The 55813-nt window shown below is 68.4% G+C and carries 50 protein-coding genes; 22 read left to right on the top strand and 28 right to left on the bottom strand.

Translation table 11 applies throughout. The features are described from left to right. Window positions 1-668 (bottom strand): N-acetylornithine carbamoyltransferase (locus ACN469_RS05675; RefSeq protein WP_498764910.1); only part of this gene is annotated, 668 nt, incomplete at its 3' end. Window positions 669-837: 169 nt separating this feature from the next. Between ACN469_RS05675 and ACN469_RS05670 the strand changes: the two genes are divergently transcribed. The 10 genes from ACN469_RS05670 (at window position 838) to ACN469_RS05625 (ending at window position 13927) form a co-directional block, all read left to right on the top strand. After that, window positions 838-1272, top strand: a complete 435-nt coding sequence (locus ACN469_RS05670; protein WP_323390366.1) for an arginine repressor — start codon at window positions 838-840, stop codon at window positions 1270-1272. A gap of 231 nt (window positions 1273-1503) precedes the next feature. Further along, on the top strand, window positions 1504-2061 hold the full coding sequence (locus ACN469_RS05665; RefSeq protein WP_498764908.1) for a Uma2 family endonuclease: 558 nt from the start codon (window positions 1504-1506) through the stop codon (window positions 2059-2061). Window positions 2062-2161: 100 nt separating this feature from the next. Next, on the top strand, window positions 2162-3406 hold the full coding sequence (locus tag ACN469_RS05660) for a vWA domain-containing protein (RefSeq protein WP_498764906.1): 1245 nt from the start codon (window positions 2162-2164) through the stop codon (window positions 3404-3406). Between the two features lie 9 nt (window positions 3407-3415). Beyond that, the gene (locus ACN469_RS05655) at window positions 3416-4123 is read left to right on the top strand and encodes a response regulator transcription factor (protein WP_498764904.1); all 708 of its coding nucleotides are present in this window, start codon (window positions 3416-3418) and stop codon (window positions 4121-4123) included. Then, the gene (locus tag ACN469_RS05650; RefSeq protein ID WP_498764902.1) at window positions 4120-5874 is read left to right on the top strand and encodes a sensor histidine kinase; all 1755 of its coding nucleotides are present in this window, start codon (window positions 4120-4122) and stop codon (window positions 5872-5874) included. The genes ACN469_RS05655 and ACN469_RS05650 overlap by 4 nt, the downstream gene beginning before the upstream one ends. Before the next feature lie 400 nt (window positions 5875-6274). Continuing rightward, window positions 6275-6826, top strand: a complete 552-nt coding sequence (locus tag ACN469_RS05645) for an ECF-type sigma factor (RefSeq protein ID WP_498764900.1) — start codon at window positions 6275-6277, stop codon at window positions 6824-6826. Window positions 6827-7096: 270 nt separating this feature from the next. Further along, complete coding sequence (locus ACN469_RS05640) at window positions 7097-9286, top strand: hypothetical protein (RefSeq protein WP_498764898.1); 2190 nt, start codon at window positions 7097-7099, stop codon at window positions 9284-9286. A gap of 127 nt (window positions 9287-9413) precedes the next feature. Then, a complete protein-coding gene (locus ACN469_RS05635) occupies window positions 9414-11330 on the top strand; it encodes a HEAT repeat domain-containing protein (protein WP_498764896.1) in 1917 nt (638 codons plus the stop codon). 54 nt (window positions 11331-11384) lie between these two features. Then, window positions 11385-13154 carry a hypothetical protein gene (locus ACN469_RS05630; RefSeq protein ID WP_498764895.1) on the top strand — a complete coding sequence of 590 codons (1770 nt, stop codon included), beginning with the start codon at window positions 11385-11387 and terminating at the stop codon, window positions 13152-13154. Between the two features lie 50 nt (window positions 13155-13204). Beyond that, a complete protein-coding gene (locus ACN469_RS05625; RefSeq protein ID WP_498764893.1) occupies window positions 13205-13927 on the top strand; it encodes a hypothetical protein in 723 nt (240 codons plus the stop codon). Window positions 13928-14036: 109 nt separating this feature from the next. Here the strand turns inward: ACN469_RS05625 and ACN469_RS05620 are convergent, their stop codons facing one another. From ACN469_RS05620 to ACN469_RS05600, 5 genes are all read right to left on the bottom strand, one after another. Further along, a complete protein-coding gene (locus ACN469_RS05620) occupies window positions 14037-15779 on the bottom strand; it encodes a DUF885 domain-containing protein (RefSeq protein WP_498764891.1) in 1743 nt (580 codons plus the stop codon). A gap of 22 nt (window positions 15780-15801) precedes the next feature. After that, window positions 15802-17118 (bottom strand): amidohydrolase, encoded by a 1317-nt coding sequence (locus tag ACN469_RS05615; protein ID WP_498764889.1) that lies wholly within the window; start codon window positions 17116-17118, stop codon window positions 15802-15804. 103 nt (window positions 17119-17221) lie between these two features. Next, on the bottom strand, window positions 17222-18310 hold the full coding sequence (locus tag ACN469_RS05610; RefSeq protein ID WP_498764887.1) for an SDR family oxidoreductase: 1089 nt from the start codon (window positions 18308-18310) through the stop codon (window positions 17222-17224). A 79-nt stretch (window positions 18311-18389) separates the two neighbouring features. Next, the gene (locus ACN469_RS05605) at window positions 18390-18935 is read right to left on the bottom strand and encodes a TetR/AcrR family transcriptional regulator (protein WP_498764885.1); all 546 of its coding nucleotides are present in this window, start codon (window positions 18933-18935) and stop codon (window positions 18390-18392) included. 84 nt (window positions 18936-19019) lie between these two features. Continuing rightward, complete coding sequence (locus ACN469_RS05600) at window positions 19020-19703, bottom strand: spermidine synthase family protein (RefSeq protein ID WP_498764883.1); 684 nt, start codon at window positions 19701-19703, stop codon at window positions 19020-19022. Between the two features lie 159 nt (window positions 19704-19862). On the opposite strand from ACN469_RS05600, the gene ACN469_RS05595 reads away from it, so the two are divergent. Continuing rightward, a complete protein-coding gene (locus ACN469_RS05595) occupies window positions 19863-20453 on the top strand; it encodes a hypothetical protein (RefSeq protein WP_498764881.1) in 591 nt (196 codons plus the stop codon). A 157-nt stretch (window positions 20454-20610) separates the two neighbouring features. Beyond that, window positions 20611-22005, top strand: coding sequence for an eCIS core domain-containing protein (locus ACN469_RS05590; RefSeq protein WP_498764879.1), 1395 nt, complete (start codon window positions 20611-20613; stop codon window positions 22003-22005). Window positions 22006-22064: 59 nt separating this feature from the next. Here ACN469_RS05590 and clpB read toward each other — a convergent pair whose 3' ends face one another. Then, entirely contained in the window at window positions 22065-24689 is a 2625-nt protein-coding gene (gene clpB, locus ACN469_RS05585; protein ID WP_498764877.1) for an ATP-dependent chaperone ClpB, read from the bottom strand. Window positions 24690-24990: 301 nt separating this feature from the next. Here clpB and ACN469_RS05580 point away from each other — a divergent pair, with 301 nt between their 5' ends. Then, window positions 24991-25458, top strand: coding sequence for a hypothetical protein (locus ACN469_RS05580; RefSeq protein WP_498764875.1), 468 nt, complete (start codon window positions 24991-24993; stop codon window positions 25456-25458). An 18-nt stretch (window positions 25459-25476) separates the two neighbouring features. On the opposite strand, the gene ACN469_RS05575 is transcribed toward ACN469_RS05580, so the two are convergent. From ACN469_RS05575 to ACN469_RS05565, 3 genes are read right to left on the bottom strand one after another with little or no spacing between them, the layout of a single operon-like run. Then, window positions 25477-26127 carry a hypothetical protein gene (locus ACN469_RS05575; protein WP_498764873.1) on the bottom strand — a complete coding sequence of 217 codons (651 nt, stop codon included), beginning with the start codon at window positions 26125-26127 and terminating at the stop codon, window positions 25477-25479. Then, window positions 26124-26438 carry a DUF1844 domain-containing protein gene (locus tag ACN469_RS05570; RefSeq protein ID WP_498764871.1) on the bottom strand — a complete coding sequence of 105 codons (315 nt, stop codon included), beginning with the start codon at window positions 26436-26438 and terminating at the stop codon, window positions 26124-26126. The genes ACN469_RS05575 and ACN469_RS05570 overlap by 4 nt, the downstream gene beginning before the upstream one ends. After that, entirely contained in the window at window positions 26435-26773 is a 339-nt protein-coding gene (locus ACN469_RS05565; protein WP_498764869.1) for an RNA polymerase subunit sigma, read from the bottom strand. The genes ACN469_RS05570 and ACN469_RS05565 overlap by 4 nt, the downstream gene beginning before the upstream one ends. Before the next feature lie 93 nt (window positions 26774-26866). On the opposite strand from ACN469_RS05565, the gene thiE reads away from it, so the two are divergent. The 3 genes from thiE to thiD are packed head-to-tail and all read left to right on the top strand — an operon-like array spanning window position 26867 to window position 29046. Next, window positions 26867-27523: a thiamine phosphate synthase gene (thiE, locus tag ACN469_RS05560; protein WP_498764867.1), complete on the top strand. Its 657-nt coding sequence runs from the start codon at window positions 26867-26869 to the stop codon at window positions 27521-27523. 21 nt (window positions 27524-27544) lie between these two features. Continuing rightward, window positions 27545-28309 (top strand): gamma-glutamyl-gamma-aminobutyrate hydrolase family protein, encoded by a 765-nt coding sequence (locus ACN469_RS05555; protein ID WP_498764865.1) that lies wholly within the window; start codon window positions 27545-27547, stop codon window positions 28307-28309. Continuing rightward, window positions 28306-29046 carry a bifunctional hydroxymethylpyrimidine kinase/phosphomethylpyrimidine kinase gene (gene thiD, locus ACN469_RS05550; protein WP_498764863.1) on the top strand — a complete coding sequence of 247 codons (741 nt, stop codon included), beginning with the start codon at window positions 28306-28308 and terminating at the stop codon, window positions 29044-29046. The genes ACN469_RS05555 and thiD overlap by 4 nt, the downstream gene beginning before the upstream one ends. 26 nt (window positions 29047-29072) lie before the next feature. On the opposite strand, the gene dnaB is transcribed toward thiD, so the two are convergent. From dnaB to ACN469_RS05490, 12 genes are all read right to left on the bottom strand, one after another. Continuing rightward, window positions 29073-30440 (bottom strand): replicative DNA helicase, encoded by a 1368-nt coding sequence (dnaB, locus tag ACN469_RS05545; RefSeq protein WP_498764861.1) that lies wholly within the window; start codon window positions 30438-30440, stop codon window positions 29073-29075. A 99-nt stretch (window positions 30441-30539) separates the two neighbouring features. Beyond that, on the bottom strand, window positions 30540-31310 hold the full coding sequence (locus tag ACN469_RS05540) for a LytR/AlgR family response regulator transcription factor (RefSeq protein WP_498764859.1): 771 nt from the start codon (window positions 31308-31310) through the stop codon (window positions 30540-30542). Then, entirely contained in the window at window positions 31307-32446 is a 1140-nt protein-coding gene (locus tag ACN469_RS05535; RefSeq protein WP_498764857.1) for a sensor histidine kinase, read from the bottom strand. Before ACN469_RS05535 ends, ACN469_RS05540 begins: the two co-directional genes overlap by 4 nt. 10 nt (window positions 32447-32456) lie before the next feature. Continuing rightward, complete coding sequence (locus ACN469_RS05530; protein WP_498764855.1) at window positions 32457-33638, bottom strand: acyltransferase family protein; 1182 nt, start codon at window positions 33636-33638, stop codon at window positions 32457-32459. Between the two features lie 182 nt (window positions 33639-33820). Next, on the bottom strand, window positions 33821-34264 hold the full coding sequence (gene rplI, locus ACN469_RS05525) for a 50S ribosomal protein L9 (protein WP_498764853.1): 444 nt from the start codon (window positions 34262-34264) through the stop codon (window positions 33821-33823). A gap of 27 nt (window positions 34265-34291) precedes the next feature. Continuing rightward, entirely contained in the window at window positions 34292-34693 is a 402-nt protein-coding gene (gene rpsR / locus ACN469_RS05520; RefSeq protein ID WP_498764852.1) for a 30S ribosomal protein S18, read from the bottom strand. Window positions 34694-34743: 50 nt separating this feature from the next. Further along, a complete protein-coding gene (gene rpsF, locus ACN469_RS05515) occupies window positions 34744-35223 on the bottom strand; it encodes a 30S ribosomal protein S6 (RefSeq protein ID WP_498764850.1) in 480 nt (159 codons plus the stop codon). Between the two features lie 276 nt (window positions 35224-35499). After that, window positions 35500-36075 carry an aminoacyl-tRNA hydrolase gene (pth, locus tag ACN469_RS05510; RefSeq protein ID WP_498764848.1) on the bottom strand — a complete coding sequence of 192 codons (576 nt, stop codon included), beginning with the start codon at window positions 36073-36075 and terminating at the stop codon, window positions 35500-35502. A gap of 72 nt (window positions 36076-36147) precedes the next feature. Then, window positions 36148-36828: a 50S ribosomal protein L25/general stress protein Ctc gene (locus ACN469_RS05505; protein ID WP_498764846.1), complete on the bottom strand. Its 681-nt coding sequence runs from the start codon at window positions 36826-36828 to the stop codon at window positions 36148-36150. Window positions 36829-37003: 175 nt separating this feature from the next. Further along, complete coding sequence (locus ACN469_RS05500; protein ID WP_141648003.1) at window positions 37004-37954, bottom strand: ribose-phosphate pyrophosphokinase; 951 nt, start codon at window positions 37952-37954, stop codon at window positions 37004-37006. Between the two features lie 45 nt (window positions 37955-37999). After that, on the bottom strand, window positions 38000-38299 hold the full coding sequence (gene spoVG, locus ACN469_RS05495; RefSeq protein ID WP_498764844.1) for a septation regulator SpoVG: 300 nt from the start codon (window positions 38297-38299) through the stop codon (window positions 38000-38002). 132 nt (window positions 38300-38431) lie between these two features. Further along, the gene (locus ACN469_RS05490; protein ID WP_498764842.1) at window positions 38432-38809 is read right to left on the bottom strand and encodes a DUF5658 family protein; all 378 of its coding nucleotides are present in this window, start codon (window positions 38807-38809) and stop codon (window positions 38432-38434) included. Window positions 38810-39013: 204 nt separating this feature from the next. On the opposite strand from ACN469_RS05490, the gene ACN469_RS05485 reads away from it, so the two are divergent. The 5 genes from ACN469_RS05485 (at window position 39014) to ACN469_RS05465 (ending at window position 42888) form a co-directional block, all read left to right on the top strand. Next, entirely contained in the window at window positions 39014-39613 is a 600-nt protein-coding gene (locus ACN469_RS05485; RefSeq protein WP_498764840.1) for a thymidine kinase, read from the top strand. A gap of 45 nt (window positions 39614-39658) precedes the next feature. Next, on the top strand, window positions 39659-40474 hold the full coding sequence (locus tag ACN469_RS05480) for a uracil phosphoribosyltransferase (protein ID WP_498764838.1): 816 nt from the start codon (window positions 39659-39661) through the stop codon (window positions 40472-40474). 13 nt (window positions 40475-40487) lie between these two features. Further along, window positions 40488-41021 carry a hypoxanthine phosphoribosyltransferase gene (gene hpt / locus ACN469_RS05475; protein WP_498764836.1) on the top strand — a complete coding sequence of 178 codons (534 nt, stop codon included), beginning with the start codon at window positions 40488-40490 and terminating at the stop codon, window positions 41019-41021. Between the two features lie 232 nt (window positions 41022-41253). Then, window positions 41254-42081 (top strand): aquaporin Z, encoded by an 828-nt coding sequence (gene aqpZ, locus ACN469_RS05470; RefSeq protein WP_498764834.1) that lies wholly within the window; start codon window positions 41254-41256, stop codon window positions 42079-42081. Between the two features lie 150 nt (window positions 42082-42231). Beyond that, window positions 42232-42888 (top strand): LysE family translocator, encoded by a 657-nt coding sequence (locus tag ACN469_RS05465; RefSeq protein ID WP_498764832.1) that lies wholly within the window; start codon window positions 42232-42234, stop codon window positions 42886-42888. Between the two features lie 20 nt (window positions 42889-42908). On the opposite strand, the gene ACN469_RS05460 is transcribed toward ACN469_RS05465, so the two are convergent. From ACN469_RS05460 to ACN469_RS05445, 4 genes are read right to left on the bottom strand one after another with little or no spacing between them, the layout of a single operon-like run. Further along, window positions 42909-43583, bottom strand: coding sequence for a site-2 protease family protein (locus ACN469_RS05460; protein ID WP_498764830.1), 675 nt, complete (start codon window positions 43581-43583; stop codon window positions 42909-42911). A gap of 52 nt (window positions 43584-43635) precedes the next feature. Continuing rightward, entirely contained in the window at window positions 43636-44970 is a 1335-nt protein-coding gene (locus ACN469_RS05455; RefSeq protein ID WP_498764828.1) for a hypothetical protein, read from the bottom strand. A 27-nt stretch (window positions 44971-44997) separates the two neighbouring features. Next, a complete protein-coding gene (locus tag ACN469_RS05450; protein WP_498764827.1) occupies window positions 44998-46338 on the bottom strand; it encodes a hypothetical protein in 1341 nt (446 codons plus the stop codon). A gap of 34 nt (window positions 46339-46372) precedes the next feature. Beyond that, window positions 46373-52465 (bottom strand): RHS repeat-associated core domain-containing protein, encoded by a 6093-nt coding sequence (locus ACN469_RS05445; RefSeq protein ID WP_498764825.1) that lies wholly within the window; start codon window positions 52463-52465, stop codon window positions 46373-46375. A gap of 267 nt (window positions 52466-52732) precedes the next feature. Here ACN469_RS05445 and ACN469_RS05440 point away from each other — a divergent pair, with 267 nt between their 5' ends. Then, window positions 52733-53383, top strand: coding sequence for a GNAT family N-acetyltransferase (locus tag ACN469_RS05440; RefSeq protein ID WP_498764823.1), 651 nt, complete (start codon window positions 52733-52735; stop codon window positions 53381-53383). An 86-nt stretch (window positions 53384-53469) separates the two neighbouring features. On the opposite strand, the gene ACN469_RS05435 is transcribed toward ACN469_RS05440, so the two are convergent. Both ACN469_RS05435 and ACN469_RS05430 read right to left on the bottom strand, forming a co-directional pair. Further along, complete coding sequence (locus ACN469_RS05435; protein ID WP_498764821.1) at window positions 53470-54888, bottom strand: hypothetical protein; 1419 nt, start codon at window positions 54886-54888, stop codon at window positions 53470-53472. Window positions 54889-54983: 95 nt separating this feature from the next. Next, on the bottom strand, window positions 54984-55813 hold an 830-nt coding region (locus ACN469_RS05430), incomplete at its 5' end, for a hypothetical protein (protein WP_498764819.1).

The raw sequence follows: 55813 nt of genomic DNA, 5'->3' as shown, positions 1-55813 counted from the left end.
TTGGCGTACGCCTCCGCCTCCGCGCGCACCGAGGGGTGCAGCTCGAAGCCGGGAGGATGCGCCACGCGCACCTCGCAGCCAGCCGCCGCCGCGCTCAGGAGGAACGAGTTGGGGACCGCCTTGGGCAGCGGCTTGATGTGCGGCGCCCACGTCAGCGTCACGGGCAGCTTCTGCGTGGAGCCGAACGTCTCGCGCAAGGTCAGCACGTCCGCCAGGCCCTGGCAGGGGTGCTCGCGCGCGGACTCCATGCTGACCACGGGCACGGTGGCCCACTTGCGGAAGGCGTTGATGATGGGGTCGACCTCGTCCTCCTCGTCGCCGCCACCCTGCGAGAAGGTCCGCACGCCCAGCATGTCCACGAAGCGCGAGAGGACGGGCGCGGCCTCCTTGAGGTGCTCGGCCCGGTCCAGGTTCATCACCGCGCCCTCGCGGTGCTCCAGCTTCCACACGCCCGAGCCGACGTCCAGGATGATGGCGTTGCCACCCCCGCGCAGCATCACCGCCTCGAACGAGGTGCGCGTGCGCAGCGACGGGTTGAAGAACACCATCCCGAGGATGTTCCCCTCCAGATGACGACCCGGAGGCGTCTTCTTCCATGCCGCGGCCTGAGCGAGGACGGCCTCTACACCCGCGGGGCCGAGATCCTTGATGTGCGTGACGTGCTTCATGGGGCTGCGCTCCCCGGCCTGGACCGATGCATGGGTGAGTGAATATGCACCAACATGCGTGCATTTCCGCGAATGGGGCGCGGATATTATGCAGAAAGACGCGACGCGCAAGGGTAATGTTCCCGCAATCTTTCATGCGGGTTCCTTGCATGGAAATTCACGCGCATGCATGGTGGTGGGAATGAACCTGGACGACGAAATCCTTCGGCTCATCTCGGAGCGGGAGATCAGCGATCAGGCGGTCTTGCAGGAGCTGCTGGAGGCGGAAGGGCAGGCCCCAAGCCAGTCCACGCTGTCGCGGCGGTTGAAGAAGCTGGGCGTGCAGAAGGTGGGCGGGCGCTATCAGCGCGCGTCGACGGAGCCGGTGGTGGCCACCGAGCGGCAGCGCGTCAGCATCATCGAGGCCCCGCCGAACATGCTCGTGGTGAAGACAGGGCCTGGCTACGCGCCAGCCCTGGCGCTGGCGTTGGATCGCGAGCCGGAGGTGCCGGGGCTCGCTGGCACGGTGGCCGGTGACGACACCATCTTCGTCGCCGTGACGGACCCCGCGCGGCTGCGTGAGGTGCGCTCCGTCGTGGAGCGGCTGATGCTGCGGAGCGCCTGAGACGGCGGTGTTCGGCCATGGCGCTCCCTGGCCGCGTGATTGCAAAACATGCGCGTGCGTGGCCCGAGCCGGGTGGCGGTGTATCGCCCCCTTGCGTCCGCCGTCCAGCCGATACAACCTGGGAGGGTGGTAGCCGCATGGACACCCTCACACGTCAGACCCCAGTGTTATTCCCCTCGCATGACCATGGAACTGGGGTTGGGCGGCGAGGCTTGTTGGTATGGGGACGTCATGGACAAGAAGCCGGCCACGTATGCGGACCTGGAGGCGCTTCCCGAGACCGTGGTCGGGGAGCTCATCGATGGGGTGCTGCACGTCAGTCCTCGGCCAGCACCGCGGCACACGCTGGCGGCGTCCCGGTTGGGCAGCGAACTGGGTGGGCCGTTCGACCGGGGACGAGGCGGGCCTGGAGGCTGGTTCATCCTGGACGAGCCGGAGCTTCATCTGTCCGGAGGCAATGTTCTCGTCCCGGACCTCGCGGGCTGGCGGCGTGAGCGGATGCCAGAACTTCCTCAGAAGGTCGGCTTCACGGTCGTCCCTGACTGGGTCTGCGAGGTGCTGTCCCCTTCTACGTCGCGACTGGACCGCTCCCTGAAACTGCCCCTGTATGCCCGCGAAGGCGTGCGCCATGTCTGGATCATCGACCCGATAGCGCGGACGCTGGAGGTCCATCGCCTCGAGGGACGAAGCTACGTCCCGCCTGTCATCCATGAGGCTCTCGCGAGGGTTCGCGCGGAGCCCTTCGAGGTCTTCGAACTGGAGCTGGGTTTCCTCTGGGATGCGCGGTAGCCGCGCACCCGGTTACACGGCGGTTACACCTTTCGGACGGTCTCCATCGTTACTGTTCCAAGCGTGCTCTTCAGGGCACTGCCGCACGAAAGGACTCACGATGAAACCCGCCCTCAAGCTCCCTGTCATCCTCGGCTCGGCCGCGGTGCTCGCCCTCTCCGCGCTCCTGTTGGGCAAGCCCGCCTCCACCCCGCCTCCCGCCCCGCCGCCCGTGGTGGCGCCTCCCGCTCCCGTGGCGGTGGTCACTCCGCCTCGCGTGGAGGTCCCCCCCGCGAAGCCCGCGCCGGCCGATGCCTCGGCGCCCGTCATCCAGATTGCCCTGCTCCTGGACACCAGCGGCAGCATGGACGGCCTGTTGGATCAGGCCCGTACGCAGCTGTGGAACATCGTGAACCGCTTCTCGCGCGCCCGCCGCGACGGCGTTGCTCCCAGGCTCGAGCTGGCCCTCTACGCCTACGGCTACGCGGGGGAGGGCGCGGGCTCGAACGAGATTCGCCTGCTGACGCCCTTCACCACGGACCTGGATGCCATCTCCGAGCGCCTCTTCGCCCTGCGGACCTCCGGTGGGTCGGAGAACTGCGGCGAGGTCATCCAGGAGGCCACCCACAAGCTCGCCTGGAGCACGAACCCGGACGCGATGCGGCTCATCTTCATCGCGGGCAACGAGACCTTCACCCAGGGCCCTGTCGACTTCCGCAAGGCCGTGGCCGTCGCCAGCAAGCGGGGCATCACCGTGAACACCATCCACTGCGGTGACTACGAGCAGGGCATCTCGGACCAGTGGAAGGCCGCCGCCACGCTCGCCGATGGCAGCTACATGAACATCGACCAGAACCAGAGGGTGGTGGAGCTGGCGGCGCCGCAGGACCAGGAGATTGCCCGGCTGGGTGAAGAGCTGAACAAGACCTACGTCGTCTATGGCGGCGCCGCGGGCAAGGCGAGCCAGGTGCGGCAGCAGGAGCAGGACAGCCTCTCCCGCGGCGTGTCGGTGCAGAACATGGCGGCGCGCTCGATGGCGAAGTCCTCCGGGAACTACTCCAACGAGAGCTGGGACCTGGTGGACGCGGTGAAGAAGAACAAGCTGGACCTGGGCGCCGTCGCCGCCGACGACCTGCCCGAGCCGATGCGCAACCTGGACGCCGAAGGGCGCAAGGCGTGGCTGGCGGCCCGGGAGAAGGAGCGTGCGGACCTCCAGCAGCGCATCCAGGACCTGGGCAAGGAGCGTCAGCAGTTCCTCGCGGATGCGCGCAAGCAGAACCCCACGAAGGACGAGGCCACGCTGGACGGTGTCATCGGCCAGGTGGTGACGCGCGAAGCGACGAAGCGTCAGTTCACCTTGGAGTAGGATGCCGTCATGGCCGCGCGCCGAGTGCTCGTCGTCGAGGATGACCCCGCCATCCGGCGCGGAATCGTGGATGCGCTTCGCTTCGAGGGCTACGAGGTCCTCGAAGCGGGCGTGCGAGAGGAAGGCCAGCGACTGGCGGAGCGCACGCCGGTGGACCTGGTGCTGCTGGACCTGGTGCTCCCGGATGGTGACGGGCTGGACCTGCTCCGGGCCGTGCGCAAGAGCCGGCCGACGCTGCCCATCATCATCCTCACCGCCCGGGGCCAGGAGGAGGACCGGGTGATGGGACTGAAGCTCGGCGCGGACGACTACGTGGTGAAGCCCTTCTCGGTGCGCGAGCTGCTGGCCCGAGCGGGCGCGGTGCTCCGTCGCTCGGCGGAGCGGCCCCAGGGCGCCTCCCGCGTGGACTTCCCCGGAGGACACTTCGTGGTGGAGCGCCGCGAGCTGAGCTTCGATGATGGCTCCCGGACGGACCTCTCCGAGCGCGAGGCAGAGGCGCTGCGCTACCTGGGGGAGAACGCCGGGCGGGCCATCTCTCGCGAAGAGCTGTTGGAGCGCGTGTGGCACCTGCCCGCGAGGAGCGTGCAGACGCGGACGGTGGACATGACGATGGCGCGCCTGCGGGAGAAGCTGCGCGACGACTCGGCCGAGCCCCGCGTCATCCTCACGGTGCGCGGCAAGGGCTACATGTTCTCCGTGCCGGGCGGCCCGAGATGATTCGCTCCTGGCGAGTCTGGCTCGCGGTGAGCGCCTGTCTGCTGCTCGCGCTGGCCGGTGTGGTGTGGCTGTCCGTGTTCGCCCTGCGGTTGGACCGCGCGGACCGTCAAGCGCGAGAGAGCGCGGGGCGCGAGGAGAACGTGCGGCTGGCGCTGTGGCGACTCGACTCGGAGCTGCTGCCGCTGGTGGCCCGGGAGAGCGCGGTGGCGGTGGAGGCGTATGAGGCCGTGGCGCCCGCGCGCGGCGTCCTGGACGCGGAGCGGCGTCCCCTGCCGGAGGGCCACGCCTGGGTGGCCTCGCCCCTGCTCGCGGGCCCGCCAGAGCACGTCTTGCTGCACTTCCAGATGGGGCCCGACGGAGTGGTGTCCTCGCCCCAGGTGGTGGAGCCCGCGCTGCGCGCTCCAACCCTCCCGCGCTCGGGAGTCGACGCGGAAGTCCTGCGCCGACGGCTGGAGCAGGTGTCGCGCCTGCTGCGGGAAGCTCCCGTGCGGGAGGCGCTGGCGAGGCGCGTTCCCACGCCGTCCCTCCTCACGACGCGGCGGGAGGCTGGGAACAAGCTGGCGGATGCGCTCCAGTGGACGAAGAACGCGAGCGAGTTCGATGCGCGCTCCCGCAGCGCCCGCCAGGCCGCGAGTCAGAACATGGTGGGCTACGGCAAGGTGGCGTTGCCGGAGCAGGCCCTCGCCCGGGAGGTCGTCGAGGAGATGCGGGCCATCTGGGTGGGAGATGTGCTGCTGCTCGGGCGGCGCGTCCAGGTGGACGGCGAGGAATACATCCAGGGCTGCTGGCTGGACTGGCCCGCGCTCCAGCAATGGCTCCAGGGCAAGGTGGAGGACCTGCTGCCGGGCGCGACGCTGGAGCCCGTGAAGGACGCTGGGGCGCTGAAGGGGGAGGGCCGGATGCTGGCGTCGCTGCCCGTGCGGCTGGTTCCGGGCGCGGCTCCGGGTGAAGAGGGCTCGTCGGGGGCGCTGTCGTCCTTGCCCCTGGTGTTGATGGTGGCGTGGAGCGGCGTGGCGCTCGCGGGCGTGGCCGTGGTGGCGCTGCTGGGCGGAGTGATGTCGCTCAGCGAGCGCCGGGGCGCGTTCGTCTCGGCCGTGACGCACGAGCTGCGCACGCCGCTGACGACGTTCCGGATGTACACGGAGATGCTGGCGGCGGGGATGGTGCCGGACGCGGCGCGCCGCCAGGAGTACTTCGACATCCTCCACCGGGAGGCGGAGCGGCTGAGCCACCTGGTGGAGAACGTCCTCGCCTATGCCCGAATCGAGCGGGGGCGCACTCCCGCGCGGCTGGTGCGCGTGGAGGTGGGCGCGCTGCTGTCCCGGATGGAGGAGCGGCTCTCCGAGCGCGCGCTCCAGGCGGGCCTCTCGCTGCACGTGGAGGTGCCTCCGGGCGTGACGGTGCTGACGGACCCGTCCGCGGTGGAGCAGGTGCTCTTCAACCTCGTGGACAACGCGGCCAAGTACGCGGCGGGCGCGGAGGACAAGCGCCTCCATGTGGAGCTGGAGCGACGTGGCAGAGGGGTGGCGCTGGCGGTGAGGGACCACGGGCCCGGGGTGGATGCGGCCACGGCGCGCAAGCTCTTCGAGCCGTTCTCCAAGTCCGTGCAGACCGCGGCGAGGTCCGCGCCCGGCGTGGGGCTGGGGTTGGCGCTGTGCCGGCGCCTCGCGAGGAGCATGCGCGCGGACCTGCGCTACGAGCGGGTGCGGGGAGGCGGTGCGCGCTTCGTGCTCTGGCTGCCCGCCGCCTGACGTCCGTCGTGACTCACTTCCAGCCTGGGACGCCGAGCGCCTGTCAGCCGGGCGACGGACTCACTCCGCCCGCACCGGCCGCCCGCATGGCGTGACGCCTGGATTCCCCTGGCAGGCCCGGATGCTCGGAGCAGGGAATGCGACGTCTCGCCCCACGAACGTATTCCAGCGGTCCTTGGAAATGTAGACAAACGAGATAATCAAGAAAAAATGGTGGGGTCTCATTGCGCGAGCCCACCCTGAGAGCGCAGGTTGGGTCATCCCACCGGGCAGGGAATTGTCGGCCTTCACGAAAAACAATTCTTTGTTCTCAAGATTCGCGGGGGAACTCGTTCGACATCGTAGGCAGGCGTGGCGAAGCGACTCGATGGGATGTGAGACCCAGGAGGACACCATGGGCATGTCGGAGATGACATCGCTGCTGGACGACGCTCGCAACGGGAACGCAGAGGCTCGGGACGCGCTGAGATGGGTGGCGTACCAGGAGCTGCGGGAGATGACGCACTCGGACATGAATGGCGAGTCACCCCGCCTTTCCACGCGTCCGATGATGCTCCTGCGAGACATCTGGCTGCGTCTGGCGGGGGATGTGTCGGACGCGGACCGGCGGCGGCACTTCCTGTGCGCGGGTGCCCAGGCGATGCGACGGGTGCTGGTGGAGGGCGTGCGGGTCCGCAATGCGCGCCGGACCCATGTTCGCCGCGAGCCCTTGTACCTGCGTGACGAGGTCTTCGAGTTCCCGGTCGGCGTCGAAATCGACGTGCTGGATTTGGAGCGGGTGCTGGTGGAGCTGGAGGCGTTCAAGCCCCGGCTGGCCCGCGTGGTGGAGCTGCGCTACTTCGCGGGCCTGGGCATCCAGGAGACCGCGGCGGTGCTGGGCGTGGTCCCCGCCACCGTCCGACGTGACTGGACCTTCGCTCGCGGCGACCTGTGCGAGCGCGTGGGTCACTGATTCCCTGAAGCCCCAGGTCGTCCCCGGTCGAGCCCGGGCCTCGCGCTTCGAGGCCTTGGGCTCGTTCGTCGTTTCGTGGCCACGGGCCGTGTCGCGCGGGGCGCTGTTGCCTCGCAGGCAACGCCCCTGGGCTTCCGTGTTGTCCCCGGGTCCTCGTCTGGCGCGCGGGTCTCCTCGTGTCCCCGAGTGAGCAGCGCGCGGCACAGCGTGTGCTCTGTGGCTGCGCGGGCCGAGCCCGAAGCCGGCCCCACACCAAGGACGAAGCTGCATATGACCAAGGGGAAGAAAGTGGGCCTGTTGGGGAACCCGCTGAGTTGGGCCGGACTGTCCGTGACGATTCTGGCGGCGCCGGCGAGTGTCGCGGCGCCCTGCGCGACGCCGGTGCTGGAGCAGTGCGCGAACGTGGACTACCGCGCGAGCAGCTGCGGGCAGACCTTCGACGCTTATTGCCAGGGCCTCACGGAGACGGCGTGGAAGGCGCGCTGGGAGCAGTCGCCGAAGAAGGTAGCGCTGTTGCCAGAGGAACTCGGTGGCAAGACGGCGACGGTGGGCACGCAGCCCGTCACGCTGGGCGTCACCAACTTCAGCGGCATGGACCAGAGCCTCGCGGGCCAGGTCCTCAAGGGCCAGGTGCTCTACCGCAAGCGGCTGGAGAACCTGACGAAGCCGGAGAAGGCGTACCTCACGCAGCTGGAGGCCTGGGACAAGAACGGCACGCAAATCACCTCGTGCCAGGAGTTCGTGGACGAGAAGTACCACGGCTACAGCCGCTTCGAGCGAGTGGCGGGCCAGTACGGTGACGACTACCGCGCGCTCTTCAACGCGGCGTACGGCGCGGACGGCATCGCGAACCGCACGCTGTACAGCCGCGACCAGAAGAAGCTGGCGCCCATCTGGACGGCCCAGACGGTGGCGAAGAACGCGTACTTCGAGTTCGCCCCGGGCCCGTACCCGGACGGCATCAATGGCTACGAGTTCACCTCCGAGGCCGCGCTCCTGGCCAACAACGAGCAGGCCCGCAAGTGGGCCACGCCGACGGACGCCTGGCACGAGTCGATGAGCAAGCAGCTCATCAAGACCCCCGACGACGTGCTCACCGTGCGTCAGGAGGAGCAGGAGGCCTTCACCGCCCTGCTGCGCAAGCGCGCGGCCGTCTACGCCGACTGGCAGCAGGCCGTCCTCATCTACAAGCGGCAGGACATGGACCCCAAGGAGCTCGGCAACATCGTGGGCGAGCAGCTCTACGTGCTCGACAAGGCCATCGAGGAGAAGCTCGTGAAGGCCCAGGAACTGGGCTGCCTGAACACCTCGACGGTGACGTCCTGCGACTGGAGCCCGCGCCGTTACAAGGGGCAGCTCGAGGCCGCCATGGCGCCGCGCCGCGCCGCGGACCTGCAGGCCTGTCTGAACCTGACGGGCAACGACTTCAGCGACCAGAGCTTCGTCCGCAACGCGGACCTGCTCAAGCTCTCCGCGCTGAAGCAGAAGGACTACACGCTCACCTCCACGCTGCTCACCCAGTATCTGAGCATCTACGGCCAGCACATCGCGAAGCTGGATGCGCCGGTGGAGCCGTCCACGGGCCTGGTGCGCCATGGCAGTGAGCACAGTGACAGCGGCTACGGCGGCGAGACCGCGTTCGGCGGTGGCTACGACTACAAGGCGGGCTGGGAAGTCACGGCGCCCGGCGCGGACCTGAAGGCGAAGTCGTTCGGCCTGACGGGGCCGTGGTGCGACTACAACGCGCGGATCTACGCGGAGTTCAACGCGTACGTGAACGTGTTCGGCCCCTCGCGGTTCGAGGTGGTCCACGTCCAAGGGGAAGCGGGCACGGAGGGCAATGGCATCCGGCTCCAGCTGGGCGCCCGCGTGCTGGGCATCGGCGTCTACAACCACGACAAGAACTACCCGCTGCGCATGGTGTTCGCGGAGGAGACGCCCTTCTACGTGAGTCACTCCGCCCAGACTTCTGTCACCTACATGGTCTGGTTCATTCCCGTCACCTTGAAGGGCGGCGTCTCCGCCGAGACGGGCATCAAGGTGAGTCTGGGTGGCGCCATCACCCGTGACTGCGCGGCGGACCTGCTGGGCGTGGACCTGTTCGGCACCATCACCCCGTACCTCGTCGCCAAGGGCTTCGTGTCGGTGGGCATCGGCATCCCGGAGCTCCAGGTGGCCGTGCGCGCGGAGTTGCTCATCACCCGCGTGAATCTGCCGCTCTACAGCGACATCGGCATCTACCTGAGCTCGCCCTCGCACCCGACGAACCCGAACACGCTGTTCCTCCGGCTCACGTCGAGGCTCGACCTCGAGGCGCGTTTCCTCGACGGCCGCATCCTGCTCTACGCGGAGCTGGGGCCCTTCAACGCGGAGTTCCCCGTCTTCACGTGGAGCGGGTTCGGCGTGAATCACAACATCTTCAACGAGCAGCGGACCGTGCCGGTGGTGCAGCTCTTCTAGCCACCCGTGCGGGTCCGGGCCGGTTCCTCCCGTCGAGGCGGAACCGGCCCCGCTACAGCCACCCAGGTACAGGTGTTCCTGGGTGGCCCATTTCCGGTCCTCTTCAGTCTGATTCCTGGAGTCCTTCATGCGTCGCCCGAGGTTCGCCGTCCGCACGGCCGTGTTGTCCACCCTGTTGCTCACCGGCTCGCTGTCCGCCTGGTACTTCACGCGCCCCACCGCGACGGGCGCCGACACCTCGGCCGTGGCGAGCAACTCGCGGCTGCCCCTCTACCAGTGGACGCAAGGCGAGGAGCGCGTCTACCGCTTCGTCTGGGACGACCTCCAGCGCGTGTCGTTGCCGATGCCCGCCTCCGGTGAGTCCACCACGATAGATGGAACGCTGCACTTGGAGGGCTCGCTGGCGCTCCAGGCGCTGGAGGTGCGCCCCACCGGAACGCGGCTGCGGTTGACGCTGAAGTCCCTGGAGCGGCACGAGGCCATCCTGTCGGGCCAGGCGCTCTTTCCCGACGCCGCCACCCTGGCGTCGCACCTTCCCGAGTCGGCCTCCGCGTGGGTGGAGCTGGACGCCCGGGGCGCGCTGATGGCGGTGCGCTTCTCGGAGGCCGAGCCTCCCATGTTCCGTCAGCTCACGCAGACGCTGGCGGCCGAGATGTTCCCCACGGAGCTGCGCGATGCCGCCCAGTGGAACGCCGTCGAGTCCACCCAGACGGGCGACGTGGAGGCCCACTTCCGCTTCGAGGGGGACGGTGACGCGCGGCTGACGCGCCGTCGCTCGCGCTACCAGAAGCTGCGGGCCGCGGGCGAAAGCACGCCCTTCCAGCAGGACCTCCGCTCGCTCACGCGCTTCGAGCGCACCCCGGAGGGGCGCCTGGCGGGCGTGTTCCATGACGAGTCCCTGGACGCGTCGCGGCCCGGCGGCGGCGCGCTGATGTCGCGCCGGATGCGCCTGCGCGTGGACTTCGCCTCTCGCGAGCTGAAGCCGCTGCTCGCGACGGGAGAGGCCAAGTCCATCATCCGCTTGCCCTCGCAGATTGCGTTCGAGGGAGACCCGGAGGTCTCCCTGCTGCGCAGCCAGGCCGACGGCATGACGATGGACCGGGTGCTCCAGGTGCTCTCCTCCGCGAAGAGCGCGGAGGCCATCGCGGACCTGGACGGCTTCGTGCGCCGTGCCATCGCCGCGCTCAAGCTGGAGCCCGAGCGCGCGCGGGAGCTGTCGGCCGTCTTCCTGCGCAAGGGCGTGTCGCCCGGGCTGCGCGAGCTGACCATGGACCTGCTGGCGGGGGCCGGCCATGCCGAGGCTCAGGCCACGATGCGCGAGCTGCTCCAGTCGCCGGTGGCCCGCGAGCACGAGGGCGCCTTCGGGTTGATGGTGCAGCGCGCCGGCTTCCTCCGGGAGCCCGAGCCGGAGACGGGGCGGCTGCTGACGGCGATGCACGCCCAGGCCCGCGCGGCGAACGACGTGGCCACGGAGCGGGCGTCCCTGTACGCCCTGGGCGGCGTCATCTCCCACCTGTCTCCGGGGGACCCGGAGGTGGCGAAGTACGTGCGCCCGCTGGAGGCCGCGCTGAGGGATGCACGCAGCGACGAGGAGCGGATGCACGCGCTGCGCGCCCTGGGCAACACCGGCCTGGAGTCCGTGCTGGACCAGGCGGGCCCCCACCTGCGCGCGGACTCGGCGGAGGTGCGCGCCGCCGCTGCGGAGTCGCTGCGCCGCGCGCCTCAGGAAGTGGCCACCCGCATGCTGCTGGACTCGCTCGACTTCGAGAAGGTGCGAGATGTGCAGTCGGCGCTGCTCGACGCGCTGGATGCGCGCACGCTGGACGCGGCGGACCTGGAGCGGCTGCGGGGCTGGGTCGTCTCCGGCCAGCTCGCGTCCGGCGCGGAGTCCACGCTCCTGAACGTCATCACCCACCGGCTCGATGGCAGCGCGCCCATCTACCAGATGCTCCAGGCCCTCGCGCTGCGCCCGGGGCAGCAGTCCTCCGTGCGCGCTCGCATCATGTCCCTGATGGCCCAGTCCTCCGCCCAGCGTGACGGCTGAGCCACGGCTTCACCACGCTTCTCGTCTCAATCACTCCACGCATTCGAGGTCTTCATGAAACGCATTCTGAACAGGCTGGGCCTGCTGGCCTTGCTCGGCCTCTGGTTGACTCCGGTGGCCCAGGCGGACGTCCTGGACGACGTCTGGCGCGGCACGAACGTGCGCCTCAACGCGGCGCGCATCCATGTGAAGGGCAACGACTACGCCACGGGCTACTGGCTGCTGCCCAAGGCGCCCGGCACGCTGAACCTCAACGTCCCCGCGCGCGACTTCGGCATCAACTCGGACGTGGTGCTGCGCATGTCCGGCTCGCGCTCCGGCAACGTCCTGACCTGGACCTTCGACGAGACGCTGGCGAACCCCTACTACCTGGGCAGCGCCAACAGCGTCACGCGCGTGCGCGGCACGCTGAAGGCCTTTGCCCGGCTGGTGCGCGGCGCGGATGACCCGTTCTGCGCCCACTCCGCGTGTCCGCACAACGTGGAGCTGGTGCTGACCTCTGGTGGCCAGGTCTGGGTGGACGGCTACACGGACATCGTCTTCAAGTTCAACTGGACCGAAGAGGTGGCGGTCCGCCAGTTCGTCGCCTACGCGGGCATGCCCCGTCCGCGTCTGGCCTCCGTTCGCGTGCTGACGCCCACCAACCGCTGCCAGTCGCCGGACCCCTCGGAGCTGGTGGGCGAGGTGACGCTGAGCAGCCCCGCGCCCACGGGTGGCGCGCTGGTGGAATTGCTGAGCGTGGACGCGAGCGTGAACGTGCTCAACGTGCGCGTCCCCGAGGCCCAGCGCACCGCGCGCTTCGCCATGCGGCTGCCGGCGGGCTGGTCCGGCCCCACCGTCATCCAGGCCTCGTCCGGCGGAATCCGTCAGACGCTCAAGGTGGGCGTCTTCCGGTGCGTCGTCGTGCTGTTTCCGTTCAAGGCCTGGACCACGTTGCCCGCGTACTCCATTCCCCGCTTCCTGCTGAACGGTGGCGCGGTGGTGGCGCGACTGGCGAACCAGGAGTCGGACTCGCTCGTCACCACGAAGGACACGTACTCGCTCCAGGACGTGCTCAAGGTGAACCGCGTGGAGGTGAAGGGCATCAGCGGCAGCGGCGACGTGTTCGGCACCGCGTACACGTCCAAGGGCCCCAGCGCGTTCCGACTGAAGGCCGGCGCGGTGAAGGCGGGCGCGGAGGTGTGGGTCGACGGCTACGAGGCGCTCCTGGGCAACGCTCATGGCACCCCGCTGGTGCGCTGGCCGGATGACAAGGACACCGTGTACCTGGTGGACGAGGTCGGCCCCATGAAGCACCAGGGACTGGCGGGGCTCGCCTCGGGCCGCAACTTCTTCAACGCCCTGGGAGAGGCCGCGTCCACCGTGGCGACGAGCAAGGGTCCGCGCGCGGTGCGCATCGTCGGCAAGGAGTCGCAGGTCCTGGTGGACCAGGAGTCGGAAGTCACCGCGCTCAACGACGTGGGCATGGTGCTGGGCACGGCTCGCACCCCCGACAAGAAGCAGCGGCCCTTCCGCTGGTCCCAGAAGGACGGCGCGCAGTGGCTGCCCCTGCCCGAGGGTGCCGTGTCCGCGAAGGCCGTGTCGCTCAACGTGAGCGGCTGGGCCGTGGGCACCGCCACCGCCGAGGATGGCAAGACGCAGACGGCCTTCATCTCCACCCCGGATGGGAAGAAGAGCGTCCCGCTGTCCCAGGTGGCGCCCGTGGAGCTGACCAAGGCGGGTTACCGCTTCGTGGAGGCGCTGGCCGTCTCCGACGACTTCGAGGTCCTGGTCCGCGCGGTGGATGGCGAGGGACAGACCGTGCATCTGGTGCTGCGCCCATGAGCCACGCCGACACCGTGCTCCCTTCGACTCTGCGAATGAGGATTCCCATCGTGAACTTGAACTCACCCCTGCGGGGGCTGTTGATGCTGTGCATGGTCGTCATGGCGGGCTGTGGAAGCTGCCAGGGCGGTGGTAGCCCGAGCTGCGACCCCAGCCAGGCGGGGACCCAGGGCTGCGCGTGCCGCACCGATTCCGCGAGCTGCAACGCGGGGCTGGCGTGCAACAGCGGGACGTGCGTGCCGTGTGGTGGCGAGGGACAGGAGTGCTGCATCGTCAGCGCCGCGGGCACCTGCAACGGCTCGCTGATGTGCGTGATGGAGTCGGAAGGCGAGCTGTGCCGCAACTGCGGTGACCTGGGTGAGGCGTGCTGCAACTCGTCCAGCGGTCAGATGTGCAACCCGGGAGGCAACTGCGTGAGTGGCAGCTGCCAGTCGGCGACGGGCGGAGCGTGCGACCCCGCGGGCTCCATCTTCACCGTGGGCATCCAGGACCGGTTCCAGTGCGCGGTGCGCACCGTGGAGGTCCGCGCGACGACGGCGGCGAACGCGATGACGTGCGCGATCACCAGCGGCATGCTCAATACGGGTGAGTCGTTCTTCGAGGAGCCGAACACGCCCATCACCGACTACGAGAGGTGCGTGGAGTCGGCGCCGGAGGGGCGGCGCACCATCTCCGTGAGGGCCTTCAGCGACTTCGGGGCCCATCGCTGCACGACCTTCTCCCGGTGCGGAGACCTCGGCTGCAGCACCAACATTCCGGGTCGCTGCCCTTAAACCCTGAGGTGGGGAGGGAGGAGCGCGGGCGTCTTGGGGGACGCTCGCGCTCCCGCGAGTCGCGGCGAGGGTCTCCCGGCCCGGAGGCCCTCGTCGCGACCCGCGGTCGTCAGCGCAGGAGCAGCCGCCGCACCAGCGGCAAGGGGAGGCTGCCCTGGGCGACGAAGGCGTCATGGAACTGCTTGAGGCCCTGGCCCTTCGCGGCCTGGTAGTCCTGGGCCAGGCGCTGCACCTCCAGCTTTCCGAACGTGTAGTAGAGGTACGTCGGGTTGTAGGCGCCGCGCCGGGCCTCCTCGAAGGCATTGGCCGGCTGCTGGAAGCACCGCTCGCGGAACAGGCGCGCGGCGTCCTCCACCGTCCAGCCCGCGGTGTGCAGCTTGATTCCGGCCACGTAGCGGCAGTCGCGCAGCAGGGCCTCGGACAACTGCGCCAGACGCGGCTTCGGGTCACCCCCGCCGAAGCCCTGGTCCAGCATCATCTGCTCGGCGTAGTGGGCCCAGCCCTCCGCGTTGCTGCCCACGGCGACCAGCTTGCGCACCTTCGTGGGGAAGCGGGGGGCGTAGAGGAACTGGAGGTAGTGGCCGGGCCACACCTCGTGGATGTTGATGACCGCCACGACGGGCGCGTTGTAGAGGCGCAGGTGCTCCTCCTGATGCTTCGCGTCCCAGTCGGGCTCCACGGGCGTGACGTAATAGAACGCCTCGGTGGCCTTCTTCTCGTAGGGCCCGGGCGTGTCCATGGAGGCGAAGGAGCCCGAGCGCGCATACGGCGGCGTCTCCTCCACGCGCGGACGCACCTCCGAGGGGATGGTGACCAGGTCCTTGGCGACGAGGAACTCGCGCACGCCCTCCACCGAGCCGCGCACCGTGGGGATGAGCTCCTGGGCCGAGGGGTGGTCCGCCTCCAGCTTCGCCATCACCTGGGCCGGCGAGAGGCGCGGGTCGATGCGCTTCGCGGTGGCCACGAAGTCGCGGAAGTCCTTCTCCAGATTGGCCTCGCCACGCGCGAGCAGCTCCGGCAGGGGCAGGTCGATCATCTCCTCGTAGCGCAGCTTGGTGAGGAAGCGCTCCTCGCCCAGCGCGTACTTTCCCGTGGAGCGCGGCAGCAGGTCCTTCTCCAGCCAGAGTGCGTAGTCCTTCACCGCGGCGATGGCGGCGCGGTTGGCCACGAGGAACGAGGACTGGAGCACGGCGTCGTTGCCCGCGGCGTCCTTGGCCCACGTCGCCACCGAGCCCTCGAAGAAGCCCACGGAGCCCTTCGCCATGCGCAGGGCCAGGTCGGTGAACTCACGCGGCGGCGTCTGGACGTTGGCCTTGCCGGCCGCGAAGACGGCGGGCACGGCCTTCAGGCGCGCAATCACCGCGCGAAGTCGCTCGGCCTTCGGCGCGAAGTCGCGCTTCATCAGCCCGTCGATGGCGCCCCCTGGCAGCCCCGCGTACAGCATGGGGTTGTGCTCCCAGCTCCGGAGCACGCTCAGCTCGTAGTGCTCCGCGAGGAGCTGGCTCTCCAGGGCCTCCGCGTCGATGGTGTCATCGAAGGAGAGCGAGCTCCGGTCCACGGCGCGCAGCCGCGCGAGCAGCGCTTCGAGTTCGCTGATGCGGGCCTCGATGCGCGACCGGCTCAGGTCCTCCAGCTTGCTGTCGTAGGCGTGAAATCCCACCGCCGTGCCGTTGGACGGCGAGAAGTCGAACGAGGCCTCGAAGATGGTGTCCACCAGCTTGGAGAAGTTCTCGGGCGGAGGGCCACCATTCGAGGAGGACTCGGGGGCGGAGGCGGGCACTTGCCGCGCGCAGGCGCAGAAGAGCCCGCAGGCGGAGAGGAGGAGCGCGCGTGCGGTGGCGGCTTTGAGCATGCCGCCGTTCTAACAAGGCGCCTCAGGGCTTGCCCAACAGCTCCAGGGCCGACGTTGTCAGTGCGGTGACACCCGTGCGCAGCGTGCGCTCGCGGTCCGGGATGAATCCGGAAGAGTGGAGAGAGGGGAGCGGCTCGCCACCGGAGCGGGCCTGGGTGAAGCGCTGGGGCTCCACGGCGCCGAGCCAGAGCATCACGGCGGGGACGCCCGCGCGGCCGTACTCGGAGAAGTCCTCGCCGCCCATGACGGGCTGGGCCTCGCCGACGTTCTTCTCGCCGAGCGCTCGCACCACGGCGTCGGTGAGGCGGCGGGTGAGCGTCGGGTCGTTGTACGTGGCGGGAGTGCCCTCCGTGACTTCGACCTTGGGCGGACGGGGGGCACCGGAGACGAGGGCTTCCCCCTTCGCGACGCGCTCGATGCCGTCGAGCAGCGCCTTGCGCACCTCCGGCTTGTACGAGCGCACGGTGAGCTGGAGGCGCACCTCGTCCGGGATGATGTTGTGCTTGGTGCCGCCCTGGATGGCGCCCACGGTGATGACGCCGGGCTCCAAGGGATGCTTCTCCCGGCTGACCACGGACTGGAGCGCGAGCACGGTGCGCGCCGCCATGACGATGGGGTCCACCGTGGTGTGCGGATACGCGCCGTGGCCGCCCTTGCCGTAGAGGGTGATGTCCACCGAGTCCACATGCGCCATCGCATAGCCGGCCACGTACTCCACCCGTCCGGCGGGAGCGGCGGTGGTGTTGTGGAGGGCCACCGCGAAGTCGGGCTTGGGGAAGCGCTTGAAGAGGCCGTCGGCCAGCATCTTCCGCGCGCCCGCGCCAATCTCCTCGGCGGGCTGGCCCACCATCATCAGCGTGCCCTTCCACTGGTCCTTCTTCTTCGACAGCAGCGTGGCGGTGCCCAGCCACACCGTCATGTGCACGTCATGCCCGCACGCGTGCATCACCGGCACCGTCTGCCCCTCGGCGTTCTTCACCGTGACCTTGCTCGCGTAGGGCAGGCCCGTCTTCTCCTCCATGGGCAGCGCGTCCAGGTCCGTGCGCAGCATGACGGTGGGCCCCGGTCCGTTGCGCAGCAGGGCGACGACGCCCGTGCCACCGACTCCGGTGGTGACGTCGAAGCCCAGCTTGCGCAGTCGCTCGGCGAGCTTCGCGGCGGTCTTCTCCTCCTGGAAGGACAGCTCCGGGTTCTGGTGCAGGTCCCGATAGAAGGTGTCCAGCTCGGGGTAGAGGCCATCCAGGCCACCGAGCACGACGGACGGCTGCGCCGCGAGTGAACGCCCCACGGGCGCGGTCAGGAAGATGACGAGCAAGGCCAGCAGGGAAGGGCGGTTCACCAGGAGGTCTCCGGTCCGTGTCGAGAGCGCCGCCACTACACCACAGGACGAGGCGCTCGGTGGGCGGAGCTCGGGTGCGGGCCCTGGCTCCTGACAGGCAGGGTCAGGCGGGACGCATCGTCGCGGCGCGAGCCCGCTCGACATCGGGGGTGAAGTCCGCGGCGCGCAGGAAGTCGAACCAGCGCTCCATCACCGTGTGCACCGGAGGCAGCTCCACGCCCATGCGTCGGGCCAGCGCGAGCGCGGGCTCGACCGGGTAGCGGGCCGTGTCGAGGAAGCCGAGCGACTCCGTGGCGGCGCCGAGGAGTCGCTCCGGCAGCCAGCGCACCCACGAGACGGGCAGGGTGAAGCGCGGCGCCCGTCGACCGGAGCGCTCCGCCGCCCACCGCACGAGCTGATGGAGCGGAGGCGTGCTCGGGTCCAGCAGCGTGTACTGCTGCCCGCGTGTCTCGGGCAGCTCCGCCACACCCGCGAGGAAGCGCGCCACGGTGTCCACGGCCACCAGGGGGACGAAGGTCTCCGGAGAGCCCAGCAGCACGGGCATCGTCCCCGCGTGGACGCGCTGCAACGTGTCCCCGATGCCCAGGCTCTGCACCGTCGCGCCGGTGCGGCTGTCCCCGATGACGGAGGAGGGATGCACCGTGGTGACGGGAACCCCGAGCCGCGCGGCCGTCTCCAGCGCCACCTGATGCGCGAGCGCCTTCGAGGCCTCGTAGGCGCCCGAGCCCGTGAAGCTCAAGGAAGGCGCGGGGACGACTTCGCCCGAGGCGTTGAATCGAGGGCCGATGCGATAGCCGCCCACGAGCACGAGCCGTCGCAGCGCGGGCAGTCGGGAGGCCCGCTCCACCACGGCGCGAGTGCCCTCCACGTTGGTGCGCCGTGCCTCGTCCGCGCCCAGGTGCCAGGCAAAGCGTGCTCCCATGTGGAACACGTCGCGCACGTCCTGGAGCGCGTGTTCATCCTCGGCGCTCAGTCCCAGGCGTGGCGCGTCCAGGTCGCCCTCCAGGAACACGAGCTGCTCGGGTGCGCCTCCCAGCGCGGCCACCCAGTCGCGATAGGCCTGGGCCCGCGCGCGCACATCGCGCGACAGCAAGGCCACCCGTTGCCCGCGCCGAGTGAGTTCAGGAACCAGCCAGCGCCCCAGCAATCCCGTGGAGCCGATGACGAGCGCATCCGGTGATGACACCTTCATGATGACCTCAGTTTATATAGACCAGTCTACATATTATGAAGTCGAGCCAGCGCGGCCCATCCGCGTTGGCTCGGGGCCGCTATCCGTCCAGCGAGAGCAGGCGCTCCAGTTCTTTCGACAGCTCCTCGACGGGAGCACGGCTTCGATGGGCGCGCATGAGCAGCAGCGCGCCTTCGATGGCGGAGAGCAGCAGGGCCGCGCGTCTCCGTGACTCGGTGGGGGTGAGGCCTTCAGCGCGGAGGGCCTCGGTGAGGAGCTGTTGCCAGGTGCGCAGGGCCTCGGCGGCGGCGGCGCGCACCGGCTCGGGAGTCGCTCCCGAGGAGAGGACCACGGCCGAGACGGGGCAGCCCTTCTCGAAGCCGGAGGCCTCCGCCCGGTCCGCGAGCGTCGCCAGCGCGCGACGCAGCCCGGCGACCAGGCCTCGCTCGGTGGCGAGGTGCTCGCCGAGCAGCTTCGTGACTTCCGTGGAGGAGACCTGGAGCGCCTCCACCGCGAGCTGCTCCTTGCCGCCCGGGAAGTGGAAGTAGAGCGAGCCCCGAGGCGCCTTGCCTGCCTCCAGCAGCTCCTGGATGCCCGCGCCCGCGTACCCCGAGCGCTCCAACATCTCCGCCGCCGCGGCAATCATCCGACGGCGTGTGTCCTCTCCCTTGCTCACGGAGAGATGAATATACCGGTCATCATATTCTGTCGAGCCCTTCTGAAGCCCGGCTCAGCCGCGGCCCCTGCCCAGCTTGCCGATGAAGAGGACGTGGCGGGGGCCCTTGGTGCCGTGGGCACGGGGGTGGAGGACGTCGACGGTGAAGCCGCACTTCTCCATGCGGCGCTCGAAGGCGGGGGCGGGGCCCGCGCTCCACACGGCGAGCATGCCTCCGGAGCGCAGGGCCCGGGCGGCGTTGGAGAGCCCACGCAGGCCGTAGAGCCCCTGGTTGTCCGGGTGGGTGAGGGCGCTGGGGCCGTTGTCCACGTCGAGCAGGATGGCGTCGAAGGTGGCGGAGTTGCGAGCCATCACGTCGCCGACGTCCCCTTCGACGACGGTGACGCGCTTGTCCTCGAGCGGAGCCCCGGCGAGGGGCGCGAGGTTCGGGCCCCGGTTCCAGGCGATGATGGTGGGCAGCAGCTCCACGACGGAGACACGGACGCCCGTGCCCACGGTGTCCAGTACGGCACGCAGCGTGTAGCCGAAGCCGAGCCCTCCGACGAGCACTCGGCCGGTTCCGGAGGCCACCACTCCGGCGCAGCCCGCCTTCGCGAGAGCCTCCTCCGAGCCGTGCATCCGACTGGACATCAGTGTCTGGCCGCGAACGCGCAGGACGTACTCATCCCCTCGACGGACCAGGGTCAGCTCGCCCACCTCCGGCAGGTTCGCGCTCTCGAGTGTCTCCCAGGGCTTCATGGGCACGGCTCTTCGCTCGGAGCCGGCCTGGGGTCAAGCACTCCGCACGGCACACCGGGCCCTCGCGCCGCTGCCTGGGTGCGATGCCGGGGGCTGTCCTCATTCATACCCTCACGAGCAGCCGCCACCGGGTGGCGCGACGAAGGGGGCACCCAGACCATGAATGAGCGCGAGGCATATCTAGAGAAGATGGACGCGGAGAAGCGGCGGATCGACGCGCGAATCGCCGAAGTCGAGGCGCAATCCGACCTCCGCAAGGCGGACGACGAGGCGAAGGAGCTGAGCGGGGTGAAGCAGAAACGCGAGGCCTTCCATCGCAAGTTGGAGGATTGGCGCCAGCGCGGCACGGAGGACTTCGAGCGGGGCAAGCAGGAGCTGCTCCGCTTCTGTGACGACACGAACAAGTCCCTGGTCGACGCGGAGGAGAAGGCGGGCGTGAGGCGCGCGACCTACGAGCGCAAGCGTGAGGCGGAGCTGCGCGAGCTGGGCGCGCAGTTCGACGGATGGGAGGCGGACATCTCCCGGACGCGGGCCGAGGACTCGCTGCTCACGAAGCAGGAGCTCCAGTTCCTGCGTGGCTCCTTCAAGAGCACGGGGGATGCCCTGCGTCGCTTGATGTCAGCCAAGGGCGGCGAGTGGTCCCGGCTGCGCCAGGAGTACGAGGACTCCTGGAGGGAGCTGCAGGAGAACTCGCGCAAGATTCGCGCGGACAGCCCTGATGCATCGCCGTCGCCGCCCTCGCCCTCTTGATCTCGTGGCCGGGGACGTGGGGATGCCACCCCCCACGTCCTCTGCTCGAAAAGGACCTGCCTCGGGGTGAAGCCGTTGGACGCGCGCGACACCCGGGGCATCCTGTCGGCCCCTGAATCTTGCACGGTACATTGCGTGTCTCGACGGGAGACATCGCATGGGCGTGTTCGTGCAGGAGTCGCTGTCCACGCGGGATGAGGCACCCGCCACGCCCTCGGGTGCCACCGCGGGGGGCAGCTCCCGGACCCGTGCGCTGGGCGAAATCCAGCGGGTGTTGGATGCGTCGCCCCGGGTGGTGGCCCAGGCGAAGCAGGCCCAGGCGCTCCAGCGTCGCGCCTCACCGCGCAACGACACCGGGCTGCCCGACGGCTTGAAGTCCGGAGTGGAGTCGCTCTCCGGCCTGTCGATGGACGACGTGCGGGTCCACTACAACTCGTCGGCGCCCGCGCAGCTCCAGGCGCTGGCATACACGCAGGGCTCGGACATCCACGTGGCGCCGGGACAGGAGAAGCACCTGGCCCACGAGGCGTGGCATGTCGTGCAGCAGAAGCAGGGGCGCGTGCAGCCCACGACGCAGCTTCAAGGTGAGTCCCTCAACGACGCGCCGGGCCTGGAGCGCGAGGCGGATGTCATGGGCTCGCGCGCCTCGGGCCTGAAGCTGGCCGAGCCGGTCCAGCGCAAGGTGGATGCACCTCTGGGGGCGGGCGGTGCGCCCATCCAGCGGGTGGCGGTGCAGCTCGACGCGGATGCCGCGGGCAATATCACCGAAGTGAACGTGGGAGGCCGCGCAGGCTCCCTCTGGCCCAGTGAGCGTCACCACACCACGCCCTGGCAGTCGTACCTGGACACGCTCGATGGGGTCCTGACGACACTGTCCTTCGCCGAGGCGGTCCAGAGCATGAACGGCCTGGATGACCACCTGAAGCTCCTTCCGGGCTGGGGTCTGCGCAATCAACTGCAAGACGGGAAGAGGGCGGCGATGCAGGCGGAAGTCGCGGAGCTGAATACCCGACGGGCCAACGCCAACGCCCTGGATGATGAGTCGCCCCTGCTCGCGTTGGCGCTCCAGCGCTACATCCAGCAGTGGCTGGTGGTGCGCAGCAAGCTGCCCCTGGCCCAGGCGGACTTCGGCGGAGGCGCCGGCACGGTGGCTGACGACGCGCTGGCGGCGCGCACCGCGAATACAGGAGGCGACGTCGACGATGACGACCTCGAGGCCGCGCTGTTCAGCATGTTCGACTTCAAGACGGTCCAGGACACGATGACCGAATCGGACGGCACCAATGCCGACGAGGAGTACGAAATCTTCGGGTTGGACCCGGCCCGCATGGCCACGGCCGGAGTGAGCCTGGACACCCTCAGGGGACGGGCCTTCCGGCAGCATGCCCTCGCCATCCGCGAGGCCTATCCCACCGCGTTCGACCAGCTCTATGTCACCGCGGTCAATCCCATCAACGCGATGGTGGCCGCCATGGAGCAGCACTGGCAGGACAACGCCGCCTCTGATTCCGAGGCCGAGCTGTCCGACGACAGCATGTCCGACTCCGACTGACGGAAAAAAGCACGGGGCCCCACCCAAAGACGGTGGAGCCCCGGAGCACGGCCCGGCCCTTACTCCGCGCGCTTCACTTTCTTCGCCGTGTCCACCAGCACCTTGGCGAAGGTGAGCCCGTTGGGGCCCGCATCCGCCTGGATGGTGTCACCCGGCAGGAACTCGCCGCTGAGCACCTTGAGCGCCAGCGGGTCCAACAGGTTCTTCTGCACCGCGCGCTTCAGGGGCCGCGCGCCGTAGGTCGGGTCGTACCCGCGCTCCGCCAGCATCTCGCGGCCCGCGTCCGTCAGCTCCAGCGCCAGCCGCTTGTCGGCGAGCAGCTTGTCCAGCTTCGCGAGCTGGATGTCGACGATGCGGTAGATGTCCTTCTTGCGCAGCGGCTCGAAGATGACGATTTCGTCCACGCGGTTGAGGAACTCCGGCCGGAAGTGGCCGCGCAGCGCGTCCATGACGTCCTCGCGCGTCTTGTCGTCCAGCTCGTCCTTGCCCGCCATGCCCGCCTGGATGTCGGTGGAGCCCAGGTTGGACGTCATGATGAGCACCGTGTTCTTGAAGTCCACGGTGCGGCCCTGGCTGTCCGTCAGCCGGCCCTCGTCCAGAATCTGGAGCAGGATGTTGAAGACGTCCGGGTGGGCCTTCTCGATTTCGTCGAAGAGCACCACGGTGTACGGACGGCGCCGCACCGCCTCCGTGAGCTGACCGCCCTCCTCGTAGCCGACGTAGCCCGGAGGCGCGCCCACCAGTCGGGCCACGGCGTGCTTCTCCATGAACTCGGACATGTCGATGCGGACCATGGCCGTGTCGTCGTCGAAGAGGAACTCCGCCAGCGCCTTCGCCGTCTCCGTCTTTCCCACGCCCGTGGGGCCCAGGAAGATGAACGAGCCGATGGGCCGGTTCGGGTCCTGCAACCCGCTGCGCGCGCGGCGCACGGCGTTGGACACCGCCTCAATCGGGCTGCGCTGACCAATCACCCGCTGGGCCAGCCGGTCCTCCATGTGGACCAGCTTGTGGACCTCGCCCTCCATCAGCCGCGAGACGGGGATGCCCGTCCACTTGGCCACCACGGCGGCGATGTCCTCGGAGTCCACCTCCTCCTTGAGGAACTTCTGCTTCTTCTGCAGCTCCAGGAGCTTGCCGTTCTGCATCTGGACCTCCTTCTCCAAGGAGGGGAGGACGCCGAACTTCAGCTCCGCGGCGCGGTTGAGGTCGCCCTGGCGCTCGGCGGCGACCTGGTCGTTCTTCACCTTCTCCAGCTTCTCCTTCAGCGTCCGGATGGCGCCGATGGCCGTCTTCTCCGCGTCCCAGTGGACCTTGAGCGCGTCGAAGCGCTCGCGCAGATTGGCCAGCTCCTTCTCGATGACGGCCAGGCGCTCCTGCGAGTGCGGGTCCGTCTCCTTGCGCAGGCCCTCCTTCTCAATCTGGAGCTGCGTCATCTTCCGGCGCATGTCGTCCAGCTCGGTGGGCATGGAGTCGATTTCGATGCGCAGGCGGCTGGCGGCCTCGTCGATGAGGTCGATGGCCTTGTCCGGCAGGAAGCGGTCCGAGATGTAGCGGTGGCTGAGCGTGGCGGCGGCCACCAGCGCGGTGTCCTGGATGCGCACGCCGTGGTGCACCTCGTAGCGCTCCTTCAGACCGCGAAGGATGCTGATGGTGTCGTGCACGCTGGGCTCGCCCACGAAGACGGGCTGGAACCGGCGCTCCAGGGCCGCGTCCTTTTCGATGTGCTTGCGGTACTCGTCCAGCGTCGTCGCGCCGATGCAGTGCAACTCGCCGCGCGCCAGCGCCGGCTTGAGCATGTTGCCCGCGTCCATGGCCCCCTCGGCCTTGCCCGCGCCCACAATCGTGTGGATTTCGTCGATGAAGAGGATGACCTGCCCGGACGCGTCGGCGACCTCCTTCAGCACCGCCTTGAGCCGCTCCTCGAACTCACCGCGGAACTTGGCGCCGGCCACCAGGGCGCCCATGTCCAGCGTGATGAGCTGCTTGTTCTTCAGGCCCTCCGGCACGTCGCCGTCGACGATGCGCCGCGCCAGCCCCTCGGCGATGGCCGTCTTGCCCACGCCCGGCTCACCGATGAGCACCGGGTTGTTCTTCGTGCGCCGGCTGAGCACCTGGATGCAGCGGCGAATCTCCTCGTCGCGGCCGATGACGGGGTCCAGCTTCCCCGCGCGCGCCGCCTCCGTCAGGTCCCGCCCGTACTTCTCCAGCGCCTGATAGGTGGACTCCGCGTCCTGGCTCGTCACGCGCCCGGACCCACGGACCTCCTTGAGGGCGGCCACCACGCGCTCGCGGGTGATGCCTGACGCCTTCATGACCTCGCCCGTCGTGCCCTTGTCCTGGGTCAACGCGAGCAGCAGATGCTCGGACGAGATGAACTCGTCCTTGAGCGCCTTGGCCTCGTCGTCCGCCTTGTCGAACGTCTTCAGCAGGCGCTGGCCGAGCATGGCGCTCTCGCCACCCTGCATCTTGGGCAGCTTGCCCAGCGCCTCGCCCAGCCGGGACGAGAACAGCTTCACGTCCGCGCCCAGCTTGCGCAGCAAGGGGTCGACGATGCCGTCCTTCTGTCCCAACAGCGCCGCGGCCAGGTGCTCCGGCTCGTACTGGGGATTGTCGGCGCGGCGGGCCAGCGTCTGGCCTTCCGTGATGGCTTCCTGCGCCTTCACCGTGAACTTATCGAGTCGCATACACTCAACGTAAGAGTCGCCTCGGGCTTGGCAAACAGCCGGGCCCAATTAACGCGAGGCGTCACATCTGCGCCGGAAGCGGAATACTTTGGACTCCTGGTAGCGGCTGGATTTTCGAGGTGCTTGAGTTGCCAGCAGGGGGGAGCCTCGGTTATAGGCGGCGCCCATCCACGGGGGGCTGAACCTGGAAGCGCACGGCGGCTATCTCATTCGACTCGAAAGCTTCAACGGGCTGGAGCTGCTCCGGCAGGCCCGTGAAGCGCTGCGGCTGGATGGTGCCTCGGGCGCCACCGGGCTGCAGGTGTCGGTCAATCGGCGCCGCAAGGTGGTGCGACTGGCCTACGTGGGCCCCTTCACACAGGGCCGGCCGGGGGCGCACTGGTATGCGGCGCACCATGCGCTGCCTCGCCTGCTGTCCCGGGCGGCCAACGCCACGGTGCACGTCTACGTGTTTGATCCAGACGAGGGCGAGCAGGTTGTCGCCTACGGCAACGGACGGCGCGTGGGCGGTGAGCGGGTGGTCTACGACAACGTGGAGCTGCCCGAGGGTCGTCCCGAGGACCTGGACGAGGCGGCCTTCCTGCACATGCAGTCGCGCTGGCCCATGGGGCACCTGGCGCACGTCTTCGGGCTGTCGCGCAAGGAGCTGCTGCGGCTGCCCCGCGCGGAGCTGGGGCGGGTGTTGACGCTGGAAGAGGACTCCTCGGCGGACGGGGAGTCCGCGCTGGAAGCCCTGCTGCCGGGCGGCATGGCACCCCACGCCCCCTGACGTCGTACCGCGGGACGACTAGCCGTCGGCCGGACTGTCCTGGCCGACGAGCGCGTCCCGCACGGTGTCGCTGCGGAAGTACTGGCCGAGCAGGGCGAAGGTGCCCGCGATGACGGCCGTGCCCAGCACCGTCAGGCCCAGGGCCATCCACGGGGCCACGCTGGTGACGACCTCGGCCGTCGTCGGGTCCTGGTACTCGGGGCGCCCGGCGAGCGTCTGGGCGAGCGTCTCACCCACGCGGCGGGACACCACGGCCCACTGGGCGCCGTCGATGGTGCGCAGCACCGCCACGGTGAGCGCGGCGCGGCCGAGCATCTTCCGCAGGGCCTCTCGGGGCAGGCCGTCCGCGCGCAGCATGTGGGACGCGGACACGAAGACGAAGGCGCACGCCACGGCGAGCACGCCCATCAACGCGGCGCGAGCCTCTCGCATGGGCTCCAGCGCCTGGTACTGGGCCTCCAGCAGCTTCTGGAGGATGGCGGGGTCGCTGCCCAACAGGAACGGAGGGCCGGCCTCCATGTGCCGGGAGCGGACCTCGTAGAAGTGGGCCATTTCCATGGCCTCGTTGAGCGCGCCCCAGCCGGTGAAGATGGCGAGCACGACACCAGCGAGCGCCGCGAAGCGGATGCGCCCGGGCAGCTTGCCCGAGCGGGGAACAGGCGCCGTCACCGCTTGCTCGCCTCCACGAAGCGCAGGCGAAGATCCGCGAGGAGGCCGTCGAAGAGCTTCTCTTCTTCCGCCGTCAGGTTGCCCCGCGTCTTCAGCCGCAACATCGACAACAGGTCCAGGTTCTGCCGGGCCAGCGGCAAGTCCTTCAAGGTCTGGCCCGTCTCCGGGTTCGGCGTGTCACCGAGGTGGATGAGCACCGCGGTGCCCAACCCGAAGATGAACGTGCTGAAGGAGATGGCCTCTTCGGACGCGGAGCGCGCTTCCCCCCGCATCACGAAGGTCTCGCCGCGCTTCTCGTCCACGGGGCTCATGGGGTGCCAGGCTCCTCGCCCTTGGGCTCGTCCTTGCTCTCGACTTCGTCGTCGGAGGAAGAGGCCTTCTCGTCGGCCACGTCGTCCGCCTCGTCCTCGTCGTCCGCCTCGTCCTCGTCGTCCGCCTCGTCTTCTTCGTCGAGGTCATCCTCTTCGTCGTCGTAGTCGTCCTCGACGTCGTCATCCATGAAGGTCTCCACCGTCGTGGCCTTGTCAGCCACATCCGGCAGGCCCTTCACGTGGCGCTCGAACGCCTTCTCGTCCAACTGGCCCGAGCGCAGGTACCGCTCCGCGGTGCGCTTATCGAGATACTTGGGGTCCACCGTGTCCGCCATGTTTCAAATCCTCGGAATTGCTTGGAAAATAGCGGGCTACCTTATAGCAGAGGGGGCGACTGTCAACGCCGCCGTCCCGCCTTCCTGGTGCCGATGAACGCCCCGCCCCGTCCTCTGCTTCCCCCGGGCCTGTATCTGCTGTGCGACGACACCGTGCGGGTGGACGTGCCCCTGGTTCTCAAGGCCGAGCAGATGCTCGCGGGAGGCGCCCGGGTGGTGCAATTGCGCATGAAGCGCACGCCGATGCGAGAGGCCCTGGCCGTGGCGCGGCGGGTGGCCTCGCTGTGTCGACAATCGGGCGCGGTGTGCCTGCTCAACGACAGGGTGGACCTGGCGCTGCTGGCGGACGCGGATGGCGTGCACGTGGGCGACGAGGACCTGCCTCCGGAGGCGGCGCGCGCGCTGTTGGGGCCCGGCCGCCTGGTGGGCGTCACGGTGCGCGACGCGGACGGCGCGAGGGCCGCGCGGGAGGCGGGCGCGGACTACGTGGGCGTGGGGCCCGTCTTCGGCACGACGACGAAGCAGGTGCCCGCACCGGTGCTGGGGTTGGAGGGGCTCGCGCGGGTGGTGAAGGGAAGCCCCCTTCCGGTGGTGGGCATTGGTGGGGTGGGGCTCGAGAACGTGGCCTCTGTCTCGGCGACGGGCGCGCATGGCGCGGCGGTGGTTTCGGACGTCCTGCTCGCCCAGGACATCGCCGAGCGGGTGCGCCTGCTGACGGGCGCGTTTGAACGGGGACGTGTGGGGGGGTAGGGTCGACCGACGGACTCCCCCATGAACAATCATCCGCGTCACCATGGCCAGCCGCCCCGGCGGCCCAACATCGGCATCACCCCGGACTGGAGCCAGCCCGAGGATCAGCCCTTCGCGCGGTACGAGCTGAAGGTGCCCTACGCGGACGCGGTGCTGCGCGCGGGGGGCCTTCCCTTCGTGCTGCCGTACGCGGACGACCCCACGTGCGTGGACGCGTATCTGGACCGCGTGTCCGGGCTGCTCGTCACCGGAGGCGCCTTCGACATTCCTCCCGAGGCGTATGGCGAAACGGCGCGCGAGGGCCTGGGCGCGCTGAAGGAAGGGCGCACCGCGTTCGAGGCGGCGCTGATGCGCGGGGCGCTCAAGCGCAACATGCCGGTGCTGGGCGTGTGTGGTGGCATGCAGCTGCTCAACGTGGTGCTGGGCGGCACGCTGTTCCAGGACATCGGCCGCGAGGTGCAGGGCGCTCGCGAGCACGAGCAGAAGCATGACCGCACGCAGCCGCAGCATCCGGTGGAAGTGCGCAGCGGCTCGTTGCTGGCGGAGGCGGTGGGGCACGGGCAGCTCATGGTGAACTCCACGCATCACCAGGCGGTGCGAAGCCCTGGCCGCGACGTGAGCATCTGCGCGATGGCGCCGGATGGCGTGGTGGAGGCGATTGAGTCCACCGTGCATGTCTTCGCCGTGGGCGTGCAGTGGCATCCCGAGTACATGGCGACGACGATTCCCGTGCACGTGGGGCTGTACAAGTCCTTCATCCAGAAAGCGCGAGAGCACCGGCGGTGATTCCTCGCGTCGTCCTGTTGGCGGGGCTCGAGCCCACGGGAAGAGCGGGGCTGCTGGCGGATGTGGCGGCGGTGCGTGCGCGGGGAGGGCAGCCGGTGGCGGTGCCCCTGGCGCAGACGGCGCAGGGACGCGCCACCTTCTCCTGGGTGGCCTCTCCGCCGCGTGTGGTCCGCGCGCAGTTGGTCGCCGCGCGCGAGCTGGGAGATGTGCACGCGGTGAAGTGGGGCATGGTGCCGGGCCTCGCGCAGCTCGAGGCCGCGCGCACCGCGCTGGCCGGGACGCGGGCCTGGTGGGTGGTGGACCCCGTGGTGCGGACGTCGCGCGGACAGCCGTTGTCCCGACTGTCCGCCCGGCGCTACCTGTCGTTCGCGGGCCCGCGCGTCGTGCTCACTCCAAACCTGGATGAGGCGGGGTGGCTTTTGGGCAGGCCCGTGCCGGACACGGTGGCGGCGGCGCGTGAGGCCGCGGTCGCTCTGGTGGCGAGGGGCTTCGGCGCGGTGCTGGTGAAGGGCGGACACCTGCCGGATGCGCAGGGGCTGGCGGACGTGCTGGCCACGCCGGAGGGCGTCCGTGTGCTGAAGGGCCAGCGATTGGAGCGAGCGCCGGAGCGCCGTGGCACCGGGTGCCGACTGGCCTCCGCGTTGGCGACGGAGCTGGGGCGGGGCCTCTCGCTAGAGGCCGCTGCGCGAGCGGCCCGGACGCTGGTGGTTCGCTACCTGCGCACGGGCGTGGAGTAGGGCGGACGAAGCGCCGTATCGCCGCGCTACTCGCCTCGGCTGCGGCTCTCGAACCGGGTGTATTCCGAGAGGAACACGAGGTCGACGGAGCCGATGGGGCCGTTACGCTGCTTGGCGACGATGAGCTCCACCGGGATGACGGTGCTCGCGGGCGCCTGCGGATTGCCGTCGGGACCTTCCTCGGTCTCCTCGCGGTGGATGAACATCACCACGTCGGCGTCCTGCTCGATGGAGCCCGACTCACGAAGGTCCGACAGCATGGGCTTGCCGCCCTTGCGCTCCTCCACCTTACGGTTGAGCTGACTGAGCGCGATGATGGGGACCTCCAGCTCCTTGGCGAGCTGCTTGAGCGCGCGGGAGATTTCGGCGACCTCGAGCTGACGGCTCTCCACCTTGCCCTTCTGGTGCATGAGCTGGAGGTAGTCGATGACCAGCAGCGACAGCCGGGGGTCCTTCTGCTTCACGCGGCGCGCCTTGGCGCGCAAGTCGAACGGGGACAGGCCACCCGAGTCGTCGATGTAGATGGGCGCGTTGTAGAGCGCGCCCGCCATCTCCTGGAACTTCTCCTCGTCGTGTGGCGAGAGGCGACCGCCGCGCAGCTTCTTCATGTCCACGCGCGCGGTGGACGCGAGCAGACGCATCAGGAGCTGGTCCGCGGGCATTTCCAGGCTGAAGATGCCGACGGCCTTGTTCTCCTTCAGCGCCGCGTGCACCGCGATGTTCATCGCGAGGGACGTCTTGCCGATGCCGGGACGCGCCGCGAGGATGATGAGCTCGCCGGCGTGCAGACCCGTGAGCTGGTTGTCCAGGTCGATGTAGCCGGTGGACAGGCCGGTGATGCCCGTCGCCGCCGCCTTCATCTTGTCGAGCAGATCCAGCGTCTGCTCCATCAGCTCGCTGACGGGCCGCAGGTCTCCTTCGCGCTTCTTCTCCGCGAGGAGGAACACCTTGCGCTCGGCCTCGTCGAGCAACACCTCCAGCTCGCCCGTCTCCTGGCTGGCGAGGTCCTGGATTTCGCGGCCGACGTGCGCCAGCCGGCGTCGCAGCGCCTGGTCCTTGACGATGTTGGCGTACTGGACGGCGTTGGAGGCCAGCGGCACCACCTGGTCCAACCGCATCAGGTACGCGGGGCCGCCCACGGCGACGAGCTGCCCGAGAACCTTCAGCTCCTCGGCCAGCGTCAGGTGGTCGACCTGCTGCTGCTTGCCGTCCAGGCGAATCATCGCCGCGAAAATCTGCGCGTGCGCGGGGCTGGAGAAGTCGTCCGCATGGACCACTTCGCCTACGGGAGCGATGAGCGTGTTGTCCGCGAGCACGGCGCCGAGCACTGCACGCTCGGCGGCCAGGTCCTCGTGGACCTTTCGCCCATCTCTGAGGTCGAGGGAGTTCTCCATGGCTGCCCGCCCACTCTACAGGCGGCTCTGACACGGCAGAAATTATCCGCCACAGACCTGTAGCGGCGGGTGGGCGGAGGAAGGTGGACCTACCCGCCGTCAGCCTTCCATGCCCCAGCGCTGGAGGAAGGCTTCACGCCACGTGCGACTGAGCACCACCGTCGTGCCGTTCTTCAGCACGAGGATTCCATCACCGTGGCTCCACGGCTCCAGCTTCGCCACCGCGTCCAGGTTGATGATGTCGCCGCGGTGGACGCGCACGAAGCGCTCCGGGTCCAACCGCTCCTCCAGCGCGCGCAGGCTCTGGCGCACCAGATGTTCTCCCTGCGCCGTGAACACGCGCACGTACTTGTCCTCGGACGACAGGCGCCACACGTCCTCCAGGCGCAGGGGCACCCACGCCTCGCCCGCCTTCACCACCAGCCGCTCCAGTGTCCTCCGAGGCGTCGTCGCGGCCACCTCCCGCAGCAGGGACTGGAGCCTCGTGGCCTCCGAGCCGCCACCGAGCAGCAACGCGTGCGCCTTGTCCAAGGCGCGGGCGAAGCGCTCGCCGTCGTAGGGCTTGAGCAGGTAGTCCACCGCGTGGGCCTCGAAGGCGCGGAGCGCGAAGCCGTCATACGCGGTGGAGAAGATGACGGCGGGGCCAGGGCCCGGGCCCAGCGCTTCCAGCACCTCGAAGCCCGTCAGGCCGGGCATCTGTACGTCGAGGACGACGAGGTCCGGCTTCAGCGCTTCGATGCGCGTGAGCGCCTCGGTTCCATCCGCCGCCTCGCCCACCAGCGTGAAGCGCGCCTCGCCCTCCAGCAGGCGTCGCACCTTGGCCCGAGCGGGCGATTCATCGTCCACGGCCAACACGCGGAAGGGCGTCACGGGCGCGCGCCCCGAGGCAGGGTCAGCGACACGCGCGCGCCACCTTCGGGCCCACGTCCCCGCTCCAGTCGGGCCCGCCCGCCGTGAAGGAGCGCGAGGATCTGCTCCAGGTGCGCCAGTCCCACGCCAGGCCCGGCGGCGGGAGACTCACCGCCGAAGCCCCGGCCGGTGTCCTCGACCTCCAGCCTCCACGTGTCCGCCGTCTCGTGGGCGCGGATGCGGACCTCCAGCGGCTCCACACGGTCCTGGTTGTGCTTCACCGCGTTCTCCACCAGCGTCTGCAACGCGAAGCAGGGCACGCGCGCGGAGTCCAGGCCCGGCTCCACGCTCCAGTGCACCGCGAGCCGCTCGCCGAAGCGCGCCGACAGGAGCCCCACGAAGCGCGCGGTGTGCGTGCGCTCCTCGGCCAGCGTCCACGTGGGCTCCGCGCGCTCCAGGCTGGCGCGCAGCACGTGGCCCAAATCACTGAGCAGCCGGTCCGTGCGCGTCAGGTCCTCGTACATGACGGAGCTGATGGTGTGCAGCGAGTTGAAGAGGAAGTGCGGGTGGAGCTGGCCGGTGAGGGACTGGAGCTGCGCGGTGCGAAGCTCTCCCTCCAGCTCTGCCTCGCGCAGCGCCCGCGCGTGCTGGTCCCGCCAGGCCGAGAAGAGGCTGATGAAGGTGATGGCGAGCCCGTAGGCAATCAGGTCCTTCGACACCTCCATGGGCAGTCGGAAGGCCATCGGTCCGTACTCGTACTCACCCCAGCCCAGCAGCGGGTAGAGCAGGTAGCGCGCGCCCAGCATGACGACGATGTGCGCGGAGGTGTAGAGCACGAAGCCCACCGCGTGCAGGCCCAGGAACCGCGCCCATCCCGAGACGCGCGGTGACGGGGCGTTCAGCGCCGCGGTCTGGATGAGGGGCAGCGTCACCCAGGCCGAGAGCGCACCGGTGATCTCCCAGAAGAAGGCGCGCGAGGCGGGAAGGGCGTCGTGGCCGTTGGCGAGCTGGTCCAACCTCACCGCGGCGCCATACGACACGCCTACGACGAGACAGAAGGCGAACACCCCGAGCACCGGGCGCAACCGGAAATGGGGCCACCGCCAGGCCTGGGACGGTGGCTCTTCGAGGGCGGACGTCGAGTGGGGGTCGGCCATGGGCGCTCCGTCACGCAGTATGCCCCGTGGGCACGTTCTGTAGATTCGCTTCGGGACGGGACGCCACACGGGCCTTCAACCCGAAGAACGGCCTCAACCAGGGCAGGCGGGCCACCAGCTCGCTCAAGGCCCAGCTGACCAGGAACGTGGTGACGAGCACGCAGCCGAAGAGGCTCCACGGCCCCACGGGCAGCCGCAGCATCGCGAAGCCGACGACGATGATGACCGTCTGGTGGAAGATGTAGAACGGGTACGACAGCTCCTGTGCGTGCCGGACCCATCGGCTCCCCGTTCGCACGCACCGGCGCGCCCAGCCCAGCGCGGTCAGGATGAAGAGCCACTGGGCCGACGTGCCCCCGAGCACCTCGGGCACCAGGTCGAACTCGCTCTCTGGAATCATGATGGCGAAGAGGACCGCCGACACACCGAGCAGCAGCCACCGGCGCGCCACCAACACGTCCCAGATTCCAGGCGCGCGGCCGAGCAGGTGTCCCAGGAGGAAGAGGAGGCCGTAGTGGCCGAAGGTCCTCGGGTCGTCGAACAGCGCGTGCGTCTGCGGGAAGCGGTGCAACAGCACGTCGTTGACGAAGAGCGGGACGAACAGCCACCCGAGATTCACACCCCGGCACAGCCAGGCCTCGACCTTCGCGAGCCACGCCTGCCCGCGCCCTGTCCCCAGCGCCCAGAAGAGCGGCAGCGCGAGGAGGCAGTAGGCGAAGAGGTAGACGACGAACCACAGGTGATGCCAGCTCAGGCTGCCGGCGGGGTAGGGCACGAAGCTGAAGACGGACGGATAGAAGTCCGCGTAGCCGCCGTGGAACCGACCCTGGAGCACGCGCTCCACGTAGATCTGCGGCGGCACGATGACGAGCATGCCGAAGACCACCGGCAGCAGCAGTCGCCGCGTCCTGTCTTGCGCGAAGTCGCGCAGCGAGCGCCGCCGCAGCGCGAGGGCCGTGCCCACGCCGGAGATGACCATCAGCAGCGGCATGCGCACGTGGTGCAGCACCTCCATCGTCGGCTCCAGCGCTGGCAGCAGCGAGGGCGCCTTGATGTGCCAGTCCCACCGGTTGAACATCATCCCGGTGTGGAACAGGTGCAGCACGAGGATGGCGACGACGCGGAGCCAGTCCAGGTCAGGGCGGTGGGCGTCAGCGTGGGACGACAGCGGGGCGGGTGCGGGCGTGCTCATGGGCGAGCCTCCTGTGCCTCACGGATACCCACCCGCCTCGGTGGCCTCCACGCCCCTGTCGTAGGACGGACCGGCCACGGCGCGAGCCGGACGCGTCCGGAGGACAGCCCGCAAATGAAAAGGCCGCCCGGGTTGCCCCGGACGGCCTTCTCAAGACCACGGTGAGGTGGAGTCGCTTGCCGTTACTCGGCGGCGACTTCGACCTTGATCTTCGCGATCACGTCGCGGTGCAGGCGCAGCTCGACTTCGTAGTGGCCAATCGACTTGATGGGGTCGACCAGGTGGATGGCGCGACGGTCCACCGTCTGCCCCTGGGCCGCCACGGCCTCGGCGATGTCCAGCGCGGTGACGGAGCCGAACAGCTTGTCCTGATCTCCGACCTTGCGCTTGATGACGACCTTGATGGAGCCGACCTTCTTCGCCTGCTCCTCCGCGACGCCCTTCAGCTTGGCATTGCGGGCGGTGATGACCGCCTTCTCGTGCTCGAGCTGACGGAGGTTCTGCTCGCTCGCCAGAACCGCCTTCTTGCGCGGCAGCAGGTAGTTACGGCCAAAGCCGTCCTTCACGGTGACGAGCTCCCCGGACTTGCCGAGGTTCTCGATGTCCTCTCGCAGAATGAGCTTCATATTCAGTCTCCTGAGCGGACCCGGCGGTTAGCCGACCACCGCGTTGTAGGGGAGCAGGGCGATGCCGCGCGCGCGCTTGATGGCCGTGGCCACCTCACGCTGGTGCTTCGCGCAGTTGCCAGAGATGCGGCGGGGAATGATCTTGCCGCGCTCGGTGACGAAGTACTTCAGCGTCGCCTGGTCCTTGAAGTCCACCGACGCGTTCTTCTCCGCGCAGAAGCGGCAGACCTTCTTGCGGCCGAAGCCACGGCCACCGCCGCGCTTCTCGTCATCGCCGCCCATGCCGCCGCGGTCGCCACGATCTCCACCGCGATCGCCGCCACGGTCTCCACCGCGATCACCGCGAGGCCCACCACCGCCGCCGCCGCCGAAGCCGCCACTGCGGCCGCCCGACGAGCCGCCCGTCTTGCTGTCCGTTCCGTTGCTCATGAACTTTCTCGTTTCCTGGATAGGTCCCTAGAGAATGTCCCAGAAGGCGCTCAGGCCTCCTCGGACGACTCCTCCTCCGCCTCGCCCACGGACTCCTCGGCCACGTCGCCTCGGAAGCCGCCACCCTCGCGCGGCTCGGGAGCACCCGGACGGGTCTCCTCCACGTCGCCGGCGAGCTTCAGGTCCTCAAGGACCGGACGCGTCTCGGGGTCCACCTCATCCGCCAGCTTCACGGAGATGTAGCGGGTGACCTCATCGAGGTTCTTCAGGTTGCGCTCAATCTCGGACACCAGGCCCGAGCCGCCCAGGTAGCTGGCGTGCACGTAGATGGCGCGGGGCTGCTTGGCGATGGGGAACAGGGTCTTCTTCTTGCCCCACACCGTGAAGCGGAGGACCTTGCCACCCTCGCGGGCGACGATGCCACGGACGCGCTCCTTGAGCTTGTCCACGTTGTCGTCGGTCAGGTCCGGCTTGACCAGGAAGATGGTCTCGTACTCACGAAGCCGCTTGGCGGCCTGCGTCTCTGCCATGTTTTCTCTCCCCTTGGGGTCGAGTGCCCCTCGGACAATCCGAAGAGCGGGGAAACGGCGATTGGCCCCATGGCCACCACCGGGAACGGGAAACCGCGCGCCCGTCACCCTCGCGCTACGTCCCGTGCACCAACACGGGAAGCTGAAAAAGAACATCCCACTGGATCAACCACCCCAGCGAGCGAACGGGCCTTCTAGGAGGGCCCCCCGGGCAAGTCAAGCTCCCGGAAAGCCCGCCTGTCCGCCCCTCTTGCTTCCCTCCGCCCCGAGGAGGCCTCAGGCCTTCCGATTGAAGCGGTTCATCGCCACCGACAGCCCCTCGCGCACCCAGCACTCCGTCATGTCCATGGCGCGGCCCATCAGCTCGTCCAGCTGGCGGCGCTCCCCGTCGTCGAAGTTGGACAGGACGTAGCCGGCCACGCGCTCGCGGGCATTGGGGCCCTCGGGCTTGTCGATGCCGAAGCGCAGGCGGACGAACGCCTCCGAGCCCAGGCTGGAGACGATGCTCTTCAGGCCATTGTGGCCGCCGCTGCCACCACCGGCCTTGAGCTGGATGCGGCCCAGGGGCAGGTCCAGCTCGTCGTGGATGACGAGCACGTCCTCGGGGGCGATTTTGTAGAAGCGCGCCGCCTCGGCCACCGAGCGGCCCGACAGGTTCATGAAGGTCTGTGGCTCGACGAAGAGGATGCGCTCGCCTGCCAGGGTTGCCTGGCCCACCTTCGCGGCGAACTTCTCCTGGTTCAGCTCCGCGCGCGCCCGGGACAGCAGCGCCTCCACCACCATGAAACCGATGTTGTGCCGGTGCCGCTCGTACTCGCGCCCCGGGTTGCCCAGCCCGCAGATGAGCTTCATGGGAGGCTCCAAAAAGAAACGGGGCCAGCCTCAGGGAGGCCAGCCCCGTGTCCAGGGTACATCGGAAGACGACTACTTCTTCGCGGGAGCCTTGGCCGCCGCGGCGGGAGCCGCCGCCTTGTCGCCAGCCTTCGCCGCCGGAGCCGCCGCGGCAGGAGCCGCCGCAGCCGCCGCGGGCGCCACTTCGGCAGCCTCGGGCGCGGCGACGACCGCCACGGTGTAGTTGACGCTCGACTTCACCGACACGCCGGCGGGGAACTTGACGTCCTTGATGTGCAGCGCCTCGGCGATCTTCAGCCCCGTCACGTCCACCTCGATGCGCTCGGGGATGGCGTTCGGCAGCGCCCAGACCTGGATCTCACGGCGAATCTGGCTGAGCAGACCGCCCTCCGCCACGCCCACCGACTTGCCGACGAGCACGAGCGGCACGTCCACCTTGACCTGCTCGTCCGCGCGCACGCCGATGAAGTCCACGTGCAGGATGTCCCGGGTGACCGGGTCCATCTGGTAGTCCTTCAGGAGGACCTGCTGGTCACCACCGGCCAGCTTCAGCTGGATGACGGTGTTGAACTTGTGCGGGGTGTTGATGGCCGCGCGCACGGCCTTCGGGTCCACCGAGATGTGCACGGGCGTCTTCAGGTGCTTGCCGTACACCACGGCGGGCACCACACCCTGGGCGCGCAGCTTGCGGGCGAAGCCCTTGCCGGAACCTTCACGCGACTTCGCCTCGAGGGTGTTCTTGTTGTCGGACATGGAAATACCTTGGGAATGGATACAGCGGTGACCACCGGCCACCCTGGCGCCCTCGGCATCCCGCCCCAGTGGCGGGCCCCGAAGACGGCGCCTCGAAGGGGACCGTTGGAGGAGGCCGGACATGCCAGCCCCCAGCCAGGGAGTCAAGTCGCCCGGCGGCCGGGCGCCCTGAACCTCAGACGAACAGCGAGCTGAGCGAGTCGGCCCGGTGGATGCGGGCAATCGCCTCGCCGAAGAGGCGCTCGGTGGTGAGCACGCGAATCTTCGAGCACGCCTGCGCCGCGGGCGACAGCGGCACCGTGTCCGTGAAGACGACCTCTTCCAGCACGGAGTCCTGGATGCGCTGGATGGCGGGCCCGGAGAGGATGGGGTGCACCGCGTAGGCGACCACGCGACGGGCGCCCTTCGCCTTCAGCGCGGCGGCGGCCTGCGCGAGCGTGCCGGCGGTGTCCACCATGTCGTCCACGAGGACGGCGTCCTTGCCGGACACGTCACCGATGAGGTTCATCACCTCGGAGGCGTTGGGGCGCGGGCGGCGCTTGTCGATGATGGCCAGCCCCGTGTTGAGGCGCTTGGAGTAGGCGCGCGCGCGCTCCACGCCCCCGGCGTCCGGCGACACGATGACCAGCTCCTGCGACTCCGGGAAGCGCTTGCGCAGGTCCTCCAGGAACACCGGCGAGCCGTACAGGTGGTCCGAGGGGATGTTGAAGAAGCCCTGGATCTGCCCGGCGTGCATGTCCATGGAGACGACGCGCTCGGCGCCCGCCACTTCCAGCAGGTCCGCGACGAGCTTCGCCGTAATCGGCGTGCGCGGAGCGACCTTCCGGTCCTGCCGGGCATACCCGTAATACGGGATGACGGCGGTGATGGAGCTCGCGCTCGCCCGCTTCAGGGCGTCGCAGATGATGAGCATCTCCATCAGGTGGTCGTTGGTCGGCGGGCTCGTGGACTGGAGGATGAAGACGTCGTGGCCGCGGACGTTCTCGCCAATCTCGACGTGGATTTCACCGTCGGAGAATCGGCCCACCTCCGCCTTGCCGAGCGGACGCTTGAGGTATTCGCAGATTCTGTGAGCCAGGCCGGGATTCGAGCTCCCGGCGAAGATCTTGAAGTCGCGCGGCTGCATGATGGGCCCGCTGACTAACCTGGACACGCGCGGATGTGAAGGGCGTTAGTCGAGATCTGCTGGCATAGGACCAAGCATCCCGGCTTGCGCCTGATGGAGGTGCCGCTCGTACTCGATGAGGATCACACGCTCCATCTGGCTTCGTGTGTCCGCGTTGAGCGGGTGGGCTATATCCTTGTACGTCCCATCCTTGCGCTTCTTCGCCGGCATCGCGATGAACAGCCCCGAGGAGCCGTGGATGACCTTCAGGTCGCGAATGACGAAGCAGTGATCCAGGGTGATGGTGACGTACGCCTTGAGCTTGTCCTCTTCGACCGGAAACACCCGGACGTCGGTGATGTTCATGGTCCCCCCCCGAACCCGAAAGGTCGGAGCTGGCGGGAAGCCTGGGACATACCGGGTGCAAAATGCAAGGGTATGGTGAAGGAGAACCCTCACCATTGTTCCACTCGCTCACAGTCCGGAGGGTGAAAGGGACTACCCAAGGGCTCCTGGCCAGTGCAGGACCAGGTGGGTCAGAAAAGCCAGATGGTAGACCACGATGATGCCGTAGACGACGGCGCCCGCTCGGATGGCGAGGCGACTGGCGCGCAGACGCCTGTGCAAGCACAAGAGCCACAGGCCGGTGTTCACGATGAGCAGCTTGGCGAACATGAAGAAGAGCGGTGACTGCTCGTAGGCCAGGCGCATGAGAGGGTTGAGCTCCTCCGCCACGCCCAGCTGCAGGAAGAGCAGCGTGAAGAGCCCGTCCATCAGGTTGAGCATCAGCAACGCCACCGAGGCGGGCGACGCATAGAAGGAAGCCATTCCACCGCGGACCGCGCCCTGAACCTGCTCCATCGTCGTCGTCGCCACGCCCTGCCTCCCAGTCCCGACCTTCCGGAGGCGGTTCCTTTCAAGCGGCTTGCCAGCGCCTGAACGGGGCGCGGAAGGGCAGGCGGGGGAGCAGGCCCCGGCACGCCAGCGGGCCCTGTCACGAGGACGCGGTTGGCGGTTGACTCCCGCGGGGGGGTGACAGAGTATCCGCGCCCCTCCGCCCCCAGGCCAGGCGAGCGTCCCTTGCACCAATTCCCCAAAGATATCGGGTGGATAGAGGTCATCTGCGGTTCGATGTTCTCCGGTAAGACGGAGGAGTTGATCCGCCGCATCCAGCGCGCCGTGTACGGCAAGCAGAAGGTGCAGGTGTTCAAGCCCCGCATCGACAACCGCTACGACGAAACGCAGGTGGTGAGCCACTCGAAGCAGCGGGTGACGTCCACGCCGGTGGAGCGGGCTGAAGAGATTTTTTACCGGTTGGAGCCCGACACGCAGGTGGTGGGCATCGACGAGGTGCAGTTCTTCGGCGCCGAGGTCGTCGCGGTGGTGGAGGCGCTGGCCAACAAGGGGCTGCGCGTCATCTGCGCGGGCCTGGACCAGGACTACCAGGGCCGTCCCTTCGAGCCGATGCCGCAGCTGATGGCGGTGTCGGAGTACGTGACGAAGGAGCTGGCCATCTGCGTGGTTTGCGGCAATCCGGCCAATCGCTCCCAGCGCATCGTCTCCAGTGGCGAGCGCGTGGTGGTGGGCGCGGCGGGCGCGTACGAGCCCCGGTGCCGCAAGTGTCACGTCCCGGAGCCCACCGAGGGCACTCCGCCGCAGACGCTCGAACTGTTCGACTGACGCCGATTCGCCCCCTGGGCTTCGGGCACGAGAGGAACCGACCGCATGCGTGACACCCTGTACGCGAACGTGCCCTTCCGGCTGAACGAGATGACCCACCACTATGGACCCAACGTCCACCTGGTGGGCAATCCGTTCCTGCTCTCCCAGTTGGCGACGCTGTGCGCGAAGGGGGTCATCCAGCCGCAGGTAAACCGGCTGGTGGAGACGCTCTACAGCGACCTGGTGAAGACGGTGGTGAACGCGGAGTTCCCGCGGAAGATGGTCAGCCTGCCGACACGGATGATCGACTCCACCCCGCAGGGGCTCTACCAGGGAGAGGTCATCGACCCTCACGTCCGGGTGGTGACGGTGAACATCGCGCGGGCGGGCACGCTGCCGTCGCAGGTGACGTATGACCTGCTCAACGCCACGGTGGACCCGTCGGTGGTGCGGCAGGACCACATCATCATGAGCCGGATGATCGACGCGGCCGAGACGGTGGTGGGCTCCCAGATTGGCGGCGCGAAGATTGGCGGCGACGTGGATGACGCGCTCGTGCTCTTCCCGGACCCCATGGGAGCCACGGGCGGCAGCCTGTCCACGGCCATCAAGCTCTACAAGGAGAAGGTGCCCGGCACGGCCCGGCGCATCATCACCCTGAACCTCATCGTCACGCCGGAGTACTTGCGGAAGATGACGACGGACCATCCGGACGTGGTCATCTACGCGCTCCGGTTGGACCGAGGCCTGTCTCCGCCGGAGGTCTTCGGCACGGCGCCGGGCGCGCTCTGGGAGAAGGAGCGAGGCCTGGATGACCGGCAGTACATCGTCCCCGGAGGCGGCGGCTTCGGGGAGATCATGAACAACGCCTACGTGTAGCGCGGAGGAAGCCTTGGCGTTCTACGAGCAGGAAGTCGGCGTCCATATTTCCGAGGAGAAGCTGCAGGAGCGCGTGCGGGAGCTGGGCGCGCAAATCACCCGGGACTACGCGGGCAAGGAGCTGACGCTCGTCTGTGTGTTGAAGGGCTCCACGTTCTTCGCCATGGACCTGGCGCGGGCGGTGGACCTGCCGCTGACGTTGGAGTTCCTGGGCGTGTCCAGCTACCAGGGCGGCACGGAGACGACGGGCGAGGTGCGCATCACCACCGACGTCAGCAAGCCGATGGCGGGCAAGCACCTGCTCATCATCGAGGACATCATCGACACGGGGCTCACCATGAGCTTCCTGCTGGAGAACCTGCGGGCCCGGCACCCGGCGTCGCTGAAGCTGTGCTCGCTGCTGGAGAAGCCGGCGCGCGCGCGGACGAAGATCGACATCGACTACAAGGGCTTCGTCATCGATGACCTCTTCGTCGTCGGCTACGGTCTGGACTTCGGGGAGAAGTACCGGAACGTGCCATTCATTGGCGTGATGAAGGGCAAGTAGCCCTCCGGTCTCCCTCGGGCGCGCGGGAAGTGGGTCGCCTTCCCGCCGGCTCGTGAATCAGGGGTGGCGGAGCATCGAGCGCCTCGCATGGATGCCACTCTCCAGGCGTGGAGCGCGGTTTCCCGTTGTCGTCGGCCCGAGCGTGCGCAGCGTCCCAAGTGGGACAGATTGCGCCGCGGGGCGCCAGACGCGAGTGCTCGTGTCCTGGTGTGTGCGGCCGGAGAGAGAGCGCATGCGTTCAGCGACAGACAAGCGGCTCCCCGCTGCATCCGCGGCTGGGATCAATGATTCGATGCGGAGGTACATGGCGGAGTTCATCGGGACGTTCGTCCTGGTGCTTGGTGGCGTGGGAGCGGCCGTGCTGGCGGGGGACCGCATCGGTTTCCTGGGGGTGTCCTTCGCCTTCGGACTCTCGCTGCTGGCCATGGTGTATGCGATTGGGCCCATCTCCGGCTGCCACGTGAATCCCGCGGTGACGGTGGGGCTGTCGCTGGCGGGCAAGTTCGAGAACAAGCACATCCTCGGCTACATCGTCGCGCAGTGTCTGGGGGCCGTGCTGGCGGCGGGCGTGGTGCTGCTCATCGCGAAGGGCGTACCGGGTGGCTATCAGGCCTCGGTTGCGGGGCTGGGCTCGAACGGGTACGGCATCGCGTCACCCGAGGGCTATGGCGCGGGGGCGGCGTTCCTGGCGGAGGTCATGCTCACCTTCCTGCTCGTGTTGACGGTGCTGGGTGCGACGGACGCGAAGGCGCCGGTAGGCTTCGCCGGCCTGGCCATTGGCCTGGTGCTGACGCTCATCCACCTGGTGGGCATCCCCGTGACGAACACCTCGGTGAATCCCGCGCGCAGTCTGGGGCCGGCGGTGTTCGCGGGCGGGCAGGCGCTCGGCCAGCTTTGGATGTTCGTCATCGCGCCGATGCTGGGCGCGGGCCTGGCGGCGGCGGTGTACCGGTCCGTGTTCAGCCCGGCGGGCGCCATCACCGCTCGCACGGCCGAGCGCTCGCTGGATGTCGAGCGCAAGGAGCGGGTCGAGCAGGACCGTACTCGCTCGCCGGTGTAGGGCGAGAGAGGCTGCTTCACGTGGACGGGCCTTGCTCACCCGAGCAGGGCTCGTCTCGCGAGGGCCACCCGCCGGTGGCTTTCGTGGCGGTGCTTCCGGGCGTATACGGGGGCTGGGAAGGGGCCGTGCCTTCCCGCTCCCTGCTCCGGGATGACGGAGCGAAAGCCCTTCGACATGCTCTTCGAGCCGACGCGCCTGGTGGCCTTTCTTCTCGCGGGACTGGTCCTCAACCTCACGCCAGGGCCGGACACGATGTATGTGCTGGCCAGGAGCATGGGGCAGGGCCGCGCCGCGGGCCTCGTCTCCGCGCTGGGCATCTGTGTCGGCTGCCTGTTCCACATCGCGGCGGCGGCCCTGGGATTGTCGGCGCTGCTGGCGACCTCGGCCATGGCCTTCATGGTGGTGAAGTGGGTGGGCGCGCTCTACCTCGTGTGGATGGGCGCGCGGATGCTGCTCAGCAAGCAAGGGCCCGAGGCGGTGCGGGGGCTCCAGCCCGCGAGCCTGTGGCGAATCTTCCGCGACGGTGTCGTCACCAACGTGCTGAACCCGAAGGTGGCCTTGTTCTTCCTGGCCTTCCTGCCGCAGTTCGTGGACCCGACGCGAGGCTCGCCGGGCCTGCAGTTCGTCCTGCTCGGGCTCTTGTTCGACGTGACGGGGACTTTGTGGCTCGCGTTCCTCGCGGGCGTGGCGGGCGCGTTTGGCGGTTGGCTGCGACGCAACCCGCGCTTCGCGGCGTGGCAGCAGCGGGTGACGGGGGGCGTCTTCGTCGCGCTGGGCGCGCGGCTTGCGCTCCAGGAGCGCTCCTAGCCGTCGCGGCGTCGCTGCCTTCAGCGGAAGATGGCGGCGCCGAACAGATAGAGCGAGTAGCCGGCCCAGGGCAGCAGGAGGAGCAGCGTCACGAGGTTCAGGCTCGCGGCCCACACCGGGAGGCGCGAGCGCTGGTGACGCCAGGGGAGGGCCAGCAGCGAGCCTCCCGCCAGGATGGGCATGGGCAGCAGGTTGATGGCGGCCACCTTGGCGCTCACCAGTCCCCAGGCCCGGGTCAGCTCGCCCTCGCGCAGCAGGGCGACGAAGCGGTCGATGCGGCCGGGGAGCCTCGAGTACTGGAAGGGGACGGTGAAGCCGGTGAGGAACTGGCTCAGTCCCTCGCTGGCGCCGAGACAGGCCATGGCGACCACGATGAGGAGCGCCCAGGGCAAGAGGATGGTGGCCGCGTGCAGGACCATTGGGAGCTGGTGGAGGCGGTTGTCGGCGGGGGCTTCCGTGGGCGCATCATCGGGAGGCCCGTTGAAGCGCACGGCGCTGCCCAGGGGGATGAGCGGATGCACGGCCCACTGGATGCCGACCAGCGACAGGGTGACGAGGCGGGGGCCGTAGCCCAGCTTCACCAGGGTGGGCCTGACGCCCAACGAGCTGGCCACCGCCGCCTGACTCAAGCCCCAGAGGGCGGTGACGGAGAAGGCGAGCATCCAGAGCCAGAAGAGCAGGGCGGCACGTTCCATGGGCGTACCCCCTGTCTATCACGTGGCGCCGGAGGGTTTCACCGCGCCGGGGTCAGCGGCATGGGTTGGTGATGTCCTCCGTTATCTGAGGCAGGTCGAGCGTGATGGAATTTTCGAGAAAGAGGCCGTCGGATGCCACCTGATTGCCAAGCGTCCCCGAACCCGTGGCGGTGGCGAAGGCCACCAGTCTGACCTGCAGTATCTCCCTGAACGTCACTTGAGGATGGGTGGCGATGTCGGTGGCGCTGAATCGCCAGGCCGCGGCGTTCTCGACGGTGAGGTGGGTACCGGCGAGGAGGCTCAGGTTCTTGACCCTGGGAGGGATGCCTTCGTACCGGGTGGACCCCCATTCGTCGAAAGAGCCCATGGTGTCGTACAGGGAATCCCATGGGTCGCGGTGGAAGTGGTCCCAACTCGCGGTGCCAGGGCCGAGCTCGCTTTGATTCGCCAGACTCCAACCGTCGGTGATTTGAACGATGGGGCCGTGGGTCGCCAACCAATGGTTGGGAAGGCAGGCGCCATCCTGCAAGTACCTCACGTGCATGGGAACGGAGAGCTGCGTGACGAAGCCTGGGCCGTTCGTCGTGGCCGGACTCGTGCCTAGCAGCGGCACGCCTCGGTTAGGGGCACACTCAGTGGACACGCCATATTGCCAGTAACCCCTGGCCTGGTTCGTGTTCACCATCAGCGGGCCGGGATTGACAGTCGCTTGCTGGACACGAATGACCACGTAGTCGGCGTTCGCCTTGCCGTTCTCCCGGTAGACATAGAACGAGCTTCTGAACCCCCTCTCGAAAGTCTGGACTTTCCCCTGGGTGGCGGGCCAACCGGGATTTCTTATCCTGATAGCGTCGAGACGGGTCGTCGTTCGAATGCCATACATGACGCCCCGAGGGGGAATCAGCCCGGGGCCTCCCACGTCGAGAGGGGTCAGCGCCCGATGGGACTCCAGGAGCTTGCCCCAGTCCTTCCTCGTGGTGTCTCTCTCGAGGTGGGGCGGCGCGGATTGCTCGGGAGGGAGCGCCGTCGATGCCGCGCCGAGTACGGTCAGGGCATAGCTCGACGGTGTGGCGGCCCGCGGGTCTCGGCTGACCATCAGGGTCGCGACACTGTCCTCCATCCGTGTTCCCACGACTCGAGACACGGCTTCATGGGACAGGGGGTCCAGGCGGTCCATCACCAGCGTCTTGCCCGTGTCCAGCGCCGCTTTCAGGAGGTGACCATACTGGTCCGGCTTCGTGGTGGCGCAGTCCACCCAGAGCACCTCCGCTTGCTCCAGGCCGTCCGTGACGAAGACCTCTCCCATGTCTTTCAGTGTGTTGAAGTCGGGGCCGGTGGCGGCTCCCTTGTAGAGGATTTTCGGCTTTGCCCGTGTCGTCGATTCCATATTCAACGGACCTCCGTCGCACCTGGTTCAGCGGCACTGGCTGGGGACATCTTCTGTCACCTGGGGGAGGTTGAGAGTGATTTCATGGGTTGAGGCCTCCGGGTCGCGCACTGAATGTTCGTAAGTACGGGTGACTGTTCCGTAGGGAGTAGTAAAGGCTATCAGTCGTTGCCACAGCTTTTCGGTGAACGTCACCTGGGGGTCGGCCTGGATGTCGCTGGCTACGAAGCGCCAGGCCGCGACGCTCTCAACGGTGAAGGAAGAACGGGCATGGAGGCTCAGCGGCTTGACCTTGACACCGAGGACGCCGCTCATCTCGTACCTGGAGCGCCACCAACGCTCGTAGTCGTCGGGCGGGTCCTCGATGGAGTCCCATGGAGCGAGGTGGGAGTGTCGCCACGCCGCCTTGCCTGAGAGGGTGCTGCTCAGATTCGACACACCCCAACCCTCGCTGGGGCGAGTCACGGGGCCGTAGGTCGCTGACCAGTACTGGGGGAGACAGCTCCCTTCCTGCAAGAGCTTCACGTGCAGGGAGAGGGAGAGTTGTGTGAGGCTGTTCGGCCCGCTCGTCGTCATGGGACTGGCACCCAGCAGTGTCGCGGTCCGATTGTGAGTGCATTCAGTGTTCAGTTCGAATTGCCAATAGCCCCTGACCTCGGCCAGGTCCGCCATCAGCGGGCCGGTGTTGAAGGTCGCCTGCTGGACACGGATGACCACGTAGTCCGTGTTCGTGCCACCGTTCTCCCGGTAGACATGGAACGAGCTGTTGAACCCATGCTCCACGCGCTGGAAGCTATTTTGCCTGCGGAACCAGCGAGGAGGGGTCAACTGCGTGCTGGAAATGCCGGAGTGGGTCCGAATGCCATACATGACGCCCTGGGGAGGAATCAACCGGGCGTCACCCAGGGAGATGAGGGTGTGGTCCCGGTGGACTTCGAGGATCGCCCCCCAATCATGCCGTGCTCGCTCCCCGCCGTGGAAGGAAGGCTCGGCGTCCCCCTGGGGCGCGCTCGTGGTCGGCGACTCACCGAGCACGGTGAGGGCATACTTGGAAGGTGTCGGGGAGCGGCTGACCACCAGGGTCGCGGCATGGTCCTGGAGTCGGGTGCCCACGAGCCGCGACATGGCCTCATGGGCCAGGGGGTCCAGGTGGTCCATCACCAGCGTCTTGCCCGCGTCCAGCGCGGCCTTCAGGAGATGGCCATACTGGTCCGGCTTCGTGGTGGCGCAATCCACCCAGAGCACCTCCGCCTGCTCCAGGCCGTCCGTGGTGAAGACCTCCCCCACGTCTTTCAGTGTGTTGAAGTCGGGACCCGTGGCGGCTCCCTTGTAGAGGATCTTCGGCTTCGCCCGTGTCGTCGATTCCATATGCGATTGCCCTCCACCCGTTGTCTGCCTGGTCCTAGATGAGCTTCTCCGCGTGAAGCCCGTTGACTGTGTTCCCAGCCGCGGTGCCCAGCGTGCCTCCCAGGGCCCGAGCCACGAATTTGCCGAGGGTCTTCAGTTGCGTCGCCGCCGACTGGACAATCGGGGAGGAGATGGACTTTCGCGAGGGTCCATCCAACAGGGCCTGGGCCGGAGCGCGGAGTGAGGCTTTTCGATATCCCCTGAGCGCGTCCCAGCCACTGGACACTCCTCCCACCAACGCACCAGACACCGCCGCGAACCCGAGGTCCTTCGTCAGTGCCACTCCGTCGATGGCGTTTCCAGCCAGCTGGCCGACGGTGTTGGAGACCGCGCCTCCGATGGCGTCCGTACCTGCCTGCAAGAAGACCCTCCCAAGGTTCGACGCGGTCAGACCGAGGCGCGTCGCCAGCATTCCTCCCCCGGCGGAGAAGCCTCCCGCGATGGCGCCGGTCGCCGCGCCGAGGCCTAGCTGGATGCCCCATTTCCCAAAGTCGGCCTGCTCTCCCTTGGCGCTCGTGGCGATGTTGTAGGCCAGTCCCCCGAGCCCGGCGCCCACCAACGCACCCACGCCCATGGTCATGAAGAATGCTCCGGCGCCCTGGAGGCCCGGAACGAATGACAGCGCGACGCCACCGACGATGAGCAGGGCGTCCACTGTGTACGTGACAATCTCCTTCCAGTTGTTGCTGACCCAGTTCGGAATGGTGTTGGTGAAGAAGTTCGCGACGGCTCCGATGGCCTTACCCGCGCCCGACACGATGTCGGAGAAGAAGGACCCGATGCTGCTGAACAGGCCGAAGCCCGACGGGTCCATCAGCGTCATCGGGTCGTTGAGGACGTAGGCGTAGCGGTTGTACGCCCCCATGTTCTCCTCGGGTGCACCCAGCTGCGTGTCCGCGGTGATGAAGCCGCCCAGCAGCGGGCTGTAGTAGCGCGACGAGGCGTAGTAGAGCCCCGTGCTGTCCAGCTCGAGCCCGGTGTACTTGCGCCGGAAGTCGTCGCTGCCCGAGCTCAGCCGTGGCGCCCCGAACGGGTCGTAATCCACGGCGCTCGACACCTGCCCCTGCTCGTCGGTGACCAAGGTGGTGCTCTGGATGTTGTTGAAGTGGAAGTAGCGCGAGCCTGGTGACGGCACGCCTGCCTGTCCCACCGGAGGCGTGCCCGACTCCACGGTGGTGACGGTGGCCACGAGCTGCTCGCCGTCCATGATGGAGCGGGTGTGCTGGCGCGCGCCGTTGGAGAAGGCGACGACCTCGTAGCAGGGGGCGACGTAGTACGTCGTCAGTCCAGGCTCGGTCTTCTTCAGCCGCCGTCCGTCCTGGTCATACGTAAAGCTCACCTCGCCTGCCTGCTGGAGTCGGCGCTCGCCGTCGTAGCTGAAGCGGGTGGTTCTCCCCTGATGTTGCAATTCGACGAGGCTGCCGTTGGCGTCGTAGCGGGTGTGCAGGGCCTCCGGGTCCGAGGGGGAGGCGCCGCCGGAGATCTGGTGGCCCGTGCGCTCCAGCGTCAGCTCCGCCAGGCGTGTGAGGTTGCGCGCTCCGTCGTAGGCGAACTCCTGGACGCCGTAGCCGCCGCCCTGGGCCTTCACCAACTGCCCCAGGACGTCGTAGGTGAGGTTCTGGCTTCGCGACGCCTCCAGGCGGTCCTCGATGGCGCCTGCCTGCCAGAACGCGTTCCACGTCAGCGCGGAAGACGACACCGGACGCTCGGCCTTGTCGAAGACATCCTGGGTCAGCAGGTGGCCGTCCGCCGTGTACTTCCAGGTCGTGCGGACATCATTGCCATACCTCGCCACCGCGGGCGCACCGAGCGCGGAGAAGTCCGATTGGGTCAGGTGCTCCTTGTCTCCCTCGGTCAGCTTGAGGAGGCGCTGGAGCGCGTCGCGCTGGTAGCGGACCTCGGTCCTCGACGCATCCGGGTAGCTGACTCGGGAGACGAGCCGCGCGGGCGTGAAGTCCTGGTCCAGGGTGTAGGCGACGCCGTCCAGCGTCAGCTTGACGGACGTCGTGTTTCCATCCTCGTCGTAGCCATAGGCATACGTGGAGCCATCGGGGAGCTGGACGCCTGTCAGGTGCCCCGGGGAGTGAGGGCTGGTCGGCTCGTCGTAGGTGTAGCGTGTCAACTCGCTGCCCACCTGCTTCGAGGTGCGCCTCAGGAGCGCGTCGTGCTGGAACGTCGTCACCAGGCCGGCGCCGTCGGTGTGGGTCCAGGTCCGTTGCGCGTCCTGGTAGGCGTAGGTCTCCTGGGTGAAGAGGGTGGTTCCCGAGCGGGTGGTGACGGCGGTGTGTCGGCCCAGGCCGTCGTAGGCGAAGGTCGTCTCCACCTTGGGGTCTGTCGCGCTCAGCCGTCGGCCCAGGACGTCATGGGTGAAGCGGGTGGTGTGGCCCAGACTGTCCTGGAGCAAATCGAGGCTCCGGGCATCCCCGTGGTAGCTGTAGGTCATCGTCCGCGTGCGCGGCGCTGGAGTCGTGGCGCCCTCGGTGAGGACGACGCGGTTGGCGTGGGGGTACGCGTAGGTGGTGACGTTGGGCGTGCTTCCGGCGCCGGGGGTCTCCTGGCGTACCACGCGCTCATACTCGTCATAGACGAGGGCCTGGGCGCGCTGAGGCGTGTCGCCGCTGAAGTAGGGCAGCGTCTGCTCCAGCGCCCGGTCATGCGCGTCGAGGATGGTGTCCCCCAGGATGGCCCGGCCGACGAGCTGGCCGTTCTCCTGGCCCTGGCTCGCCGTTCGCGTGACGCGCCCGAAGCCATCCACGTAGTCCGTGCGCACCGCCCAGACGTCGCGGCTCCACTCCTGGCGGGTCAGCGACCTGTGGTACGGCCCCGTCGAGTCCTGGCCATGCTCGAAGCGCGTCGTCGCGACGAGTGAGCCTCCTGGCCCCATGCGTCGCGACTCCACCAGTCGGCCCAGTCCGTCGTGCAGGTGGACCTCGCGAGCGCCATGGGGTTGCGTCTGGGAGGTCAACACTCCCGTGGCCGCGTCGTGCTGGAACTCGAACTGCAAGGTGCGTCCCGATGTCGGCGTGGGGAGTACGCGCCTGCTCGAGAAGGTGTGCCAGGTGGCGTCGTGGGTCTCGGTGATGATGCCCCCGCCTGGCAGCTCGATGCGTGTCTGATTTCCCCAGGCGTCATACTCGTACGAGTAGACCTGCCACGTGTCGCCGCTGCTCCAGCGCGAGTGGGTCTTCACGTCCCACGTCATGGGGTCGTGCGTCATGCGCTCGCAGCGGAGCGTCTGGTTCCCCGCCGGGTCCGCGCTGAGCCGGAGCTCCTTGAGCAGGCCGAAGCGGTGTCGTTCCTCGCTGTTCTCGAACACCTGCCAGGTGTGGAGCGTTTCAGTGGGGGCTCCTGGGGTGCTCAGGGAGATGGAGATGGCGTTGCCGTAGCCGTCGTATCGGAGCGTCTTGATGCGCACGCAGTCGGGGGTGTCCGAGGTCGCGAAGGTGTAGAACTTCTTCCTCACCGCCGTGGTCTGTATCTGGTGGACGCCCAGGCTCGAGGGCGTGTTGTATTCGTATTCGGCTCGGGTCATGAGCGCCTGGTCAGAGGCTCGCCGCACCATCTGCGATTTCACCGTGTAGGTGAGAGGGAACTCCTGGTGGTAGCGCGTATCGGTGATGATGCCCGTGGGGCCCGTGTGCGGGTCCGTCTTGGTCCAGGCGGAGAAGCTGAGCCAGCCTCGCCCCCGGAGGCTCAACCGCGCGCCCCTGTACTTGAAGGAGTGGGCATAGCGCTGGGTCTGTGAATAGACCTGGGTGTAGGAGGCCACGACATAGCGGGGATACTGGATGCTGCGGGACGCGAAGGTCATGCCGACGGCGTCGGCTTGATTGCGAGGGTTCGCGGCCAGCGCGTACGTGGCGCCCGGGAGCTGGTTGTTGAAGAGGGACTGAGGGTCCACCTGCTCCTGTTCCGCCGCCATCCGCTCCTGTTCCGATGGCGGCTCCCGGTCATAGACGGCGGGGTCGGTGATGGGCTTGTAGGCGAGCTCGAAGCGGCCCCCCAGGCCATTGGTGCTGGACGCCACCAGATCCGGGTACTCGGAGGTGGCCGCCAGCAAGTGGGCCGCGCCCGAGCCATCCACGTGCAGGAGGTCCGCCTTGCCCACGCCAGACAGGCCCAGGGCTGTCGTGAACTCGCCCGCGGCCACGACGGCCGGAAGCTGAGACGCCTTCTCGTGGAAGCGCAGCGTGCCCCCCTCGTTGACCATCACCGCGAGCCTGCGGACTTGTTGCGAGCCGTCGCGAAGGTGCTCGCCCACAATCACCAGGTCGTCGCGCCCGTTGCCGGTGACATCCGCGGGGATGAGGTGGGGAATGGTGGCGCCGTATTTGAGGCCTGTGCTCCCCAGGTCCTGGACCACGAAGCCCTTGCCGGTGTTGTACAGCAAGCGCAGGTGCAGGGTGGTTCCCACGGTATAGGGATTGATGAGGTCTGTCTGGCCATCGCCATTCAGGTGGATGGGGATGAGGCCGCCGGTCCACGGGATGCGAGTGCCCGAGGGCAGCAGAGGAGTGCTCTGGGGCTGGAAGCCCTTGCGGTCGGGTTGGGCCTTCAGCCAGCTCAATGCGAGGGAGCCGTCGCTGCTGTTGGTCGCGTAGACGAGGTCTGTCTGCCCGGAGCCGTCGAGGTCCAGGGGGAGCAGGAGCCCTCCGTGGAGGAGGGAGGTGGAGATGGGGCCGTGCGTCGAGGGGGCGAAGGTGTTTCCATTGGAGTACAGGACGTCCAGCTTCAGTCTGAACCCGTCTTTCGTGGCGTAGACCAGGTCGGTGCGGCCGTCGCCGTCGGCGTCCAGCGCGAGCAGTCGTCCACCCCAGAGGAGGTTGTCGGGGCCGACGCCATTCACGGCGCCTTCGCGGACGAGGGTCCACTGGCCGTCGCGCTCGGTGGCCTTGAACAACGTCAGCCCCAACTTGCCGCCGTTGTTCACCGCGTAGACGAGGTCCATGCGGCCGTCGGCATCGATGTCGAGCGGGCAGAAGCTGCCACCCCAGGCCAGGTTTGTGCCGCTCAGGTCCACGGGGTGAGGGCCGTCCAGGCCCTCGCGGGTGGAGAAGTAGAGGTCCAGGCGAAGACGCAGGTTGTCGGGGTAGGCGTGCAGCACGTCCGTGAGGCCATTGCCGTTCACGTCGATGGGGATGCGGAGCCCGCCCTTCATGCTCTTGCCCAGTGCGCGCGAGGGCTGGAAGAGCGTGGGGACCTCGTCCGCCTGGCCCTGCCAGGTGAAGGTGGTGGGGGGCAGGGAGGTGTCCCGGGCCTCCGTGGCGATGGATTGCAGCAGGGGGCGGCGCGTGGCCTTGCTGGGCTGGTAGTCGAAGCGGTAGGTCCGCACCAGCGTGTCATCGACGAACGTCTGGACCTGCGAGAGCAGGCGCGTCATGCGGATGGGATGCCCGCCGAGCCAGGTGGTGGTGACGAGCTGCCGGTCGATGAAACCGAAGCGGACCTGTCGCTTTGTCGCGATGGGGCTCCTGACGTTGTCCGTGTACTCGATGAGCTTCGGGTAGTGGGCGTTGTTCTGGGCGTCGACGTCGTAGGTCACCGTCATGAAGTTGCCGTGACGGTCCGTGACGCGGTTGAGGGACCAGAGGCGGAGGGCGGGGGCGGCGCTCGACGCGGGCACGCGTGAGTCCGGTGTGGCGCCGTACTCACAGGTCTGTCCATCCCGGGTTTGGACGGTGAAGGACTGAGGACCCCACTGGAGGTCCCACCCGGTGGGGTAGTGGGGGACGACCTTGTTCCATGTCTGGATTTCGGTGTGATAGATGGCCTGGGGTTGCCCGTAGGTGCCAGACACCGCCATCAGTCGCTGACCATCCAGGATGAAGCGGTCGTCGAGGTCGTAGCCGACGGCGCCGTGACGGCCGTCCTGGGCGAGCGTCTGTCCCGCGCGGGTGATGGAGGAGAGGCCGCTCAGGCCCCAGCCCATCCCGAGCAGGCCGTCTGTTCCTCCGCTGTTGTAGGCGATGCCCAGTTCGGGAGCGAGCCCGTTCGTGCCGGGAGGGACCTTGAGCTCGAAGGAGACGGAGGCGCCACCATCCTTGTCGACACTGAAGTGGTCGGTGAGCGTCCCCGTGCTGACTGCCATTGACCACCTCTTCGTAGGTGTCGAGGTTTTCTACAGACGGAAGTGTGACGAGAGTGAAAACAAGTGTGATTGGGAATGCCCGGCAAGTCGAGTCGAAGAAGCCGCGCGCGACCGGAGTACAAGGGGAATGTCACGTATCGGTTTTCGTCGGCGCAGCCCGCAATGACACTCATTTCGCGCAGGTCCGCCGAGGGGCAGGCGAGCGGGCGTGGCTTGCGACGAGCCGCCCGTTGAATCAATTCCTACCTTACGAGTGAGGATTGACGCATGCCGACTCGGAAGACGATACGCGGGGTTTCCTCTCCCAAGCGGAGCACGGCTCGACGCGCGACTTCGAAGCCGGCCACCTCGGTGGCTCCGTCGGGGCGCTTCTCTACCCATGAGGTTGATGCCAGGCGCTGGCCCGACTTCGCGCGCTTGTTCGAGAGCCAGGGCGGGCCCAGATACTGCTGGTGCATGGCGTGGCGGGCGGAAGGCGCGGAAGCCCGGCTCGCGGACAATGCGCACCGCGAGGCGGCGATGCACCGCCGCGTGAAGCAGGGGACTCCGGTGGGGCTGCTCGGCTACCTGGGGGACGAGCCGGTGGGATGGTGCTCCATCGCCCCCCGTGACACGTACCGCAAGGGACTCGGAGGACTGAAGCCGGAGGACGAGGCGCCGGAGCGCGTGTGGTCCCTGGCGTGCTTCTTCGTCACCCGGCAAGCGCGGGGGCAGGGGATTGCGCGGCGACTCATCAAGGCCGCCATCACCCATGCGCGCAAGCGGGGCGCCAGCGTCGTCGAGGCGTACCCCGTGGACCCCAGCTCACCGAGCTACCGCTTCATGGGCTTCGTGGAGACGTTCGAACAGCTCGGCTTCCAGGAAGTGGGGCGCGAGGGAAGTCGCCGCCACGTCTACCGGTACCCGTTGTCCGCGTGAGACGGAAGGCGGGCCCGGAACAGGAGGGCACGTCCCATGGGCGTGCCCCCCGTTGCGGACTCCTGGCCTTCACCCCGGTCTGCTCTTCAGCGGCAGGGGCTGGTGACGTCCTCCGTCACGCTGGGCAGGTTCAGGGTGATGGGCTTGGTGCCAGGGCCCAGGTTGAACCAGGAGATCTGGTGGTGGCCGTTGCCGGTGCCCGTGGGATTGGCGAAGGCCGCCAGCCGGTGGCTCAGCGACTCGGTGAAGGTCACGTTGGGATTGGAGCTGATCATGCTGGCGCTGAAGCGCCAGGCGGAGACGTTCTCGACGGTGAACGAGGAGCCCGCCAGGGTGTTCAGGTTCTTGACCCTTCCGCCGTAGCCTCCGTCGTACATGCTCGACCACCAGCGACCGAAGTCGTCGGGCGGGTCGTTGACCGCGTTCCAGGGGTCGCGGTGGAAGTGGTACCAGGCGGCCTTTCCCGAACCCAAGGTGCTCTGGTTCGACACCCCCCAGCCTTCGTTGGTCCGCCCCACCGGGCCGTGGGCCGCGGACCAGTAGTTGGCGAGGCAGCTCCCCTCCTGCAGGTACTTCACATGCAATGGGATGGAGAGCTGCGTGATCATGCTCCCTGCGTTGGTGGTGTCGGGGCTGGTGCTCAGCAGCGCCGCGCCCCGGTTGTTGGTGCACTCGGCGCGAAGCTCGAATTGCCAGTAGCCCTTCGCGTTGTTCTCACTCACCATGAGCGCCCCGGGGCTGAACGTCGCCTGCTGCACGCGAATCACGACGTAGTCCGCGCTCGACTTGCCATTCTCCCGGTAGACATAGAACGAGCTGTTGAAGCCATACTCCACGGACTGGGACTTGCCTCGCGTCGCGTTCCAGTTGTCCTTGGTCAGCCGCGCGCTGAAGCTGCCGGTCAGGGTCCGAATGCCATACATGACGCCCTGGGGCGGGATGAGCCCGGGGCCCCCCACGGAGCGGTTGGTGCGAGCCCGGTGGGCGTCGAGCGACGCCGCCCAGTCGTGCCGTGCCCCTTCGCTTTCGAGGACCCCGGGTGACGCCCTGACCTGGGGCGCGTTCGGCGGCCCCGCCTTGGCGGCCTTGGCATCGGCATCGCCCCCGGAGTGGACCTGCTCGTCGGCGTTGATGCGCGGCGCACCGTCCAGCACGGTGATGGAATAGCTGGAGGGAGTGGTGGCCTTCAAATCACGGGTGACCATCAGGGCCGCGGCACCCTCGTCCAACTGGGTGCCCACGATTTCCGACAGGGCCTTGTGGGCCTGGGTGTCGGGATGGCTGAGCACCAGCATCTTCCCCGCATCCAGCGCGGCGCGCAGCAGGGGCTCGTACTGGTCGGGCTTCGTCGTGGCGCAGTCGACCCAGAGCACCTCCGCGAGCTCCAGGCCGTCCTTGCCGTTCTTGACGGAGACCTCACCCACGTCCTTCAGGGCGTTGAAATCCTTTCCCGTCGGAGCTCCAGTGAAGAGGATCTTCGGCTTCGTCCGTGTCGTCGATTCCATGTGTGACTGCCCTCCACGTCGTGGAACTGCAACCAGGCCCTGGCCGGTCCCCGCGCCAGGGCCACAACAGGGTCATCGGGTGACGTCAGCGGCGCTCACTTCATCCCGGGCAGCAGGTACTGCTCCGCGTGCAGGTAGCTGAGCGTGTACCCGAGCGAGGTGCCGAAGGTGCCGCCCAGCGTGAGCGCGATGAGCTTGCGCATGCCCTCCACCTCCAACTGCATCGTCGGCCCTCCCGCGACGTTGTAGGACGCCCGGCGCAGTCCATCCGCCAGGCCATCCAGGTCATCCAGGGAGCGGGCCACCCGGCCGAGCGCGGCCTTGCCTCCGGACGCGACGACGCTGCCCAGGGCCCCCGCCGCGCCGCCGAACACCGCGGCGAACGTGAGGTCCGCGCCCAGCGGCGCCCCCGCGACGGCATTGCCAATCACCTGACTGGCCACGCCGGACACCACGCCGCCAATCAGGTCCGTGCCAGCCCTCAGGCCGATGTTGACCAGGCTCCGGCTCGCGAGGTTGAGGCCCGTCGCCGCCAGCTCGCCCACCGCGGAGAAGCCTCCGGCGATGGCGCCCGCCGCCGCGCCGATGCCCACCTGCGTGCCCCAGTCCGCCCAGCTGAACTCCTTGCCGGTGGCATTCGTACTGATGTTGTACGCAAGCCCTCCCAGGCCCGCGCCCACCAGGCCGCCCACCGCCATGCCCACGGCGAAGGCCGCGACACCTTGCAGGCCCGGGACGAACGACAGCGCGATGCCTCCCGCGATGAGCGCGATGTCCACCGCGTAGGAGACAATCTGCTCCCAGTTCTTGGAGAACCAGTTCGGCAGCGTGTTGGTGAAGAAGTTCTTGATGCTGCCGAACAGGCCGAAGCCCGACGGGTCGATGAGCGTCATCGGGTCGTTGAGGACGTAGGCGTATCGGTTGT

The organism is Corallococcus terminator, assembly GCF_049194865.1.
Classification (GTDB): Bacteria; Myxococcota; Myxococcia; order Myxococcales; family Myxococcaceae; genus Myxococcus; species Myxococcus terminator_A.
This window is presented reverse-complemented; position numbering and strand designations above follow the sequence as displayed.

Excerpts from the sequence above, each read along its gene's own strand:
- ACN469_RS05640 (WP_498764898.1), top strand. The coding sequence starts at position 7,097 with ATGACCAAGGGGAAGAAAGTGGGCCTGTTGGGGAACCCGCTGAGTTGG.
- ACN469_RS05620 (WP_498764891.1), bottom strand. The coding sequence starts at position 15,779 with ATGCTCAAAGCCGCCACCGCACGCGCGCTCCTCCTCTCCGCCTGCGGG.
- ACN469_RS05660 (WP_498764906.1), top strand. The coding sequence starts at position 2,162 with ATGAAACCCGCCCTCAAGCTCCCTGTCATCCTCGGCTCGGCCGCGGTG.
- ACN469_RS05655 (WP_498764904.1), top strand. The coding sequence starts at position 3,416 with ATGGCCGCGCGCCGAGTGCTCGTCGTCGAGGATGACCCCGCCATCCGG.
- ACN469_RS05505 (WP_498764846.1), bottom strand. The coding sequence starts at position 36,828 with ATGTCCGACAACAAGAACACCCTCGAGGCGAAGTCGCGTGAAGGTTCC.
- aqpZ (WP_498764834.1), top strand. The coding sequence starts at position 41,254 with ATGCGTTCAGCGACAGACAAGCGGCTCCCCGCTGCATCCGCGGCTGGG.
- ACN469_RS05610 (WP_498764887.1), bottom strand. The coding sequence starts at position 18,310 with ATGAAGGTGTCATCACCGGATGCGCTCGTCATCGGCTCCACGGGATTG.
- clpB (WP_498764877.1), bottom strand. The coding sequence starts at position 24,689 with ATGCGACTCGATAAGTTCACGGTGAAGGCGCAGGAAGCCATCACGGAA.
- ACN469_RS05590 (WP_498764879.1), top strand. The coding sequence starts at position 20,611 with ATGGGCGTGTTCGTGCAGGAGTCGCTGTCCACGCGGGATGAGGCACCC.
- ACN469_RS05450 (WP_498764827.1), bottom strand. The coding sequence starts at position 46,338 with ATGGAATCGACGACACGGGCGAAGCCGAAGATCCTCTACAAGGGAGCC.
- ACN469_RS05465 (WP_498764832.1), top strand. The coding sequence starts at position 42,232 with ATGACGGAGCGAAAGCCCTTCGACATGCTCTTCGAGCCGACGCGCCTG.
- ACN469_RS05645 (WP_498764900.1), top strand. The coding sequence starts at position 6,275 with ATGTCGGAGATGACATCGCTGCTGGACGACGCTCGCAACGGGAACGCA.
- spoVG (WP_498764844.1), bottom strand. The coding sequence starts at position 38,299 with ATGAACATCACCGACGTCCGGGTGTTTCCGGTCGAAGAGGACAAGCTC.
- ACN469_RS05650 (WP_498764902.1), top strand. The coding sequence starts at position 4,120 with ATGATTCGCTCCTGGCGAGTCTGGCTCGCGGTGAGCGCCTGTCTGCTG.
- ACN469_RS05500 (WP_141648003.1), bottom strand. The coding sequence starts at position 37,954 with ATGCAGCCGCGCGACTTCAAGATCTTCGCCGGGAGCTCGAATCCCGGC.
- rpsR (WP_498764852.1), bottom strand. The coding sequence starts at position 34,693 with ATGAGCAACGGAACGGACAGCAAGACGGGCGGCTCGTCGGGCGGCCGC.
- ACN469_RS05670 (WP_323390366.1), top strand. The coding sequence starts at position 838 with ATGGTGGTGGGAATGAACCTGGACGACGAAATCCTTCGGCTCATCTCG.
- ACN469_RS05600 (WP_498764883.1), bottom strand. The coding sequence starts at position 19,703 with ATGAAGCCCTGGGAGACACTCGAGAGCGCGAACCTGCCGGAGGTGGGC.
- ACN469_RS05445 (WP_498764825.1), bottom strand. The coding sequence starts at position 52,465 with ATGGCAGTCAGCACGGGGACGCTCACCGACCACTTCAGTGTCGACAAG.
- ACN469_RS05570 (WP_498764871.1), bottom strand. The coding sequence starts at position 26,438 with ATGAGCCCCGTGGACGAGAAGCGCGGCGAGACCTTCGTGATGCGGGGG.
- ACN469_RS05635 (WP_498764896.1), top strand. The coding sequence starts at position 9,414 with ATGCGTCGCCCGAGGTTCGCCGTCCGCACGGCCGTGTTGTCCACCCTG.
- ACN469_RS05460 (WP_498764830.1), bottom strand. The coding sequence starts at position 43,583 with ATGGAACGTGCCGCCCTGCTCTTCTGGCTCTGGATGCTCGCCTTCTCC.
- ACN469_RS05530 (WP_498764855.1), bottom strand. The coding sequence starts at position 33,638 with ATGAGCACGCCCGCACCCGCCCCGCTGTCGTCCCACGCTGACGCCCAC.
- ACN469_RS05440 (WP_498764823.1), top strand. The coding sequence starts at position 52,733 with ATGCCGACTCGGAAGACGATACGCGGGGTTTCCTCTCCCAAGCGGAGC.
- ACN469_RS05665 (WP_498764908.1), top strand. The coding sequence starts at position 1,504 with ATGGACAAGAAGCCGGCCACGTATGCGGACCTGGAGGCGCTTCCCGAG.
- ACN469_RS05435 (WP_498764821.1), bottom strand. The coding sequence starts at position 54,888 with ATGGAATCGACGACACGGACGAAGCCGAAGATCCTCTTCACTGGAGCT.
- ACN469_RS05455 (WP_498764828.1), bottom strand. The coding sequence starts at position 44,970 with ATGGAATCGACGACACGGGCAAAGCCGAAAATCCTCTACAAGGGAGCC.
- thiE (WP_498764867.1), top strand. The coding sequence starts at position 26,867 with ATGAACGCCCCGCCCCGTCCTCTGCTTCCCCCGGGCCTGTATCTGCTG.
- dnaB (WP_498764861.1), bottom strand. The coding sequence starts at position 30,440 with ATGGAGAACTCCCTCGACCTCAGAGATGGGCGAAAGGTCCACGAGGAC.
- ACN469_RS05630 (WP_498764895.1), top strand. The coding sequence starts at position 11,385 with ATGAAACGCATTCTGAACAGGCTGGGCCTGCTGGCCTTGCTCGGCCTC.
- pth (WP_498764848.1), bottom strand. The coding sequence starts at position 36,075 with ATGAAGCTCATCTGCGGGCTGGGCAACCCGGGGCGCGAGTACGAGCGG.
- ACN469_RS05535 (WP_498764857.1), bottom strand. The coding sequence starts at position 32,446 with ATGGCCGACCCCCACTCGACGTCCGCCCTCGAAGAGCCACCGTCCCAG.
- rplI (WP_498764853.1), bottom strand. The coding sequence starts at position 34,264 with ATGAAGCTCATTCTGCGAGAGGACATCGAGAACCTCGGCAAGTCCGGG.
- ACN469_RS05605 (WP_498764885.1), bottom strand. The coding sequence starts at position 18,935 with ATGATTGCCGCGGCGGCGGAGATGTTGGAGCGCTCGGGGTACGCGGGC.
- ACN469_RS05480 (WP_498764838.1), top strand. The coding sequence starts at position 39,659 with ATGCGTGACACCCTGTACGCGAACGTGCCCTTCCGGCTGAACGAGATG.
- ACN469_RS05595 (WP_498764881.1), top strand. The coding sequence starts at position 19,863 with ATGAATGAGCGCGAGGCATATCTAGAGAAGATGGACGCGGAGAAGCGG.
- ACN469_RS05555 (WP_498764865.1), top strand. The coding sequence starts at position 27,545 with ATGAACAATCATCCGCGTCACCATGGCCAGCCGCCCCGGCGGCCCAAC.
- rpsF (WP_498764850.1), bottom strand. The coding sequence starts at position 35,223 with ATGGCAGAGACGCAGGCCGCCAAGCGGCTTCGTGAGTACGAGACCATC.
- ACN469_RS05565 (WP_498764869.1), bottom strand. The coding sequence starts at position 26,773 with ATGGCGGACACGGTGGACCCCAAGTATCTCGATAAGCGCACCGCGGAG.